The organism is Sphingobium sp. WR1, from assembly GCF_059693745.1.
Genome location: NZ_JCATID010000016.1, coordinates 1 through 57,297 on the forward strand (window position 1 = coordinate 1; position 57,297 = coordinate 57,297).

General features: G+C 63.8%; 50 protein-coding genes and 1 tRNA gene (1 of these 51 only partly in view). 18 read left to right on the forward strand and 33 right to left on the reverse strand.

Annotation, left to right across the window (positions count from 1 at the left end; genetic code table 11):
- Positions 1-197 precede the first annotated feature (197 nt).
- Both AC58EF_RS17530 and AC58EF_RS17535 read right to left on the reverse strand, forming a co-directional pair.
- Positions 198-2,516: a TonB-dependent receptor gene (locus AC58EF_RS17530; RefSeq protein ID WP_497277632.1), complete on the reverse strand. Its 2,319-nt coding sequence runs from the start codon at positions 2,514-2,516 to the stop codon at positions 198-200.
- Positions 2,517-2,718: 202 nt separating this feature from the next.
- Entirely contained in the window at positions 2,719-3,039 is a 321-nt protein-coding gene (locus tag AC58EF_RS17535; protein ID WP_497277633.1) for a hypothetical protein, read from the reverse strand.
- Positions 3,040-3,127: 88 nt separating this feature from the next.
- On the opposite strand from AC58EF_RS17535, the gene AC58EF_RS17540 reads away from it, so the two are divergent.
- Entirely contained in the window at positions 3,128-4,375 is a 1,248-nt protein-coding gene (locus tag AC58EF_RS17540) for an SGNH/GDSL hydrolase family protein (RefSeq protein WP_497277634.1), read from the forward strand.
- A gap of 119 nt (positions 4,376-4,494) precedes the next feature.
- Here AC58EF_RS17540 and AC58EF_RS17545 read toward each other — a convergent pair whose 3' ends face one another.
- Positions 4,495-5,136: a TetR/AcrR family transcriptional regulator gene (locus AC58EF_RS17545; RefSeq protein WP_497277635.1), complete on the reverse strand. Its 642-nt coding sequence runs from the start codon at positions 5,134-5,136 to the stop codon at positions 4,495-4,497.
- A 666-nt stretch (positions 5,137-5,802) separates the two neighbouring features.
- Between AC58EF_RS17545 and AC58EF_RS17550 the strand changes: the two genes are divergently transcribed.
- Entirely contained in the window at positions 5,803-6,306 is a 504-nt protein-coding gene (locus AC58EF_RS17550; protein ID WP_497277637.1) for a hypothetical protein, read from the forward strand.
- On the opposite strand, the gene AC58EF_RS17555 is transcribed toward AC58EF_RS17550, so the two are convergent.
- The 7 genes from AC58EF_RS17555 to AC58EF_RS17585 all read right to left on the reverse strand — a co-directional run bounded on the left by AC58EF_RS17555 (position 6,288) and on the right by AC58EF_RS17585 (position 13,273).
- A complete protein-coding gene (locus AC58EF_RS17555; RefSeq protein ID WP_497277638.1) occupies positions 6,288-7,889 on the reverse strand; it encodes an MFS transporter in 1,602 nt (533 codons plus the stop codon). The genes AC58EF_RS17550 and AC58EF_RS17555 overlap by 19 nt on opposite strands.
- Positions 7,890-8,254: 365 nt before the next feature.
- Positions 8,255-8,434, reverse strand: a complete 180-nt coding sequence (locus AC58EF_RS17560; protein WP_497277639.1) for a hypothetical protein — start codon at positions 8,432-8,434, stop codon at positions 8,255-8,257.
- Between the two features lie 8 nt (positions 8,435-8,442).
- The gene (locus AC58EF_RS17565; RefSeq protein ID WP_497277640.1) at positions 8,443-9,315 is read right to left on the reverse strand and encodes an SDR family oxidoreductase; all 873 of its coding nucleotides are present in this window, start codon (positions 9,313-9,315) and stop codon (positions 8,443-8,445) included.
- 249 nt (positions 9,316-9,564) lie between these two features.
- Positions 9,565-10,212: an SDR family oxidoreductase gene (locus AC58EF_RS17570; protein ID WP_497277755.1), complete on the reverse strand. Its 648-nt coding sequence runs from the start codon at positions 10,210-10,212 to the stop codon at positions 9,565-9,567.
- Positions 10,209-10,919: a Crp/Fnr family transcriptional regulator gene (locus AC58EF_RS17575; RefSeq protein WP_497277641.1), complete on the reverse strand. Its 711-nt coding sequence runs from the start codon at positions 10,917-10,919 to the stop codon at positions 10,209-10,211. Before AC58EF_RS17575 ends, AC58EF_RS17570 begins: the two co-directional genes overlap by 4 nt.
- 62 nt (positions 10,920-10,981) lie before the next feature.
- Entirely contained in the window at positions 10,982-12,025 is a 1,044-nt protein-coding gene (locus tag AC58EF_RS17580) for an alpha/beta hydrolase (RefSeq protein ID WP_497277642.1), read from the reverse strand.
- 321 nt (positions 12,026-12,346) lie between these two features.
- Entirely contained in the window at positions 12,347-13,273 is a 927-nt protein-coding gene (locus tag AC58EF_RS17585) for a bifunctional helix-turn-helix transcriptional regulator/GNAT family N-acetyltransferase (protein ID WP_497277643.1), read from the reverse strand.
- A 356-nt stretch (positions 13,274-13,629) separates the two neighbouring features.
- On the opposite strand from AC58EF_RS17585, the gene AC58EF_RS17590 reads away from it, so the two are divergent.
- The 6 genes from AC58EF_RS17590 to AC58EF_RS17615 are packed head-to-tail and all read left to right on the forward strand — an operon-like array spanning position 13,630 to position 18,612.
- The gene (locus tag AC58EF_RS17590; protein ID WP_497277644.1) at positions 13,630-14,499 is read left to right on the forward strand and encodes a cytochrome c oxidase subunit II; all 870 of its coding nucleotides are present in this window, start codon (positions 13,630-13,632) and stop codon (positions 14,497-14,499) included.
- Positions 14,499-16,217, forward strand: a complete 1,719-nt coding sequence (locus AC58EF_RS17595; RefSeq protein WP_497277645.1) for a cytochrome c oxidase subunit I — start codon at positions 14,499-14,501, stop codon at positions 16,215-16,217. Before AC58EF_RS17590 ends, AC58EF_RS17595 begins: the two co-directional genes overlap by 1 nt.
- The gene (locus tag AC58EF_RS17600; RefSeq protein ID WP_497277647.1) at positions 16,214-16,816 is read left to right on the forward strand and encodes a cytochrome c oxidase subunit 3; all 603 of its coding nucleotides are present in this window, start codon (positions 16,214-16,216) and stop codon (positions 16,814-16,816) included. The genes AC58EF_RS17595 and AC58EF_RS17600 overlap by 4 nt, the downstream gene beginning before the upstream one ends.
- A gap of 39 nt (positions 16,817-16,855) precedes the next feature.
- Positions 16,856-17,539: a heme-copper oxidase subunit III family protein gene (locus AC58EF_RS17605; protein WP_497277648.1), complete on the forward strand. Its 684-nt coding sequence runs from the start codon at positions 16,856-16,858 to the stop codon at positions 17,537-17,539.
- A 5-nt stretch (positions 17,540-17,544) separates the two neighbouring features.
- A complete protein-coding gene (locus AC58EF_RS17610) occupies positions 17,545-17,922 on the forward strand; it encodes a cytochrome C oxidase subunit IV family protein (RefSeq protein ID WP_497277649.1) in 378 nt (125 codons plus the stop codon).
- 3 nt (positions 17,923-17,925) lie between these two features.
- Positions 17,926-18,612: a c-type cytochrome gene (locus tag AC58EF_RS17615; RefSeq protein ID WP_497277650.1), complete on the forward strand. Its 687-nt coding sequence runs from the start codon at positions 17,926-17,928 to the stop codon at positions 18,610-18,612.
- A 27-nt stretch (positions 18,613-18,639) separates the two neighbouring features.
- Here AC58EF_RS17615 and AC58EF_RS17620 read toward each other — a convergent pair whose 3' ends face one another.
- From AC58EF_RS17620 to AC58EF_RS17635, 4 genes are all read right to left on the reverse strand, one after another.
- Positions 18,640-19,440, reverse strand: a complete 801-nt coding sequence (locus AC58EF_RS17620) for a DUF2189 domain-containing protein (RefSeq protein ID WP_497277652.1) — start codon at positions 19,438-19,440, stop codon at positions 18,640-18,642.
- A 195-nt stretch (positions 19,441-19,635) separates the two neighbouring features.
- Positions 19,636-19,977, reverse strand: a complete 342-nt coding sequence (locus AC58EF_RS17625) for a PilZ domain-containing protein (protein ID WP_497277653.1) — start codon at positions 19,975-19,977, stop codon at positions 19,636-19,638.
- A gap of 103 nt (positions 19,978-20,080) precedes the next feature.
- Positions 20,081-22,804 carry a preprotein translocase subunit SecA gene (gene secA / locus AC58EF_RS17630; protein WP_497277654.1) on the reverse strand — a complete coding sequence of 908 codons (2,724 nt, stop codon included), beginning with the start codon at positions 22,802-22,804 and terminating at the stop codon, positions 20,081-20,083.
- Between the two features lie 161 nt (positions 22,805-22,965).
- Positions 22,966-24,015 (reverse strand): glycosyltransferase family protein, encoded by a 1,050-nt coding sequence (locus AC58EF_RS17635; protein WP_497277655.1) that lies wholly within the window; start codon positions 24,013-24,015, stop codon positions 22,966-22,968.
- A gap of 132 nt (positions 24,016-24,147) precedes the next feature.
- Between AC58EF_RS17635 and argJ the strand changes: the two genes are divergently transcribed.
- The 3 genes from argJ to AC58EF_RS17650 are packed head-to-tail and all read left to right on the forward strand — an operon-like array spanning position 24,148 to position 26,791.
- Complete coding sequence (argJ, locus tag AC58EF_RS17640; RefSeq protein WP_497277656.1) at positions 24,148-25,371, forward strand: bifunctional glutamate N-acetyltransferase/amino-acid acetyltransferase ArgJ; 1,224 nt, start codon at positions 24,148-24,150, stop codon at positions 25,369-25,371.
- Positions 25,371-26,168 (forward strand): inositol monophosphatase family protein, encoded by a 798-nt coding sequence (locus AC58EF_RS17645; RefSeq protein WP_497277658.1) that lies wholly within the window; start codon positions 25,371-25,373, stop codon positions 26,166-26,168. The genes argJ and AC58EF_RS17645 overlap by 1 nt, the downstream gene beginning before the upstream one ends.
- An 11-nt stretch (positions 26,169-26,179) precedes the next feature.
- A complete protein-coding gene (locus tag AC58EF_RS17650) occupies positions 26,180-26,791 on the forward strand; it encodes a glutathione S-transferase family protein (RefSeq protein WP_497277659.1) in 612 nt (203 codons plus the stop codon).
- 17 nt (positions 26,792-26,808) lie between these two features.
- Here AC58EF_RS17650 and trxA read toward each other — a convergent pair whose 3' ends face one another.
- The 9 genes from trxA to AC58EF_RS17695 all read right to left on the reverse strand — a co-directional run bounded on the left by trxA (position 26,809) and on the right by AC58EF_RS17695 (position 40,376).
- The gene (trxA, locus tag AC58EF_RS17655; protein WP_066859441.1) at positions 26,809-27,129 is read right to left on the reverse strand and encodes a thioredoxin TrxA; all 321 of its coding nucleotides are present in this window, start codon (positions 27,127-27,129) and stop codon (positions 26,809-26,811) included.
- Positions 27,130-27,158: 29 nt separating this feature from the next.
- Positions 27,159-30,599, reverse strand: coding sequence for a double-strand break repair helicase AddA (gene addA, locus AC58EF_RS17660; RefSeq protein WP_497277660.1), 3,441 nt, complete (start codon positions 30,597-30,599; stop codon positions 27,159-27,161).
- The gene (addB, locus tag AC58EF_RS17665; RefSeq protein WP_497277661.1) at positions 30,580-33,552 is read right to left on the reverse strand and encodes a double-strand break repair protein AddB; all 2,973 of its coding nucleotides are present in this window, start codon (positions 33,550-33,552) and stop codon (positions 30,580-30,582) included. The genes addA and addB overlap by 20 nt, the downstream gene beginning before the upstream one ends.
- On the reverse strand, positions 33,545-34,255 hold the full coding sequence (locus AC58EF_RS17670) for a nucleotidyltransferase family protein (protein ID WP_497277662.1): 711 nt from the start codon (positions 34,253-34,255) through the stop codon (positions 33,545-33,547). Before AC58EF_RS17670 ends, addB begins: the two co-directional genes overlap by 8 nt.
- Complete coding sequence (locus AC58EF_RS17675) at positions 34,252-35,238, reverse strand: aminoglycoside phosphotransferase family protein (RefSeq protein ID WP_497277663.1); 987 nt, start codon at positions 35,236-35,238, stop codon at positions 34,252-34,254. Before AC58EF_RS17675 ends, AC58EF_RS17670 begins: the two co-directional genes overlap by 4 nt.
- Positions 35,235-35,678, reverse strand: a complete 444-nt coding sequence (gene tsaE, locus AC58EF_RS17680; protein ID WP_497277756.1) for a tRNA (adenosine(37)-N6)-threonylcarbamoyltransferase complex ATPase subunit type 1 TsaE — start codon at positions 35,676-35,678, stop codon at positions 35,235-35,237. The genes AC58EF_RS17675 and tsaE overlap by 4 nt, the downstream gene beginning before the upstream one ends.
- 7 nt (positions 35,679-35,685) lie before the next feature.
- Positions 35,686-38,034, reverse strand: coding sequence for a sensor histidine kinase (locus AC58EF_RS17685; protein ID WP_497277664.1), 2,349 nt, complete (start codon positions 38,032-38,034; stop codon positions 35,686-35,688).
- 172 nt (positions 38,035-38,206) lie between these two features.
- Positions 38,207-39,616 carry an adenosylhomocysteinase gene (gene ahcY / locus AC58EF_RS17690; RefSeq protein WP_497277665.1) on the reverse strand — a complete coding sequence of 470 codons (1,410 nt, stop codon included), beginning with the start codon at positions 39,614-39,616 and terminating at the stop codon, positions 38,207-38,209.
- A gap of 199 nt (positions 39,617-39,815) precedes the next feature.
- Complete coding sequence (locus tag AC58EF_RS17695) at positions 39,816-40,376, reverse strand: YqgE/AlgH family protein (protein WP_497277666.1); 561 nt, start codon at positions 40,374-40,376, stop codon at positions 39,816-39,818.
- Positions 40,377-40,519: 143 nt separating this feature from the next.
- Between AC58EF_RS17695 and AC58EF_RS17700 the strand changes: the two genes are divergently transcribed.
- Positions 40,520-41,002, forward strand: a complete 483-nt coding sequence (locus AC58EF_RS17700) for a peroxiredoxin (protein ID WP_497277667.1) — start codon at positions 40,520-40,522, stop codon at positions 41,000-41,002.
- Between the two features lie 86 nt (positions 41,003-41,088).
- Complete coding sequence (locus tag AC58EF_RS17705) at positions 41,089-42,543, forward strand: AMP nucleosidase (RefSeq protein ID WP_497277668.1); 1,455 nt, start codon at positions 41,089-41,091, stop codon at positions 42,541-42,543.
- Between the two features lie 12 nt (positions 42,544-42,555).
- On the opposite strand, the gene AC58EF_RS17710 is transcribed toward AC58EF_RS17705, so the two are convergent.
- The 5 genes from AC58EF_RS17710 to AC58EF_RS17730 are packed head-to-tail and all read right to left on the reverse strand — an operon-like array spanning position 42,556 to position 48,114.
- Entirely contained in the window at positions 42,556-43,704 is a 1,149-nt protein-coding gene (locus tag AC58EF_RS17710; RefSeq protein WP_497277670.1) for a GGDEF domain-containing protein, read from the reverse strand.
- Between the two features lie 31 nt (positions 43,705-43,735).
- Positions 43,736-45,568, reverse strand: a complete 1,833-nt coding sequence (locus AC58EF_RS17715; protein ID WP_497277671.1) for a M2 family metallopeptidase — start codon at positions 45,566-45,568, stop codon at positions 43,736-43,738.
- Positions 45,569-45,620: 52 nt separating this feature from the next.
- On the reverse strand, positions 45,621-46,382 hold the full coding sequence (locus AC58EF_RS17720; protein WP_497277672.1) for an alpha/beta fold hydrolase: 762 nt from the start codon (positions 46,380-46,382) through the stop codon (positions 45,621-45,623).
- Between the two features lie 58 nt (positions 46,383-46,440).
- A complete protein-coding gene (locus AC58EF_RS17725; protein WP_497277673.1) occupies positions 46,441-47,079 on the reverse strand; it encodes a DUF2238 domain-containing protein in 639 nt (212 codons plus the stop codon).
- Positions 47,080-47,088: 9 nt separating this feature from the next.
- The gene (locus AC58EF_RS17730; RefSeq protein ID WP_497277674.1) at positions 47,089-48,114 is read right to left on the reverse strand and encodes an aspartate-semialdehyde dehydrogenase; all 1,026 of its coding nucleotides are present in this window, start codon (positions 48,112-48,114) and stop codon (positions 47,089-47,091) included.
- A gap of 162 nt (positions 48,115-48,276) precedes the next feature.
- On the opposite strand from AC58EF_RS17730, the gene AC58EF_RS17735 reads away from it, so the two are divergent.
- Positions 48,277-48,987, forward strand: a complete 711-nt coding sequence (locus AC58EF_RS17735; protein WP_497277675.1) for a class I SAM-dependent methyltransferase — start codon at positions 48,277-48,279, stop codon at positions 48,985-48,987.
- 8 nt (positions 48,988-48,995) lie between these two features.
- Here the strand turns inward: AC58EF_RS17735 and AC58EF_RS17740 are convergent, their stop codons facing one another.
- Both AC58EF_RS17740 and AC58EF_RS17745 read right to left on the reverse strand, forming a co-directional pair.
- A complete protein-coding gene (locus AC58EF_RS17740; RefSeq protein ID WP_497277676.1) occupies positions 48,996-51,218 on the reverse strand; it encodes an alpha/beta fold hydrolase in 2,223 nt (740 codons plus the stop codon).
- A 117-nt stretch (positions 51,219-51,335) separates the two neighbouring features.
- Positions 51,336-51,410: transfer RNA gene (locus AC58EF_RS17745), tRNA-Val, on the reverse strand.
- A 135-nt stretch (positions 51,411-51,545) separates the two neighbouring features.
- On the opposite strand from AC58EF_RS17745, the gene AC58EF_RS17750 reads away from it, so the two are divergent.
- On the forward strand, positions 51,546-51,674 hold the full coding sequence (locus AC58EF_RS17750) for an entericidin A/B family lipoprotein (protein ID WP_497277677.1): 129 nt from the start codon (positions 51,546-51,548) through the stop codon (positions 51,672-51,674).
- 22 nt (positions 51,675-51,696) lie between these two features.
- Here the strand turns inward: AC58EF_RS17750 and AC58EF_RS17755 are convergent, their stop codons facing one another.
- Positions 51,697-51,885: a hypothetical protein gene (locus AC58EF_RS17755; protein ID WP_179043542.1), complete on the reverse strand. Its 189-nt coding sequence runs from the start codon at positions 51,883-51,885 to the stop codon at positions 51,697-51,699.
- A gap of 166 nt (positions 51,886-52,051) precedes the next feature.
- Here AC58EF_RS17755 and hslV point away from each other — a divergent pair, with 166 nt between their 5' ends.
- Positions 52,052-52,618 (forward strand): ATP-dependent protease subunit HslV, encoded by a 567-nt coding sequence (hslV, locus tag AC58EF_RS17760; protein WP_497277678.1) that lies wholly within the window; start codon positions 52,052-52,054, stop codon positions 52,616-52,618.
- Between the two features lie 104 nt (positions 52,619-52,722).
- Positions 52,723-54,024 carry an ATP-dependent protease ATPase subunit HslU gene (hslU, locus tag AC58EF_RS17765; RefSeq protein ID WP_497277679.1) on the forward strand — a complete coding sequence of 434 codons (1,302 nt, stop codon included), beginning with the start codon at positions 52,723-52,725 and terminating at the stop codon, positions 54,022-54,024.
- 70 nt (positions 54,025-54,094) lie between these two features.
- On the opposite strand, the gene AC58EF_RS17770 is transcribed toward hslU, so the two are convergent.
- Both AC58EF_RS17770 and phaR read right to left on the reverse strand, forming a co-directional pair.
- Complete coding sequence (locus AC58EF_RS17770; protein WP_497277680.1) at positions 54,095-55,621, reverse strand: aminoacyl--tRNA ligase-related protein; 1,527 nt, start codon at positions 55,619-55,621, stop codon at positions 54,095-54,097.
- A 151-nt stretch (positions 55,622-55,772) separates the two neighbouring features.
- Positions 55,773-56,351: a polyhydroxyalkanoate synthesis repressor PhaR gene (phaR, locus tag AC58EF_RS17775; protein WP_497277681.1), complete on the reverse strand. Its 579-nt coding sequence runs from the start codon at positions 56,349-56,351 to the stop codon at positions 55,773-55,775.
- 124 nt (positions 56,352-56,475) lie between these two features.
- Here phaR and AC58EF_RS17780 point away from each other — a divergent pair, with 124 nt between their 5' ends.
- Positions 56,476-57,297 carry the 5' portion of an alpha/beta hydrolase gene (locus AC58EF_RS17780; RefSeq protein ID WP_497277682.1) on the forward strand. It continues 141 nt past the right edge of the window, so only the first 822 of its 963 coding nucleotides appear in the window; its start codon is at positions 56,476-56,478; the stop codon falls past the right edge of the window.

Here is a 57,297-nt window from a genome sequence, read left to right on the forward strand (position 1 = left end):
CTTGTGGGCCGGGATGTTCAGCGTGCCATCGGGGTCGACCGTGGTGCTCGCCTGCTGTGTCTGCTGGGCGGGCGCGACCGAGGCAAACATCGCCGCGGCGAGCGTGATCGCCCGGGTGAAGGGGCTTCGCAAGCGTGTAAAGTGCGGAACAGGCATTCGTTCACTCCCGTGGGTGGTTGAGACGCTATCAAAGATATTCAGAACCGATAACCGGCGTTGATGCCGAACACGCGCTTGTCGCCAAGCGTGCCAAACCCGAAGCCGAGTGGCCCCGAATTGAGCTTGCTCACGAAATAGCGCTTGTCGAAGATGTTGCGGACCCAGAAGGACAGCGAAATTCCGGTACCCGCGACGTCGTCGAGCCCAACCCTTCCGTTCGCGACGCCATATCCCTTTTGGGTGTTGAGCGGATCGGCCGTATTCGGCAGCGCGTTATCCGTCTGGTTGAAGTCGCTGAAATATATCGTGCTCTGGTAAGCATAGTTGAAATGGAGCGAGGGTTTGCCGACTCCGCCGATCTCGGGCAGATCATAGTCGATCGAGCCCTGGAACACCCATTCCGGCGCCAACGCAATACGGTTGCTGCTTAGATCGAGCGTGGTCCCTGCAGCGGTCGTGAAGGGAAATTCGTCATATTGGGCGTCGATGTAGGAGCCCGACAGGCCGAACTTCAGCCCCGTGGTTGGCGCCAGCTCGATCTCCGCCTCCACGCCCTTGAGCGTCGCCTTTGCCGCATTGAGCGTGAGCACCTGCGAGCGCGTGACGCCGCCTACCGTGTTAAAGACCGTGTTGGAGCGTTGTACATTGTCATATTTGTTGAGGAAGAGCGCGATGTTGGTCCGCAGCTGCGCGCTGCCGCCAAGCGACCAGTCGCGCTTGAAGCCCAACTCGAAATCGGTCAGCCGCTCCGGATCGAACGAGGCATCCTGCGGCAGTGCGGCCCCGGAGTTGAACCCGCCGGCGTTAAACCCGCGCCGGCTGACGATATAGACCAGCGTCGAAGGATCGACCTGCCAGTCGAACCCGAGAGTCCAGCTCGGCTCCTTGAACACGGCGGATTGGCTACGGACACAGCGGGTGAAGTCCGATCCTGGCCCTGCAGCTATGCCGCAAAATGGGCCCGCAAAAATCTGCACATCGATTCCAATGCGGGTCCGCGTGTGGCGGTAGCCGAGCGTTGCCTTGAGCGTATCGGTGAGCCCTATCGTCGCCTGGGCGTAGAGACCGAGCTGGCGGGTGGGGGTATCCGAGTCAGTGATGACCGGATTGAACGGGCTGACCGGCGCATTAATCAAGACGTCCTGGATGAAGTCAATGCCGCTGCGTTCATAATAGACGCCTACGACCCAGTTGCTGGGGCCTGCGCTGCCCTGAATCTGGCTTTCGAACGATTTGCGTTCGCGGTGATACCTGAAAACGGTGTCGGCGGCCTGCAGAACGAGCCCGTCAGCATCGTCGATCCAACTCGAGCGGTTGTTCTGGAAGCCTAAAATCGTCCGCCAGTTCAGCTCGCCCAGCACCGGCAGATTGCCGAGTTGCACCTCGGTGAGGTTTGAGATCGACCAGAAATTGCCGCGATAAGTCAGATCGCGCAGGATGTTCGTCGTGCGATCGCCAAGCGCGATGCGCGTGTTGAACGCATCCACCCAGGTCGGCAGATTGAAGGCTGCGGCATTGGCTGCATTGTAGACACAGGGCGCGGAACTGTTCGGCACCGCCGGGCACGGCGTATAGCCGAGCGGCACTGTCGGCGCGCCGAGATAGTTGAAATGATAATATTCGACGACCGTGCGGTTGAGGAAAACGTCGTCCGGCTGCAATTCCAGCGACAGGCGCGCGCTGTAATGGTTGTCGTTGTCGATGCTGCTTAGACCGCCGGTTCGTTTCACATAGCCGTCACGATGCTGCCCGTCGACCGCGAGCCGCATTGCGGCGCCCGCGCCGATAGGCAGGTTGAGGACGCCGGTGCCGCCAATCAGACCATAGTTGCCCACGCGCGCCTCGATCGACCCTTCCACTGTGTCGCGCGGCCGGGCGGGCTGGAACAGGATCGCGCCCGAGGTTGAATTGGCGCCGAACAACGTGCCCTGCGGTCCCTTGAGCACCTGCACATTCTCGAGATCGTAAAGCGCGTTGGTCACCGATTCCGGGAAGCGGACGATCTCGGCGCTGTACAGCGTCACCGCCGAGGAACGCAGGCCGCGCAGCGCGAAGAGCGGCACCGCCCGCTGGCCTGAGGAGTTGGGCATAACCTGGAGGTTCGGCACCGACGCCGGCAGATCGGCGACATTGGTGATCGCGCGGTTCTCCAGATCGACCCCGGTCAGCGCGGTCACGGCAACCGGCACGGATTGCAGACTCTCCTCGCGCCGACGCGCGGTCACGATGATTTCCTCGATCGAGCCAGCCTCGACGGTGGTAACGGGTTGTGCTGACGATTTGTCCGTCTGCGCCTGGGCGGCGGTGCAGGTCATTGCGCCGAACCCGGCCGCACATAGAAAATGCAGGCCCCTCATGATGTTCCTCCCCTCCTGCGGTCGCCTGTTTTTTTTGCGGTGCCCACCGCGATGCGCCTTGCAGGTCAGGAAATTATGCCATCAATGCATAAATATGGACAGATGGATTATGCAACATTAGCCTGTTTAATGCCTAAATTGAAAGCAATGCCGCCGGCTGTCGCGTTCGCACCCGCGCAGCGAGCGAGAACGGGTTTTTACCTCACGGAAATCGGGCCATTTTTGAAGGCGCGTTAGGTAGGTGCCTGGGATGGCCTCGATCGTTTTGTCGACCTGTTATCTCGATCTGCTCTGAAGATTCAGCCAGGCATCGAACCGGCAAATCCTGCGCAAATCTTCTCTGCTTGTTTATGCATTGATGGCATAATTTTTCGATCCACAACGCGCTGCCGTGGCTGGATAGATGTCGCCAGAAGAAGGTGGCCGAACGTGGAGGGGGCAGGATGAGAAAGGCCATATCGCGATCACGAAGCGCAATGTTGGTGCACGGATCAGCCGTCAGCATGGCGATGGCGCTGCTCATGGGTGCGCAGACAGCGATCGGCGCGCTTCCGTTATTGAGTCGCCCACCGCACGCGCGTGGCGACCATTTCCCGTTGGGAGAAAGTAGCATGAACCCAGCCCGCTATCTGGCTGCCTGCCTCGGCGGCATCGCGTTGGTCCTGGGGAGCGTCTCCGCTCAGGCGCAGTCCAAATGGATCGGCATCTGGCAAGCGAGCCCCGTTGCGGCACCCACGGTCACCGCCCCACCGATTGTAGGCAGATCGGTGGTCAAGGGCTTGCTCCGCTTTCACGTCAAACCGACCAGCCAGGGCACCGCACTCCGTCTTCGGCTCTCCAATGAATATGGCGCCGCGCCGCTGGTGATTGGCGGGGCAAGCATCGCGATCGCGGCGGAAGACTTCAGCATCAGGCCCGGAAGTTCAAAGCCGGTGACCTTCGGCGGCAGGACGTCGATCACGATGGCGCCGGGTGCGCCGGTCGTCAGCGATCCCGTGCCCTTTGAATTGAAGCCAACCGATGAACTCGTCGTTACCGTTTCGCTGCCGGATGACACGACATTCGGCCCGGGGCGGACCATCAAGGCCCAATCAGCCGCGACCGGGTCTTTGGACGATGCGGTGCTTGAGGGTGGAAAACCCGTCTCCATCCGTCCGGTCCTCACGGGTGTCGATGCCCTGGGACCAAAGGACGCAGCCGTGATCGTTGCCTTCGGGGATTCCATCACGGATGGCCTGCCCGTCGACATGGCCGCCTTTCGCGGCTGGCCCGAACTATTGGCAGGGCGTTTCGCGGCGCGTGCCGCAGGCAAGCGGCCGGCGGCAATCGTCAACGCCGGGATCGCAGGCAACCGGCTCCTTCTTCCGACCGGGCAGATGGGTTTCGGCGCCGCCGGGCTGGCGCGTTTCGACCGCGATGTGCTCGCCGTGCCGGGGGTGACCCATGTCATCGTCCTGATCGGCATCAACGATCTCGGCTTGAGCAAGGGTGTCGCCAATACGCTGGGAGATGGCGGCCTTCCCGAAATGCTGCCGACGGCGGAAGAAATGATCGCGGGATATCAGCAACTCATTACGCGCGCGCACTTAGCGGGAATCATGGCGATCGGCGTCACCATCCCGCCCTTTGAGGGCGCGCTTTACTATTCCGAAGATCGCGAGGCGGTGCGCCAGAAGGTCAATGAATGGATAAGGATCAGCGGGCGCTATGATGCGGTGGTCGATTTCGATGCGCTGTTGCAGGACAAGGACCGGCCAACGCGCCTGGCTCCGCGGTTCGATGCCGGTGACAAGCTTCATCCCGGACCGGCCGGGTTGAAAGCTATGGCGGACGCTTTCGACCTATCCCTGTTCGACTGATCCCGGCCGCCTGTCACGCCTGCGATATGGCGGCGGATGGCCCAGTCGAGGTCGACGTGATTGGCCCTGGAGGCGTCGATCGGCCCGCGCGTTGCTCGCTCGACGCTTCTCCAAGGGAATCAGTCGCGGGCCTGCTCCTGCCATCCCTTGGGTGTCAGCACCGAACTGTGCAGCACATCCCAAATGCGGTTGGCATAAGGTTCGACCGCTTCGCGACACCCATCCGCGACCCAGAGCCGTGACGCGACCCTGATCGCCCCGATCGCTATCATCGCCGCGAGTTCGGCTTCCAGTGCTGTGACTCGTCCCTCAAAGCGGTCGGCAATGGCAGCGCCCAAAGCCTGCTCGAGTTCGGCATTCTTGACCTGGTCGCGTGCCGCGAGCGCGGGCGTTTCCGAGACGAGGCGGGCAATCAGGACGTTGAGCGCTTGGCCGTGCCTGTTCAGCAATACCATGGCAGCTGCCTCGGCTGCCGCCAGCGGGCCCTGTTCGACCGATTGCTCGGCCAGGGTGTCCACGAGCTCCTGGCGCGCCTGATCTTGCCAGGCGGCGACCAAATCCTCCTTCGACGGATAGTAATTGGAGAGCGTCCGCGGGGCGACATCGGCAGCGTTGGCGATATCGAGCAAGGTTGTCTGCTCATAACCCTGTTCGAGGAACAGGCGCAGCGCGACTTTCATGAGAAGTTCTTCGGTCCGCTTGCGTTTGCGTTCGCGGAGTCCCGATCCGGCTGAGTTTCGCACTGAATCAAACACGGCCATGTTAGAGCTTCTTCATCCTATGCTTTTGGTTGGGAATTTTTACCCATCGCAGAAAGTTGCGATGACTGCAATTTATGTCGTGCCTGCAGGCATCAATGCGCCAGACAGCGGGCTTTCCCGACTTGTGGCCGGGTGATCGTGATGAACAAGGCGTTGGGCCGAGCGACGACTCGCTCATTTAGGGCAAGTACAGACGCGGCTATTGGGGGGCAGCTCTTCGCTCGGCCTGTTCGCGTCAACTGGAAGCCGGCGAGGAGAAGGTCGACACGCCTGAGGGGAGACTGAAGCAGACCTCGATCCCGTGCAACTGAAGTCGTCCGAAGGTCTGATCGCACTACATTATGGATCGATCGAACTCCTCAACCTTGAAGGGCTGAAGGCCAAAGCGGAATTCCTCTGACTGTCAGGCATCCGCTTTTGGCCGCGGCTCGAAGCCGTCAAGCTTGAAAGGCACGGCGCAGGGACGAACCTATTTGGCGGTATCGAGCCGCTCCAGCGTAGGAACAACTTCCGATGCCCGCTCGCTTCATGCGCGAGAGCGGCCGACCATTGTGCCGGAAACGACAATGCAATAGCAACCAACACGGATCATTTGGTGGGAGTCGGTCAATTCGCGCTTGGCGGGTTGGAGCAGGCGCTGTCCGATGTAGCGAAGGGGTTGATGTGATGGAAAATGGCAATCCGATCCTCAACGCGGCGATCCGGACCTATTTCGGGAACGAACGGCTCGGCATGTATTTCGGCGTGGTCATAGGCATCGCCATGCTTGCGGGCGCCGCCTGGATGATGGTGAAGGGCGACAGTTTCGCGCGGGGACTTGCTCTTGTCCTCGCGGTGATCGCGCTGGGCGCGGGCGGGAGCAGCGTCGGCCTTGCGATCCGCGATTCCTCTTCGGTGGAGCGGCTGGTCGGCGGATCGGCGAAAGACCTTGCGACGGAAACGGTAAGAATGGCGCGCGTCGTCGCCAACTATCCTTATTATCGCTATTTTTTTCTGAGCTGCACGGCGGTGGCTTTGCTGCTCTTCCTGTTCGCGTCCGGTGGATTCTGGCAGGGTCTGGGGGCCGGGCTCCTGTTTCTTGCAGCGCTCGGGATCGTCATGGATCATTATGACGCGATACGGGCGATGCATTATCTCGACGCATTGACCCGCTACGCGCCCGCCGCCTGACCTGCACGGCTTTCGGATCGATCGGCGATTTTCTGCCCGGGTCGGTCAGTCGCTCGCTCGGCGCGCTCTTCCCGGGTTGCTTCGGCGATTTCGATACGCCGGCTCGCCATCCACAGCGCGATCGCGGCAACGGGCACGAAGACGAACATGCTGTAGACGCCAAGCGCGAGCGACCCGCTGAGCGTCGCCACCTTACCTGCGGTATAGGGGCCGACCGCAAGACCGATGGTTCCCATCAACGAGTTGGTCGCGCCCGCGACGCCGCGCATCCGCGGCAGGACGAGATCCTGGATGACGGCGACCGACGAACCCAGCCACATGCTGCTGAGGAACGCGACCGCGGGGCTGATGATGGCGTACAGCGTGAAGTCGTTGAGCGTGAACATGATCGCGATCAGGGGCGCGGGCAGCAGGATCGAAAGCAGGCAGAGCAGCAGTCGGCCACGGGGATTGCACATCTTCCAGGCATCCGAAAAATATCCGCCGATCAGGACGCCTGCAGCAGCTGCGACCGCGCCGGGCAGGCCGAGTGCAATGCCGGCCGTTGCCTTGTCGATATCCATGGTCCGCATCGCAAAGGGCGCGAGCCAGAAATTATAGGTGTACGAAACGAGCGCGAGGCCGACGATGCCGGCATAGGCCAGCATGACCGCGGGCGTTCCCCAGATGAGCTTGAAGGTTGCAGGATCGGTGTGGCGGAGCCGCTGGACCCAGGAGAAGACGCCGTAGACGCCGATGGCGCAGCTGATCCACTGCGCGGCATCGCCCGTGAACGCGATAAGCCCATAGGCGGCCGCGATGATCGATACCAGCGCGGCGAGGTTGCGCGGGAGGGCGCCCGGAATACGAGACACGCTGATGAGCGTGAAGGGCGGCACGATGGCAAAGAGCTCGCGGACAAAACCGCCCCACGCATTGGGCCGGACCATCGGTGCGCCGCCCTCGTGGAAACCGCGCGGCGGCTCGCGCATCGCTGCGACGATAATGGCGACGAGGACGCCGGGAATTCCGACAGTGAGGAAGGCGACTTGCCAGCCGACGAGATCGAAGGGCGCCGTGCCTGCTGGATAGGCGGCGTTCCAGGCCTGCGCGATGCCGCCGCCGATGAACATGCTGAGCCCCGCGCCGATGAACACGCCCGCCGAGTAGATCGCGAGAACGAGGGCACGCCGCCGCGGCGGAAACAGGTCGGCGAGCATTGAATAGGCCGCGGGCGAGGCGCTCGCCTCGCCGATGCCGACGCCGATACGCGCGACCGCAAGCTGCACGAAGGACGAGGATAACCCCGACAGGGCGGTCATCGCCGACCAGAGGGTGAGGCCGATGGCAATCAGTCGTCCACGGTACCAACTGTCTGCGAGGCGTCCGAGCGGGATGCCGAATACCGCATAGAAGACCGCGAAGGCGGTGCCGAAAAGGAAGCCGAGGTCGGCGTCGGTCAGCTGGAGATCATGCTTGATGTCCTCGGCAAGAATCGAGAGAATTTGCCGATCGACGAAATTGAGCACCATGACGATGACGAGCACCGCCAAAGCAAGGTTGGCCCGTCCCCGCGAAAGCGGCATCGCATCGTCGGCGTTCATCCTGTGTCCCCTCTACGGCCGCGAACGGTGTCGCTTCCGTCGTCGAAGCGTCAGTCGCATTGATCCAGCCCTAGCCGCTACCGGCGAACCAAATTGTCGGGCAGGCGACAGTGGGATCAGGCGTAGCCGGCTTTCCATTCGAATGTGCGGCTCCAGATCGTCCGCTCGGCCTTGTTCGGATCGCGCTCGAGCCGCGAATTCCGGTCGATGGTCATCGTGTTGCGCGTCTCGCGGTCGTAAGCGTGTGACATCGCCATCCTGGCCGGCTAAACGCGCGACGAATGGCGGTTCTTTATTCCCCCGAGGATGCGGCGAGGCCGGTCATCTGGATGATGCTCCTCGACCTCCCGGCGGCCGAAGCAGTATTATACCGTCGCCTTCCCCCAGGCGCAGCCGGGCGAGCGCAAGCGCAGGATGCTGACCGCCGAAAATTTCGGCGTGCCGCCGCTGAAGATCGCCGAAGCGCAAGCCGCAGCCGGCGCCTCCGTCCATGCCATATAAGCGGCGCGTTCGGCGGCGAGGATCACATCGAGCCGCGTGTGCATTTGAATGATCAGATCGTGAATGCCGTTCCCTGGATATTCGTGGGTTCGGGCAGCTCGCCGGGAGGAGTGTCCGCCCGCGCCTCGGCCAGCCGCCTGCCCTCCTCCGCTAAGAAAGCGAACAGGCGTTCGGGGTCGCTGGCACGAAGCGCAAGCGCCTGCGCCTCGACACCTTCGGCGACGATGATTTCGCGGCGCCGTTCGGCCAGCCCGTCGGCGATCGCCGATGCGACCGTTTCGGGCGCCATCCCGTTGTCGATATTGCCATCCGACCGCCCACGGATGCTGCCGTCGCCAGACACCGCGGCGGCGGCAATATTGGTTCGCGTCGAGCCGGGGAAAATGGTGCTGACTTGGATGCCATAGGCGGTTTCGATCTCGCCGCGCAGCGCGTCGAAATAGCCGACACATGCATGTTTTGCCGCGCTGTAGCCCGATCGCAGAGGCGCACCGATCTTTCCGGCGATCGAGTTCACGACCGCGATATGTCCGCTCCGCCGTTCGATCATGTGGGGAAGCAGCAGCCGCGTCAGATGGACCGGTGCGAAGAAATCGACCTCCATCAGCTTGCGATAGACGGAGAACTGCGTGTCGATCGCGAGGCTGCGCTGCGTGATACCTGCATTGTTGACGAGGATGTCGATGCCGCCGGACCAGGCGATTGCGGCTTGGACGACGGCCGGCAGGCGGGTTTCGTCGGTCGCCTCGAACGGAAGCTGTAGCGGGTCCCCGCCAAGGGTGCGCGCGACCTCTTCCAGCGCATCATGATTGCGGCCGGAGAGGATCAGGCGAGCGCCTCTTCGTGCCATCTCGACCGCCAATGCCCGGCCGATGCCAGACCCTGCCCCGGTGATCCATGCCGTACGTCCCGTAAATTCGGACATTCTATCCACTCCTCTTCCGGTCAAACCGCCTGTCGCCGTGTCGCGAGTACAAGACGAAACCCGGCCAAGACTGTCACCTGGAAGACAGTTTGACAAATCCGGCTGCCGCACGCCGACGGCGAGTCGTTCGAACGAGCTGCGCAACCGACTTCATGCGCAACCGCATGGCGTGGGTCAACAACGGGTCCGACAAGCGCTGGACGCCCTGGGCCGATGCATTGACCGACATCGCGCGGTGCGGCTGATGGGTCAGCCGCGGCCGACGAAGGGCATTTTCGTCGCCATGACCGTCAGGAACTGCACATTGGCGTCCAGCGGTAGCTGCGCCATATGCAGTACCGATTGCGCGACGATTTCCACATCGATCAAGGGTTCGGGCCGGATCTCGCCATTCGCCTGCGGTACGCCCGCGCCGATGGCGCGTGCGATGTCGCTCACGGCATTGCCGATGTCGATCTGGCCGCAGGCGATGTCGAAGGCCCGTCCGTCAAGCGACAGCGTCTTGGTCAGACCGGTGATTGCATGTTTCGATGCCGCATAGGGGGCGCTCATCGGGCGCGGACTATGGGCAGAGATCGATCCGTTGTTGATGATCCGGCCGCCGCGCGGCGTCTGCCGCCGCATCAGCCCAAAGGCCTGGCGCGCGCAGAGGAAGGAACCAGTCAGGTTGACATCGATAACACGCCGCCAGGCAGCGACGTCGATATCGTCGATGACGCCCGGCGGCGAAGCAATGCCGGCATTGTTGAACAGAAGGTCGATCCGTCCGAAGCGGGTTTCGATATCGGCGAACAGGGCCGCGACCGCGGCCTCGTCGGCGACGTCGCACGGGATCGCGGTCGCCGATCCGTCCGCGTCTTCGATGGCCGAGAGGGTGGCAAATGCGCCCGCGCTCAGGCCGCCTGCGCGACCCGCCCGAGTCCGACGATATCGTCAATCACGATCGAGGCATATTCGGCGCGCACGAGGCCGTCTTTCTGCATACGCGAGAGCACCTTGTTCACCGACTGGCGCGAGGCGCCCACCATCGCGGCAAGATCCGATTGCGACATCATGACCTGCCGGAGCGAGGCATCGTCGGTCCGGAATCCATAGCAGCTGGCGGCTCCGATCAGGGCCGAAGCCACACGGCTCGACATTTCGTCGAGGCGCATCTGCGCGAGCGTCTTGCTGAGCGCCCGCATCCGCCGCGCCATCAGCCGCAGCAGGGCGTCATCGACCGAACGATAGCGGGCGCGGAGCGACGCGAGCGCTGCTGCGGGTAGGACGTCGAGTTCGACATCGCTGTGCGCCTCGGCGGTATGCGGCCTCGGCAACCCGTCGATCAGCGAACTCTCGCCGAAATAATCCCCTTCGAAGAAGAAGGAATAGAGAAGCTCGCGGCCGCTCTCGCGCAGGAGCCCCAGCCGCACGATCCCCGCACCGACACGGTACATTTCCCCGCCCTCCTCTTCCTGGAGATAGATGATCTGACCGGCGTCGAACCTGCGTCGCTTCATCGCGGCTTCGAGGTCGGCGCGCGCATCATCGGGCAGCCACTGGCCCAGATCAAAGGCGGCGTGCTGCCGGCGGTCCTCGCCATGCACCCGCAATTCGGTTTCCATCTTTTGCCTCTGCCTATCCAACCCCGCATCTCTCCAGACGTCCGGTGGCCAAACGCCCGCATTCAACTGGAAAAAATCGCCTCCTCCTCCGCCTCTTGCGCCACACCGACGCCCCGGCGCAACGCCGCGAGCAGGTTTTGCCAAAATGCCGACGCGATCGCCGTTCCCGGAGCAAGCCGATCGAATCCGTGATAGGCGCCGGGCACGACATGAAGTTCGGTGGGCACCCCGGCCGCGCTCAACCGGCGGGCGAAGGTCACATCCTCGTCGGCGAAAAGATCGATTTCGCCCACGCCAATGAAGGTCGGCGGCAGCCCGCCGAGATCGCCGATCCTTGCTGGCACGATGCCGTCCCGCGCTGCCGCGGATTCCTGCCCCAGCAGGGCAGCCCATCCGAAGCGATTGGATGCCGCCGTCCAGAGGATAAGACCGGATGCGCCGGGGGCGCTGCCCGTACGGTCGTCGAGCATCGGATAGGTCAGCAGCAGATAGGCGACGGGATATTCGCCGCGCTCGCGCGCGAGGATGGCGAGCATCGCCGCATGTCCGCCACCGGCGCTCGCCCCGGCCACGGCGATCCGGTCCCGATCGACGCCGAGGCTTTCCGCATTGCGATGCAGCCAGCTAAGCGCCGCATAATTGTCGCGAAGCGCTCCGGGATAAGGGGTCTCGGGGGCGAGGCGGTAATCGACCGAGACGACGACGCCGCCGATCGCTTCGGCATAGGCCTGCGCCAGCACCGCTTCCTGCGCCGCGCTCCCCAACACGAAGCCGCCGCCATGCAGATGAAGCACCGCTGGGCGCCCGCCCCGACCGCGGCGCCCGTCGGTCACCAGGATTGCGACATCGGGATCGCCGTCGAGACCGGCAATGCGGCGCTCGACAGGTTGCGGTGCGGGCTCGGGCAGCAACTGATCCTGGCGGAGGGATCGTATCAGCGGCAGGGTCGCGGCGCTCACATCGATCGCCGGCACCTTTGCAAGAATGGGCCGGAGCGCCGGATCGACGCGGCCAAGGTCAATGTCGCTCTCAATGACGGACGGAAAATCATGTTCGCCGAACGGTGACGGAAGATCGTGCTCGCCGAACGGAGTCGCCGCCGTCATGGCCAGTATTTTCCGGTGGGGGAAGCCGGTTCGTGGCTTGGAATGAGCGCTGCCGCTGCGGCTGGCATGATATCCTCTCCTGCTTCCAATACCAGCAGGAACAATGCGAATATAGAATTATGCAGTCAATGTATTTTTTTAACCAGTGCAGCGGGGATCGCGGTCAAATGCCGACGGAAGTGGACGGAAAGAACGATTGATGAACAGCTACCCTCAATCCTCATCTTTGCGGCTAGGCCAAGGGCCCTGGTCAACTGCCTGAAATCGTCGGGCGCGTCGACGTGCTGCAATTCGCAGCGCGATGCCAATATCTGTCTGCCCTCACAATGTGAGCGACCAGCTTTGCCCGACAAGGTCATGGCCGAAGGAATGATGGGGCGCTTCGTCGACAAGTGTGAAGCCGGCGCGCCGGTAGATATTGCGCGCCGCGACCAGGATGGTGTTGGTCCATAGGTCCAGCCGCGCATATCCCGCTTCCCTGGCTCGCTGGATGCAGGCGTCGACCAGCATCCTGCCGACGCCCGCCCCCCGCGCATCCGGTTCCACATAAAGGAGTCTCAGCCTGGCGACCTCCGGCGTTTCGCCGTGAACCAGAAAGATTGAACCGACCATGAGGCCATCCATTTCCGCGATCCAGGCTGCCTCCCGGGAGGGATCGAAAGACTTGTGGAAATCGGCGAGAATCCCCGCCACGAGCGCCTCATAGTCCTGGTTCCAGCCATATTCCTCCGCGTAAAGGATCGCCTGCCTCTCCGTCACCCGCCCAAGATCGCCGGGTCTGAGATCGCGCAGTTGGACTGTCGGTTCGGTTCCGGCTTCGAAAATCGCCCTGATCCTTTCCGTCGCGGCGATCAGGCGTCGCCGCCGAAACGCCGGCAGGGCGGCCAGCAGACCCGCCACGGCCTCAACGGTGTTGGCTTCCAATGCCCCGAAAGCCGCTTTCCCCTCATCGGTGAGAGAAAGCAGCTGGTGGCGGCCATGGCTGGGATCGTCCCGCGTCTCAATCAGCCCGCGATCGGCAAAGCGCTTCAAGGTTCGGCTGATTTGCCCGCGATCGAGGGTGAGCGTGCGCGCGATCTCCGCCGCCGTCGGGTCCGACCGATGGGCCAGTTCATACAGGATGCGGGCTTCGCTCAATGTGAACGGGCTATTGTCGAGATGCCGGTTCAGCAATCCTAGCCTGCTTGTGTAAACCCGATTGAAAGCCCGTAAGGCCGCGACATTTTCGTCCTGATCCTGATCAGCCATCACCCAAATCCATTGTTGATCGAATCAACTCTAAGGAATGTTGATTAAGTCAACAATATAAAAATCTATGCCTGCGAAATGCGAGCGCCGCCGCGGAGGGGGCCGGATCATGGATAAACCGGCCGGTAGCGACCGACTGACGCTGGAGGAGGGAATGAAAAGCGAAAAAGGAAAGCGCGAAAGGGAAGCATCGACGACAGCCGTTCAGCTTCAATCCTCACTTCCGGTCACATGCCCAACACTTTCCCCACACTGCATTTTTCTATAGGATATCGGACGCGGTATTTTCGGGAGCGACTCGAAGGGCCCGATAAAAGGCTGAGAGGCGCTCACTGTCTATCGATAGGAGAGAGCCTGTGCCGATCGCGGTCGCCATCGCCTTACTGGTGTTTGGATCGGTCGCTTTTCATCTGTTCAGTCCCTGGTGGCGCACGCCCATCGCATCCAACTGGACCTCGATCGATTCCGCGCTCGACGTGACCTTGTGGATTTGCGCGGCGGCTTTTGTGCTGCTCAATCTCTTCATGGCCTGGGCGCTCGTCCGCTACCGGCATCGGGCAGGACATCGCGCCCATTATGAGCCGGAAAACAGCTCGCTGGAAAAGCGATTGACGATCTGGACCGCGATCGGCGTCGCCGGCCTGCTCGCGCCGGGGCTGGTCGCATGGGGCAAATATGTGTCCGTCCCCCAGGACGCCGCCATCGTGGAAGCGGTCGGCCAGCAATGGCAATGGTCGTTCCGCTATCCCGGGCCGGATGGCGTTCTGGGCGCGGCGGCGGTCAAATATGTGACGCCCGACAACAGCCTGGGTCTCGACCCGCTCGATCCCTTCGGACGGGACGATCTGTTGGTGGAGGCGGGCGATTTTCATTTGCCGGCCGGCAAACCGGTGAAGATCGTGCTGCGGTCGAAGGACGTGCTGCACGATTTCTATGTGCCCGAATTCCGGGCGAAAATGGACCTGGTGCCCGGCATCGTCACCTATTTCTGGCTGACGCCAACAAAGACCGGGACGTTCGACATATTGTGCGCCGAACTGTGCGGCACCGGCCATCATGAGATGCGCGGCAAGGTGGTCGTGGAATCGCCCGCAGCGTTCGCGAACTGGCAGGCGCAGCAGGTGAGCTTCCAGCAGATACTGGCGGACTCTCCTCCGGCCGCGCTTTCCATGATGCTGATCAGGTCCAATGCCTGCAGCACGTCCGCGTCGAGGAGTGCGCGCTGATGGCGACCACCCTGGCCGACGATCTGCGCCCGCTGCATCATCCCCATAGCTGGATCACCAGATATGTCTGGAGCCAGGATCACAAGGTCATCGCCATCCAGTATAGCGTGACGGCGATTGCCATCGGGCTTGTGGCGCTGGTCCTGTCGGCGCTAATGCGGCTGCAACTGGGCTTTCCCGGCGCCTTTCCCTCGATCCAGCCGGACAATTATCTGCAGTTCGTGTCGATGCACGGCATGATCATGGTCGTCTATCTGCTGACCGCCTTGCTGCTGGGCGGCTTCGGCAACTATCTGATCCCGCTGATGATTGGGGCGCGGGACATGGTGTTCCCCTTCGTCAACATGCTGAGCTACTGGCTCTACCTGCTGTCGGTGATCGTGCTGGCGGCGGGCTTCTTCGTGCCCGGCGGGCCGACCGGGGCGGGATGGACGCTCTACCCGCCGCAGGCCATCACCGAAGGGACGCCCGGCCATCAATGGGGCATCGCCACGATGCTGGTCAGCCTCGCCATTTTCGTCGCGGCCTTCACCATGGGCGGCCTCAACTATGTGACGACGGTGCTTCAGGCGCGGACCAGGGGCATGACGCTGATGCGGATGCCGTTGTCGGTCTGGGGCATCTTCACCGCCTCGATCATGGGGCTGCTGGCCTTTCCGGCGCTGTTCGTCGCGGCGATCATGATGCTGTTCGATCATTTCGCCGGCACCAGCTTCTTCATGCCGACAATGCAGTCCATGGGCCGCATCACGCCGACCGAGGGGGGCAGTCCGCTGCTGTTCCAGCATCTCTTCTGGTTCTTTGGCCATCCCGAAGTCTATATCGTCGCCCTGCCCGCCTTCGGCATCGTGTCGGACCTGATCAGCGTCCATGCGCGCCGAAACATCTTCGGCTATCGCATGATGGTCTGGGCGATCGTCATCATCGGCGCGCTCAGCTTCCTCGTCTGGGCGCATCATATGTATGTGTCGGGCATGAACCCCTATTTCGGGTTCTTCTTCGCGACGTCGACGCTGGTCATTGCGATCCCGACCGCGATCAAGGTCTATAACTGGCTGCTGACGCTGTGGCGCGGCGACATTCATCTGCGCGTGCCGATGCTGTTCGCCATCGCCTTCATCTTCACCTTCATCCATGGCGGGCTGTCCGGCCTGTTCCTGGGCAATGTCAGCGTGGACGTGCCGCTGTCCGACACCTTCTTCGTCGTCGCCCATTTCCACATGGTCATGGGGGTTTCGCCGGTGCTGGTGATCTTCGGCGCCATCTACCACTGGTATCCCAAGATTTTCGGGCGGATGTGGAACGAGACGCTGGGCAAGCTCCATTTCTGGATCACCTTTCTCGGCGTCTACGCGATTTTCCTGCCGATGCATTATCTGGGCATATTGGGGGTGCCGCGCCGCTATTTTGCTCTGGGGGATGCCGCCTTCATCCCGCAGTCGGTCCACCTTGCCAATGAATGGATCAGCATCGCGGCGCTGGTCGTGTTCTGCGCGCAGGGGCTGTTCTTCTTCAACATGATCTGGAGCCTATTCCGCGGGCCGAAGGCCGATCCCAATCCCTGGGGCGCGGCAAGCCTGGAATGGCTGACGCCGCAGACGCCGCCCGCCCATGGCAATTGGGGCGCGAAACTGCCGGTCGTCTATCGCTGGGCCTATGATTACAGCGTGCCAGGCGCGCCGCGCGACTTCATTCCCCAGACGGAACCGCGCGCATGACTATCCTGGCGCGCCTCACCGAGAAAAGCTGGGAAGCGTCGAGCGACAGGGCCACGCATCCCGATCGCCCTTCGGCGGGCGCGGTCGGTCTGACTGTCTATTTCGCTGTCGCCCTGGTGATGTTTTCGCTGCTGATGGCGGCCTATCTCATGCGTATGGGCCTGCACGCCGCCATGGGCCACGGTGGAGAGGATTGGGTGCCGATGCCCGACCCGCCATTATTATGGATCAACAGTGCGATCCTACTTGGCAGCAGTTTGGCCTGGGAAATTGCCCGGCGCGCGGCGCTTCACGGTGGACAGGGCAAGGCAGTGCGGGCGTCGGCCGTGGGGGCGGCGCTGGGGCTTTGCTTCCTGGTGGGGCAATGGCTGCTCTGGCGCCATTATCAGGCCACGGGTTATTACCTGTCCGCCAATCCCGCCAATGCCTTCTTTTATCTGCTGACCGCGCTGCACGGCTGCCACATATTGGTCGGGCTGGTGGCCACCGGCCGGGCGCTTGTCGCCCGCAATCTGCGCCAGATCGGCCTGTGCGCGGTCTATTGGCATTTCCTCCTGCTCGTCTGGCTTCTGCTTGCCGGACTGCTTGTATCGACGTGAAAATTTTCAGTACGGAACGATATCGCAATGTCTCATACGGTGCCGGACAGACGAGATCGAGAGGTCATAACCCCCTCCCTGCGTGAGATCGCGGCCGACTGGTCGGCGGATCAGGAAGTCTTTCGCCATACCCATTGGGGCAAGGCGATGATGTGGATCTTCCTGCTCTCCGACACTTTCATTTTTTCCTGCTTCCTGACGGGCTATATGACGGTGCGGTCATCCGCCGTGCTGCCTTGGCCCAATACGGCGGAGGTGTTCGCACTGGTGATCGGAGGGCAGAAAATCCCGCTGATCCTGATCGCGATCATGACCTTCGTGCTCATCAGTTCCAGCGGCACCATGGCGATGGCGGTCAATTACGGCTATCGTCGCGACCGGCGGAAAACCGCGATCCTGATGCTGCTGACCGCCCTGTTCGGCGCGAGCTTCGTGGGTATGCAGGCGTTCGAATGGACCAAGCTGATCTTCGAGGAAGGGGTGCGCCCCTGGAGCAACCCGATGGGCGCGCCGCAATTCGGCGCGACCTTCTTCATGATCACCGGCTTTCATGGACTCCATGTGAGTTGCGGCGTCATCCTGCTGCTGATCATCGCATCGAAGGTCGCGCGGGGCCATTATGACCGGTCCGGCGACTATAGCGCGGTCGAGATCGCTGGGCTCTACTGGCATTTTGTCGACCTCGTCTGGGTCTTCATCTTCGCCTTTTTCTATCTCTGGTGATCGCCATGCAGCACGACGTTCCTGTTCCGCAGACGCAGATCGCTCCCGACAGCCAGCCATTGTCGGCAGACGAACATGGACAGCATCCGATCAGCCTTTATTTGAAGGTCTGGGGTTATCTGTTCCTGCTCAGCACCCTCTCCTATCTGGTCGATTACATGCATGTGCAGGGGATTGTGCGCTGGACGCTGATCATCCTGTTCATGCTGCTGAAGGCGGGTCTGATCCTGTCAATCTTCATGCACCTCGCCTGGGAAAGGCTGTCGCTGATCTACGCGATATTGGTGCCGCCTTTGGTGCTGCTGGTGCTGGTGCGCATCATGCTGATCGAAGCGGACTATGCCTATTGGACCCGCGCGATCTTCACCGGCGGGGGAGGCTGAACCATGGACCGGATGCGGTGGCTGGTGACGGGGCTGTGCGTGGCGGGCGCGGCGGGCTGTTTTTGGAGCCTCAACTGGTTTGCGGAGCAACTCTACGCGCGCGACAAGGCAGGGAAGCTGGCCTACGCCCCCGCCGACGCGATGCCGCCGCGCGTCGACATGGTGTCGGTACAGCGGGATTGGCCGGCAAGCCTCCTGGATTCGGCGGACGGCAACCGGCTGATCGCCTATCGGCGGGACATGCAGGGCAAGGCGCCAGCGCCCGCGGTCGGCAATGGCGGGGCAGCGGTCGCTCCGCCAGCGGATCTGGGCACGCTGCTCGCCAGCGCGGACGCCAATGCCGGGAAGGCCAAGGCGCAATTGTGCGTCAGCTGCCATGACATGAAGCAGGGCGGTCCCAATCGCATCGGTCCCAATTTGTGGGGCGTGGTCGGCCGGCCGGTCGCGGTCCATGCCGGCTTTGCCTATTCGCCCGCGATGAAGGGGCATGGGGGAAGCTGGAGCTATGAGAGCCTCTTCGCCTTTCTCGCGTCGCCGGCGCGCGCAGTGCCGGGGACGAAGATGAGCTTCGCCGGCCTGCGTCGCGCCGAGGATCGCGCGGCGCTGATCAAATATCTTGCCACGCTGGGAGGCACGCCGCCACCGCCGCCAGGACCCAAGCTGGCGGCGCGGGGCGAAGGCGCCCGGTGAAGACGGACCCTCACCGGGCGGAAAGCCTCAGCGAACGACGGCGCGCGTATAGAGGTGCCAGGTGGCGTAGCCTAGCACGGGGAATGCCACGGCCAAACCGACCAATCCCGGCAACGCCCCCAGGATCAGCAGCGCAACCACGATCAGCCCCCATGCGGCGACCGTCACCGGGTTGTGCCACGCCACGCGGAACGATGTGCGCAGCGCCACGCCCCAATTGACCCTCTTGTCGACGATCATCGGGAAGGAAATGACGCTGACCGCCAGCGTCGCGATGGCGAAACCCAGGCCAACGAGATTGCCGATAATGATCATGCGCCAGCCCTCGGCCGTGCCGAACACGGCCTGCACGAAAGCGCTGACCGATGCGACCGCATCGGGGCCGATCTGACCGACCGTCGAATAATAGATGAACCAGGCGGCTGTCATCCAACCCAGGAACAGCATGGCGGTCACGCTGGTCAGATCGAACAAGGCCGGAAAGGACGGACCACGCACGACGTCCAGAAAATGCCGCCAACGGGAATCAAGCCCCTGTTCGCGCCGCCGCGCCAATTCGTAGAAGCCGCTGGCAAAGGCAGGCCCGAACAGAACCGATCCGGCCACCAACGGAAACAGAAGCGGTAGCACCGGCATCTGACTGGCCAAAAGGATCGCGAACACGATCACGACAGGATAGATGAAGCCGATAAACAGCAGATCCCCGCGCTTGGCCAGGAAATCCTCCCAACCCTGGCGGAGGGCGATGCGCAGATCGTCGATGCCGATCCTGCGAATTTCATAGTCCTCACGGGAAGACGCCAGATCCCCTGGACGCGCTATAGCCATGGTCGCTCTCCCTTCGAAGTCGCCATGTCAGACGCTGGCTTGTCCTATCCTCAGTCGGGACTGGTGCCGACGCAGCCCTTGCGGGGACTGCCTGAACATCGTCTCGGCATGAGGAAACGCCTCATGGCCTATCGGGTGACACTACACCTTTCCGTGCTCGGCAGACAAGCACGAACGTCATGTCCGCCATGCCGGTCACTGAATGCGCCGGTCGAGCGTGGCCATGGACCGCGAGGCAGGGCCGGCATTGGCCAATATGGCCACCGGGTCCACGGGACTGTTGAATAGCAGCCCGCATTGTTCGCCCCGGCTCCAGATCAGCGTCGCGTCGCGTTCCAGATAGGGTAGGATCAGGATAACCCGCACCCCGACTTGCGGAGGCGTCAACCCCGACAGCATCGCGCCGTAAATCGAAACATTTCGGACGGTGACAGTCTGGGTGATGCCGTCCCCGTCAACCAACCTGCCTTCGATATCGACATGATAGCGCCGGTCGCGCCGCTTTTCAGCGATCGCGCGATAAACCAGCTGCTCCATTCCATTCCTCCGGTTTGCCCCCCGGAAGTCAGGATCAGACTGGCCCAGCCGCCTTATCAAATCGCTGCCGGAACTGGTTAACCAGCCCGACACGATAATCGCATCAGGCCAGTGCGCCGTGGCAATGCTTGTATTTCTGGCCCGAACCGCAGGGACAGGGCGCATTGCGGCTGATGTCCAGATTGGCGAACTCGCCGGTCGGGGCGGCGCGCGGGATCGTCGTGGTGATGCCGGCGATCTGGCCGCCATCGATATCGGCGCTGTTATCTACGCCCGAGAAGGGGTCGATATGCGTGGTGATGAAGTCCGGCAGCACCGGTAGGCCATAATCCTGCAGCGGCGGCTGTTCCATGCGGAACTGCACGCGGGCGATGGAGCCGGTCACATCCTCGCGGATATTCTCCAGCATCCGTTCGAACAGGGCGAAGGCTTCCTGCTTATATTCGTTGATCGGCGTCTTCTGCGCATAGGCGCGCAGGTGGACGACCTGGCGCAGCGCGTCGAGCGTCGCCAGATGCTCCTTCCAGTGATGGTCCAGGCTCTGGAGCAGGATCGACTTCTCGATCATATGCCAGTCGCTCGCGTCGACCTCCTTGATCTTCTCGGCCACGGCTTCGTCGGCCAGCGCGACCAGCCGTTCCTCGATCATTTCGGGATCGACCGCGTCCTCGGCCAGCCAGGCGTCGAAATCGGGTTCGAGGCCCAGTATTTCTGCGGTGCGGGCCTTCAGCCGATCCATATCCCACTGCTCGGGATAGGTGCCCGGCGGGCAGGATGCGCCGACCAGATCATTGACCGTTTCATGGCGCATGTCGATGACGACATCGTCCACCGTCTCGGCATCCATGATATCGCTGCGCTGTTCGTAGATGACCTTGCGCTGGTCGTTCATCACGTCGTCATATTCGACGACCTGCTTGCGGATGTCGTAGTTGCGCGCCTCGACCTTCTTCTGCGCGGTCTCGATCGCCTTGCTGAGCCACTTGGACGGGGGCAGCGCCTCCCCATCCTCCAGGTTGGAGCGGATCATCTTGGCGAACATCGTGTCCGGGCCGAAGATGCGCATCAGATCATCGTCGAGGCTGAGGTAGAAGCGCGACAGGCCGGGATCGCCCTGACGGCCCGAACGACCGCGGAGCTGGTTGTCGATGCGGCGGCTTTCATGGCGTTCGGTGGCGAGGACGAACAGGCCGCCGGCGGCCAGCACTTCCTGCTTTTCGGCCTCGATCTCGGCCTCGATCCGGGCGATGGCGGCGTCGCGCCCGGTACCTTCTGGCATATCGCGCAATTCGTCCTCGACGCGCATCTCCAGATTGCCGCCCAGTTTGATGTCGGTGCCGCGGCCCGCCATGTTGGTGGCGATCGTCACCGCGCCCTTGCGGCCTGCCTGCGCCACGATATGCGCTTCGCTCTCATGGAAACGAGCGTTCAGGACCGCGTGCTTCACGCCTTCCTGGTTGAGGAATTCGGACAGCATTTCCGACTTTTCGATCGAGACCGTGCCGACCAGCACCGGCTGGCCCTTTTCGGCATGTTCCTTGATCGTGCGCGCAATGCCCCGGAACTTGTCTTCCAGATTCTTGTAGAATGTATCTTCCTCGTCGATCCGCTGCACCGGCCGGTTGGTCGGGATGGTGACGACGTTCATCTTGTAGATTTCGTAGAATTCGGTCGCCTCGGTCGCGGCGGTGCCGGTCATGCCGCCCAGCTTGGGATACATGCGGAAATAATTCTGGAAGGTAATGGAAGCGAGCGTCTGGTTTTCCGGCTCGATATTCACGCCTTCCTTGGCTTCGACCGCCTGGTGCAGTCCGTCGGACCAGCGGCGGCCGTCCATCATGCGGCCGGTGAACTCGTCGATGATGACGACCTTGCCGTCTTTCACGATATAGTCGATGTCGCGGCGGAACATCACCACTGCCCGCAGCGCCTGATTCACATGATGAACGACCTGCGTATTCTCGAAATCGTAGAGGTTATTGCCCTGAAGCAGGCCCGCCTGCTCCAGCAGCCGTTCGATCTTCTCGGTCCCGTCCTCGGTCAGCGTGACGGTGCGCTGCTTCTCGTCCTTCTCATAATCGGCTTCGCTGATCTGCTTCACGATCGCGTCGACCGCGACATAGAGTTCGGACTTGTCGTCGGTCGGACCGGAAATGATGAGCGGCGTGCGCGCTTCGTCGATCAGGATCGAGTCCACCTCGTCGACGATGGCGTAGTTGAAGGGCCGCTGCACCATCGAGGCGCGGTCATATTTCATATTGTCGCGCAGATAATCGAAGCCGAGTTCGTTGTTCGTCGCATAGGTGACGTCGGCATTATAGGCTTCGCGGCGCTGGTCTTCCGACAGGTTCGGCACGATGACGCCGGTGGTGAGGCCAAGGAAGCGATAGACCTGCCCCATCCATTCGCAGTCGCGGGTGGCGAGATAGTCGTTCACCGTAACGACGTGAACGCCCTTCCCCTCCAGCGCGTTGAGGTAGGTGGCGACGGTGGCGACCAGCGTCTTGCCCTCACCCGTCCGCATTTCGGCGATCTCGCCGCGATGGAGCACGATGCCGCCCACCATCTGCACGTCGAAATGGCGCATGTCCAACACGCGGACGGAGGCTTCGCGCACCGTGGCGAAGGCTTCGGGCAGCAGGTCGTCCAGCGTTTCGCCGGCAGCCAGGCGGTCCCGGAACTTGGCCGTCTGCGCAGCCAGTTCCTCGTCCGACAGCGCCTGGATCGCGGGTTCGAAGGAGGCGATCTTGTCGACGATCTTGCCCAGCGACTTCACATAACGTTCGTTGGACGATCCGAAGATGGACTTGGCGAGTGCGCCGAACATGAGCTCTCCCTGAGCGAAATAGACTGAAGGCGTAAGCACCGACGCCGGAAAACAATTGTGCGGCAAATAGGCATCGGTCGGGCCAACGTCAATTCGGCGTTCGCCCTTCCCTGCAAGGAAATGGCCGCCGCCTATCAGACTGCCACAGATCCTCTGCGCGGTTAACGGCCCGTGACCTCGTTCAAAACCTCGGCCCAGCGCGCCGCAATGCGCCGACGGCCATAATTCTCGTCCAGATATTCCCGTGCCTGCGCCAATCTGGTCTTCTCACTATCCCAATCGAAGGCGTAGCGCGCAAGTCCGCTCTGCCAATCGTCCAGCGCGATGAAAGGCCGCAACTCCTCATAGGATTCGATCGAATCCGCCACCACGCCGAGACCGGCGAGAATGGCGGTTGCAGGCCGATTGATCGACTTGCCGGCCGTATAGTCATTTTGCGACACCGGGATGATGGCGACGCGGTGAAGCTTGAGCGCTGCGGGAAAGCTTACGAGGGACCAGGGCATATAGACGCTGGGAATGCCCCATTTTACCGAAGCTTTCCGGTAGACAGCGGGCTTGTTGTTGATGATCGTCAATGTCACCGGCCGCCTGACGGCGAATTCGCGCAGCTGGGCGACGGCATCGTCCAGTTCGCCCACCCCCGAAATGCCGGCCATGTTGTTGCCGAACCAGACGACATGCAGCGCCCCCGGATGGCGGGCGAGGAAGGCCTTCAGCTTCCTGAGATGGAAGCGTTCGGATAGAGAGAGGCTGCGGGTCGACAGGGCGCCGATATCTTCCAGCATGTCCGGCACCACCCGGATGCGGCCCTTTATCTCGGGCGTGGAGACCATCAGCAACTGGCCCATTTTCTCGGTCGGCACGGTAATCAGATCGGCCTGTGAGAGCAGGCTGACGGTGCGCTGGCCATGATGGGCCGATCCCCGCACCCGGTTGTTCGCAAAGCGATTGTCGCAAATGTCGAAGATCAGCTTGCAACCGGCCTTTTGCGCCGCCTTCGTCGCCTTGACGGCGCCGCGCCCGAACGCTTTGGATATGATGACGGCATCAAGGCCCTTCGGCCCCTTCAGCTTGGGATAGCGCCGTACATCAACGCCGAGATCGCGCAGCGCGCGCATCGGCTCCAGCAGGCGAAGACGGATGCTGGCCTTCTTCTGGGAATAGCGTTTGGCATAGAAGGCGAAGCGGCGATTGCCGGTGACTGTCATGGGAAAGCTGCATGGTTGATCGTGAGGCCTTATGCTCATGACGTCGACGCGATTACAAGTCCGCCCGCTCCTTCGCCGAATAGCCTGTGCGAAAGGCTGGAAATCGATGGCGGCTCATCCTATGGCGGCGGCATGGAAAAATCGCCCCTCGCCCCCGCCGCCTTCCCGTCCCTGCCCGTCATCGCCGGCGTGACGCTGCGAACCGCGCGCGCCGGGTACAAGGCCTGGGAGCGGTGCGACCTCACTTATGTCGAACTGGACGCCGGCACCGCTGTCGCTGGCGTGACCACCCAGAGCAAATGCCCCTCCCCCGAGGTCGAATGGTGTCGGGACGCGATCCCGCTGGGGTCTGCCCGCGCGCTCGTGGTGAATGCCGGCAACGCCAACGCCTTCACCGGCCATCGCGGCCGCGCGGCGGTGGAGGCGATCGCGGCCAGGGTCGCCAATCACCTGTCCTGCCTGCCGTCCGACATCTTCGTCTCCTCGACCGGCGTGATCGGCGTGCCGCTGCCCATCGACAAGGCCGAGGCAGGCCTCGCAGCCGCCTTCACCGCCGGTCCCTGCGGCTGGGAGGATGCCGCGACCACGATCGGCACGACCGACACCTATCCCAAGGGCGCTCATGCCTCCGCCATGGTCGGCGACAGGCGGGTCGAACTGGTGGGCATCATCAAGGGGTCGGGCATGATCGCGCCCGACATGGCGACGATGCTCGGCTATATCTTCACCGACGCGGCCATCGAGCCGGCGTTGCTGCAACAGATGCTGTCGGCCGCCAACAAGCGGACCTTTTCCTGCATCACGGTGGATAGCGATACCTCCACCAGCGACACGGTGCTGGCCTTCGCTACCGGGAAGGCGGGCAATGCGCCGCTGGCGTCCATGGACGATGCCGGCGCCGACGCTTTCCACGCCGCGCTGATCGATCTCTGCCGCCAACTCGCCCATCTGGTGGTGCGCGACGGCGAAGGGGCGACCAAGTTCGTCGAGATCAATGTCGAGGGCGCGGCCAGCGACGAGAGCGCGCACCGCATCGGCCTGTCGATCGCCAATTCGCCGCTGGTGAAGACCGCCATCGCTGGCGAGGACGCCAATTGGGGCCGCGTCGTCATGGCGATCGGCAAGGCGGGGGAGCCGGCCGACCGGGACAAGCTGTCCATCCGCTTCGGCACGACCCAGGTCGCGACCGGCGGCCTGGCGGTCGAGGGCTATGACGAGGCGCCGGTCGCCGCCCACCTCAAAGGGCAGGATATCGTCATCGGCGTCGACCTGGGCCTGGGCGAAGGGCGCGCGACCATCTGGACCTGCGACCTGACGCATGGCTATATCTCGATCAACGCGGATTACCGTAGCTGATGCTGCTGGAACTCCATGATCCCGTCGTCGCGCTGATGCGTGAAGTCGGGCGCGACATCGTGATGCCGCGCTATCGCAATCTTGCCGATCATGAAGTCAGCGAGAAGGCGGCGAATGATTTTGTCACCATCGCCGACAAGGAAAGCGAACTTCGCCTAGCCGAAGGGCTTGCGAACATCCTGCCAGAGGCCGGGATCATCGGCGAAGAAGCCTGCGCGGCGGATTCCGCCATTCTCGACCGGGCGGGCGAAGGGTTGAACTGGATCATCGATCCGATCGACGGGACCGGCAATTTCGCATCGGGCCAGCCGCCCTTTGGGATCATGGTGGCGCTGGTCGACGGCGGCGTGACGCTGGCAGGCTGGATATTGGACCCGCTGTCGGGGCGGCTGTGCCATGCCATGCTGGGCGGCGGCAGCCATATCGACGGGGAGCAGGTGCAGGCGCGCGAAAGCGGCGGCGACCTGCCGATCGCGGCGCTGGCGGTCTATTTCATGTCGCCCGAAGAGCGCGCCGATATCGAGCGCCGGTCGCAGGCCAGCTTCACGCTGGTGGATATTCCCCGTTGCGCCGCCGAACAATATCCACGGCTGGTGCTGGGGCAGAATGACGTATCGGTCTTCGCGCGGACTTTGCCCTGGGATCATGCGGCGGGCACCCTGTTGGTCAACGAAGCGGGCGGCTGCTGCCAGCGGACCGACGGGACGCCCTATCTGGTGGGCGATCTGCGGCGCGGCCTGATGGGCGCATCCTCGCCGCGCCTGTGGGACAAGGCGGCGGCGACGCTGTTCGGATAAGAGAGGCTGACATGCTGACGATCTGGGGCCGGCTCAACTCGCACAATGTGAAGAAGGTCGTCTGGTTCGCCGACGAAATCGGCTTGCCTTATGTCCGCCACGACGTGGGCGGCAAGTTCGGCATGGATGCCGCCTATCTGGCGAAGAACCCCAACAGGCTGATCCCCACGATCGAGGATGGCGATGTCGTCCTGTGGGAATCCAACGCGATCCTGCGCTATCTCGCGGCGCGTTACGCGCCGGCGGAGATGTGGCCCGATGACCCCGTTGTCCGGGCGCAGGGCGACAAATGGATGGACTGGCAGTTCAGCTTTGCCGACGCCCAGCGCGACGCCTTCCTGCAACTGGTGCGACACGAAGCTGGACAGCGAAATAGACAATCAATCGCGAAATCGGCCGAAGCGGCTGGCGCGGCCATGCGGATACTGGACCGGGCGCTTGCCGCCCAGCCATGGCTTTCGGGTGTCCATTTCGGTGTCGCGGATGTGCCGATGGGGGTCTATGCCCACACTTATTTCACGCTGGATATGGAGCGGCCCGACCTGCCGCATGTGCGGGCCTGGTATGATCGGCTGCGCGAACGGCCGGCCTATGCCAGGTCGGTGATGATCCCGCTGACATAGGCCGGAGGTCCAATTCGTTACAGGACGCTTTCGATCCAGCCCTTGAGCGCGCTCTTGGGGGCCGCGCCGACCTTGGTCGCGCTGACTTCGCCATTCTTGAACAGGATCATCGTCGGAATGCCGCGCACGCCATATTGACCCGGCGCATCGGGATTTTCGTCGATGTTGATCTTGGCGATCGTCACCTTGTCGGCCAGTTCCTCGGAGATTTCCTCCAGGGCGGGGCCGATCATCTTACAGGGACCGCACCATTCCGCCCAGAAATCGACGAGCACGGGCTTGTCGGAATCGATCACGTCCGCCTTGAAGCTGACATCGGTAACTGCCTTGGTGGCCATTGCTTTGATCTCCTTATGTTTAGCGATATCTAGGATGGACGCGCATCCGGCTCAACGGGCCAGAGCGGCAAATTCTCCTGCGTGGGCGCAAAGCCCGGCTTGTGCGCCGTCAACAGACGCGATGGCATGACGACCAGATGCGGGCCGCTGGTGTAGAGCAGCCCCGCCTCGATCGCCCGGCCGGGAAAGATCACTTCCAGCGCGGCGACATAGGCGGCCATCTGTCGCACATGGGCGATCGGCACCTCGTCCGGCGACCGGGGGGCGATGCGTCCGGTCTTGAAATCGATCAGCTGGATACGATCCGCGCCGATGCAGAGCCGGTCGACCGTGCCGGCGATCACCGCTTCGCCCACAACCGCGGCGATGGGGGCTTCGGCGAGCGCGTCGGGGCCGAACAGGTCGGCAAAGGCCGGCGCTTCGATCACGCGCAAGGCCTGGTCGATGACGTCATGACGGATGGCCTGGTCGTCCACGCCCTGCTGCGCCAGCCAGCGGTCTGCCGCCTCCCGTCGCCGGGCGGAGGGAATGTCGGGCAGCCGCTCGAACAGGCGATGGAGCCAGCGTCCGCGTTCGGCCGCCGCGCGCATGGCGGGCGTCGGCGGCGGATAGGGGACATCGTCCTCGACCGGCGCCGAGGGCGCGAGGGGACGCGGCGGGCGTGCCTCGATAGGCGCGGGTGCGCGCAGCCAGGCCGGTTCGGCGATGGCGGCGCGTTGCTCGACCATCTCCCGCTCGGCCTTTTTGGGCTGCAACGGCTCGCTCCCGCGCCAGCGTCGCGCCGCGCCCCAGAGCGGGTCGGCCTCCCACTCCGCGCCTAGGGAGATCATGGCGCCTTCGACCGCCGCGAACCAGCTTTCGGGCTTGACCTCGCCCTTGGCGCGCGGGCCGAGCGAACCGGCGATGATCAACTTCTCTTCCGCGCGGGTCAGCGCGACATAGAGCAGCCGCCAATGCTCACGGCGTTCCTCCTCGGCGGCCTCTTCCGCGACCTTGCCGATCGGTCCCTGCCGCTCGGCCTTGCGCGGGGCGAGGATCGGCAGGCCGTTCCATTCGAGCGAGTCGGCGCGCTGCCCCGCATCCGGGTCCATGCAGGCATCCGCCAGAATGACGATCGGCGCCTGCAACCCCTTCGCGCCATGGACCGTCAGCAGCCGCAGCATGTCCCCCTGCGCCGCAGCGTCGCGCACGATTTCCACCTCGCCCCGGTCGAACCAGTCGATGAAGCGCTGGAGCGAGGGATGATCGTCGCCTTCGAAGGCCAGCGCGGCGTTGAGCAGTTCCTCGATCGGGTCGGCGGCCTCGATCCCCAGCCTTGCCACCAGGCGATGGCGGCCATTCATCGGGCCGGACAGGATCATTTCCAGATAGCGATAGGGAGTGGTGAAGTCGGCGGCCGCCAGCAGGCCACGCAGCGGCGCCAGTTGCGTGTCGGAAAGCGTCTGGGTGAGATGCCGCCACAGCCCGACCTTGCGGCCGATGAGCCGCTGCATCAGTTCGTCCTGGCTCCAGCCGATCAGCGGCGATACCAGCAGCGAGGCCAGGTTCAGTTCATCCTCCGGCTGCACCGCGAAGCGCAGCGCCGCCAGCAGATCGCGCACCGCCAGTGGTGCGTTTAGGCGCAGCCGGTCGATCCCGGCCACCGCCACCTGTTCCTCATAGAGGCGCGCGACGATCAGGCGGGCCAGTTCGCTGCGGCGGCGCACCAGGATCATGATGTCGCCCGCGCGCACGGGGCGGCCCTGGCTTTCGAGCATCAGCCCATCGTCGATCCATTGCCTGATCTGCCGCGCGATGCGGGCGGCGAGGACACGTTCCTGATCGGCGGCCCAATCCTCCTCGCCCTCGGCATCCTCATTGAGGTTGGCGATGACGGGCTTCCAGAGCTGCACTTCACCCGGATGCCGGTTGGCGCTGATATGCCGGACATCGCCCGGCTCCAGCCCCAACCGTTCGGCCCGCAGCGTGGCGATGGTGCGATCGACCACATCCAGGACCGCGGGCGTCGAGCGGAAGCTCTGATCCAGCGAGAGGTTGAAAAAATCATGGCCCGACCGGTCGGCGTCGCGCTGGAACAGGATTTGCGCGGCGGCGAAATTGGCGGGACTGGTGCCCTGGAAACCGAAAATCGCCTGTTTGAAGTCGCCGACGGTGAAGATGGTGCGGACCTTCTCGCCCGGTTCCCATTGCGTGGCGAAAAACTCCTCCGCCAGCGTGCGGACGATGCGCCATTGGGCGGCGTTGGTGTCCTGCGCCTCATCGACCAAGATGTGATCGATCCGCTGGTCCAGCTTGTAGCGTATCCAGTCGGCGATGCCCTCCTGCTCCAGCAGGCGGGCCGTCCGGGCGATCAGGTCATCGAAATCCACCGCGCCCGCCAGGGCCTTTGCCTGCGCATAATCGCGGGCATAGGCGCGCCCGGCGTGCAGGGCCTGCGCCAGCAGCGCGGCATAATCGGCGCGCAGCTTGACCGCGATCAGGTCGCGGCATCGACCGTGGAGCCGCGCCGCCATGTCCAGATAGCCGTCGGCCGGCGGCACCCACCCCTTGGCGTCGATCAGATCCCCGTCCGTCTTCGCCCAGGCACGGTGCAGATCGGCAAGGCCCCCCGCCCTGCCCGCCGGATCGAGCGCGCGCCACGCAGCGATGCGGTCGCACCGCTCAAGCCCGCGCCCCTTGCCCCATTCGACATTGGCGCGGACGATGCCGTCCAGCGTGCGCATATCGAAGATATCGTCGGAACATTGTTCGGCAAGCCATTGATCGATATTGCCTTCTGGCAGATCGAACTCCCCGGCCAGCCATGGCGCTATGGCGTCGGGAAGCGCGTCCAGCGCTTCGCCCGCGCCCGCGCAGCGCAGCAGGAAGCCTTCGGCGCCACTCTCCCCCAGGCGCAGGCTGAGCGCCTGCAACGCGCCGATCAGCCGCTCATCCCCCTGCTCCTGCGCCCGCACGGCAAGGTCGGCCAGCGTTTCGCGCGCGAGGCTCGTCTGTTCGCGCTGGTCGAGCGGGCGGAACCCTGGCGCCAGCTCCGCCTCCAGCGGAAAGGCCGCCAGCAATTGCTGGCAGAAGCCGTGAATGGTCTGGATGCGCAGGCCGCCGCCGGTGGATTCCAGCACTTCGGCGAAGAGGCGGCGCGCCTTGTCCTGCATCTGCGGACCATGATCCTCGCCCAGCGCCATCAGGTCGGCGGCGAGCGCCGGACCGTCGAGCTGGACCCAGCCGGCCAGCCGGTCATGAATCCGGTCGGCCATTTCGGCCGCGCCCGCCTTGGTGAAGGTGAGGCACAGGATATTTTCCGGCCGCACGCCCTGAAGCAGCAGGCGGAAGACGCGCGCGGTCAGCACATGGGTCTTGCCGGTGCCGGCCGACGCGGACAGCCAGACATGGGCGGCGGGCGCGGCGGCGCGCGCCTGATCGCCGAGCAGCTTCTGCAAGGGGCGCGGCCCGTCAGCCATCGTCGCGGCCATACCATTCCTCCAGCCGCATCAGCTGGTCATAATCGCCATAATTGGCCAGTTCGGGATTGACCTCCGCCCGGAAAGCCGCGCTTCCCAGCAGATAATCGTTCGCCACGCCTTCAAACTGTTCATGGGCATGGGCGGTGAAGGCGTCGGTGACGATCTTGTCGCGCTTGCCCAGAGGATCGACGGGACTTTCCCGATAGCCGAACTGGTCGCCCTTCTTGGCGAGCGACCAATATTCGAAATCGCCGGCCGTGGGCGTGGGGCCAAGCCCGTCGAAGCCGCCCAGTTCGGCGATCACGCCCAGCAGCCCCAATTGCAGAGCGAAACCCGCCTTGACCTGCCGCGCGCTGGGTGGCTTGCCGGTCTTATAGTCGATGATGCCGATCTGGCCGTCGGGCAGGCGATCGATGCGGTCGGCCTTGCCCATCAGCGTCACACCGGCGATTTCCGCCCGCCCCTCCTGCTCGACCGCCAATATGGCGCGGCCGTCGGCCTTGTCCTTTGCCACCTCGGCGGCGATCCAGCGGATCGCCTCGATCAAGCGGGGCTGCCACAGGGCGCGGAGCAGCGGATGCACGTCGGGCCGTTCGAACATGGCGCGGGCACGCGCTTCCAGATCGGCCGGATCGAACCTCTTTTCTTCTGCCCAATGTTGCAGGATTTCATGGACCGCCGTGCCCCGCCAGGCCGGCCCGGCATCGGCGTCGACCGGATCGAGCCGCGCCAGACGCAGGATACGCCGGGCATAGAAGGCATAGGGATCGGCCTTCAGCCGGTCGACATCGGTGACGGGGATCAGGCTCGGCCTGACCGACGCGGGCGGCACCGGCGCGGGCCGTCGTTCGGGGCTATGGATGGTCGGGCGGTCGATCGCCTGCGCCAGCAGGGCATAACGATCCGCCGCCTTCCACTGCGCGCCCGCCATCGCCTTCAACCGCAGCCAGAAGCGCGAGGCCACGGCCGGGCCGCCGCTGCCGCGCCGGGCGCGGGTGATCAGCACATGCGGAGCGCCCAGCGCGCTGGCGAAATCATGCGCGGCAAGGCCGATGCGGCTTTCCAGCCCCGGAAGGCCGAGTTCGCGGCGGACGCGCGGCGCCAGCCAGGGGTCGGGCGCGGGCAGGCCCGGCCATGTCCCTTCATTGAGGCCGCCCAGAATCATGAGATCGGCCTGCGCCAGTCGCGCCTCGATCAGACCCAATATGGCGATGCGGGGATGGCCGCCCTGCGGCGGGCGGACGGCCACGCCCGCCAGCATTTGGTCCAGCAGCAGCGGCAGCGCGCGCATGTCCGCCTGGCGCGGCCCTTCCTGCGCGAAGGCTTCCATCTCCGCGAACATCTCGGCGGCGGCGTGGCCCTGATGCCCCGACCAGACCATGTCGCCTGACAGGGCGCCGGCCTGGGTGCGGATCATGGCGAGCTGGCCGGCGAGATCGGTCGCGACGCGGGCGCCATCCTCCAGTGGGTCCAGCAGGGCGCGCGCCGTCGGCCACCAGTCGCGCACCTCCGCGCGCAGCCGCTTTTGCCGATCGTCGTCGCCGCGCGGCTCAAGGAGGAGGTCGATGCCGATCAGTCCCGCCTGCGGGCGTGGCCCGCGCAACAGCAGGTCAAGGCCCCGCACGCCGTCGAGCCAGGCGAGCCGGCCCTCGCCGCGCATCACCAGCGGATGTTTGAGCAGGGTGAGGAGCGCGACGGGCGCGAAGCGTTCGGCCACCGCCTCCGCCATGGCGATCAGCAGCGTGCCGGGCGGCAGGCGTGACAGCGGCTGGCCTGCCGAATCGTCGGCTTCTATGCCCCAGCGGCGCAGATGGGCGGATACTCGCGTCGCGAGTTGCCGGTCGGGCGTGACCAGCGCAGCCGTCCGCTCGGGCGTCTCCAGCGCCTCGCGCAGGGCGATGGCGATGGCCTGCGCCTCCTCGCCCGGCGTGGCGACCTCCAGTGCTTCCACGCCGGCAAGCGAACGGTCGGCGGTCTTAAGGTCGCGCCAGCGGCCGGTCAGGCGCGGCGGCAGCATGGCGTTGGAAATGTTGCGCCCCCGCACGGCACGCGCGTCATGCTCGCTGCCCCACCGCCATTGCGCGACATCGTCCCGCGTCGCGCTCATGCCGTCGAGCAGGCGCTTCAGCGCATATTGCGGATGGGTTTCATGCGGCGCGGCCGCGCGGCCGGTGAGCGGGTCCGGGTCGAACGGCCCGATCGCCTCCCAGGCCTGCTCGTCCATATTCTGGTCGAGACCGGCGAAGACCACCATGCCGCTCGGCATTTCCGCGATACGGCGCAGGAGCCGGGCGACAGCCGGAGCCGTGGTGGAAATGCCCGCCGCAACTGTGAACCCGGTCGGCGGGGCCTCCCCCCAGCGCACCGCAAGCCGCTCGAACAGGCGGTTTCGCCTGTCGGCCAGGTCGATGCAGCCCAGCCGCGCCAGTTCCGCCGGCCAGCGCGACAGGAGAATTTCGAACAGGGTAAGCGATGCCTGCCAATGGCCGGACAGCTCTGCCGACAGGTTGAGGTCGCGCAACGCGCCGACCGGCACCTGTGCCACCTGCATCTGGTCGAGCACGCTTCCCAGGGCTTGAGCAAGTTGCAAGGCGAGCGCCGCATCGGTGCCCGGCTTCACATCCTGCACCATGCGGGCGAGGATCATCTGCCGGCGGACTGGCGCGATGGCGGGGGGCAGCGGTTCACCTTCGCCCAAGGGGTCAAGCGCGCCGCCCACCTGCTCGCCCAGATCCGGGTCGCCCATCGTCACCAGCCGGGGCAGCAGCAGGCCGCCCTTCGACTGGCGGACGAAGGCGTCGCGCACGGCGCGCGCGGCGCGGTTGCTGGGCAACAGGATCATGCCCTGCGCCAGCGACCGGATATCCTGACCATGGCGCGCCAACAGGCCCGTCACCAGCGCGTCGGCGAAGGCGCGGTGCGCCGGGATGGTGTAGAGCGCGGGATGCGTCCGCTCACCCATGGGTGAGGATCGACTCCACGACGGGGATGGCCTGCGGCGTGCCGACGTCGAACCATAGCCCCTGATGAGACACGCCATAGAGGCGCCCGGCCTCGATCGCGCGGTTCCAGAAGATATTGGTCGAGAAGGCGTCCGCCGGCGGATCGCGCAGCACGGCAGGCGAGAGGATTTGGATGCCAATATAAACGAAAGGCGCGACATGGGCGGTTTTGCGCCGACTGAGACGGCCATTGGCATCCATATGGAAATCCCCCGGCCCGGTATGACAATGAGCGCGCGCCTGCGGCACCAGCAGGAGCAATGCATCCATATGTTCCGGGTCCCAGACGCGCTGCATCATGGCGAATGTTTCAGCGGGGCCGTCGATCCAGAAATTGTCACTGTTCACGCAAAAAAATGGCTTGTCGCCCAACAGCGCCTTGGCGTGCATCAGACCGCCGCCCGTTTCCAGCAGCTTGGCGCGCTCGTCGGAAATCGCGAATTCCATCGCTCCCCTGCGGGCGCGCAAATGGGCTTCGATCGTATCGGCGAGATAATGGACGTTGACCACGACCTTGCGGATGCCGCCCGCTTCCAGCCGGTCGAGCGCATGGTCCATCAACGGCTTGCCCGCGACCTTGACCAGCGGCTTGGGCCGGGTGGCGGTGAGCGGGCGCATTCGCTTGCCAAGGCCGGCGGCCATCAGCATCGCCGTGTCGATCATGCGGGGGCGAACTCCTGAAGCGCATGGTGGCGCTTGTCGGCGGGAATATTGGCGGCGAACCATTGCGCCACGGGCGCGAGCGCCGGATGGGCGAGATCGCGCTCCAGCAACCCCCACATGCGCGGCAGGTAGGATAGATAGCGCGGCTTGCCGTCCCGCTTCCAGAGACGGGTGAAGATGCCGATGATCTTTGCGTTGCGCTGCGCCCCGAGCACGGCATAGGCCGCGTCGAAATCGGCGGGCGGAGACGCCAGCGCCTTGTAACGGGCGAGCATCGCCGTCTCGACCGCCAGGGGGACGTCGCGCCGCGCATCCTGCAACAGCGACACGAGATCATAGGCCGGATGACCGGCCAGAGCGTCCTGAAAGTCGAGCAGACCAAGTCCCCATGCTTCGGGCCGGTCGATTAGCATGATATTTTCGGCATGATAGTCGCGCAGCACCGTGACGACAGGGCTGGCGGACTGTTCCACGATGGGCAGCACGGCGTCCCAGGCGCGGATATAGGCGTCCTCGTCGACCGCAAGGCCGATCGCAGGGCAATACCAATCGGTGACAAGGCCGACCTCCCGCAGGTAGACGGCGCGGTCATAGGGCGGCAGATCGGCGGCGGGCAGCTTGTGCAGATCGGCGAGCAGTTCGATCGCGCGGCCATAGATCGCCAGTTCCTCATCAGGCCTGGCGTCGACATGTTCCTTCAGCCGATCGTCGCCGAAATCCTCGATCAGGACCAGCCCTTCATTCAGGTCGCGTGACAATATGCGGGGGGCGGCAAAGCCGTCGGCGACCAGATGCTCGGCAATGGCGATGAAGGGGCGAGGGTCTTCGTGCGGCGGCGGCGCGTCCATCAGGACGGCGCGTCGCCCTCCGTCGACGACGCGAAAATAGCGGCGGAAAGACGCATCGCCCGCGAGCGGGACGATGGCGGCGTCAGGCCAGCCGGCCCTGGCCAGGAAATCCGAAGCGGAAGCGGGAGGGATCATAGTTGGGACCATCGATCCGTCCAAGCCTCCGGCACGTCCGCTGTCAAGCGCCGCGCGCCGTCCGGTTCGATTGCGATATGCAGGCGGAGGCTGTGCGGCCACAGCGCCGCGCCCAGCCGGTCGGGCCATTCCACGATCAACAGGCTGTCCATCAGATAGTCGCCCAGCGCCAGTTCCTCCGCTTCTTCCGCATCGTCGAGCCGGTAGAGATCGACATGGGCGACCGGCAGGCGCACTTCGGGTATGTCATAGGGCTGGACGATGGCGAAGCTGGGACTGGGCGCTTCGCTCTCCAGGCCCAGAGCCTCCAATATCCCGCGGGCGAGCGTCGTCTTGCCGGCGCCCAGCCCGCCTTCCAGCGCGATCACGTCGCCGATGCGGACATCCGCGGCGATCCGCCGGCCAAGATCGAGCATGGCCGCCTCGTCCGCCAGAAGCATGTCGGGTTCAGCCACGCGGCAACTCGATCACGACCATGGTTCCCTGCCCCTTTTCCGAGATGAGCTGCAACGTCCCGCCATGCGCCTGCGCCAGTTGCCGGGCGAGCGGCAGGCCGATGCCGGCCTTGCTGCCGGCCCGCGCCTGTTCCGCCCGCGCCACCGGATCGAAGATGGCGGCCTGCTGGGATGACGGGATGCCGGGGCCATTGTCCGAAATGACGATTCGCACACGGTCTATGCTACCATCGCCATGAAGCAGGATGCGGGCGCCCCGCCCGCAATATTGCAGTGCATTTTCCAGAAGATGGTCGATCGCCTGACCGATCCGGCGCGCATCGCCCTGCACGCTGCCCAGCGACGGTTCGATCTGGACGGCGAATGCCATGCCCTTGGCCGATGCTTCGGTGCGAAGCCGGTCGATGCTTGCATGGGCGACGGCGGCCAGATCGACCATCGTGCGCTCGATCGGCAGCGTCCCGGCCTCCCCCTGGGTCAGGTCCAGCACATTGTCGATCAGCATCGACAGGCGTCCGGTGCTTTGCAGGATGCCGTCGACATACTCCTTTGCCGACTCGCTCAGTTCGCCGGCATAGCCCGCGCTCATCATCTCGGCGAAACCCGCGATCGTGGTGAGCGGCGTGCGCAGTTCGTAGCTCATATTGGTGACGAAGGCGGTCTTGATCTTGTCCGCCTGTTCCAGCGCTTCGTTGCGGTCGCGCAGCACCTGCTCCACCCGGCGGCTGTCGGTCACGTCGAGCATGGTGAAGAGCGCATTGCCATCGGGCAGCGGAATGGCCGCAAATTCAAAGATCCGGCCGTCAGCGAAACCGACATGGCCGACGCGCTGCTTGCGCTCTATCGTGGCGGCGCGGACAAGTTCACGGACCAGGTTCGACTGTTGCGGCTTGGCCAGACGCGACTGCACTTCCCGCATCAGATCGTCGATCCGGGGATGCGTGCCCAGCATGTCCTCATTCGCGCCCCAGATGGTGCGGAAGCGGCTGTTCCACATTTGCAGGCGGCCGTCGGCCGAGAAGACGCCGATCGATTCGAACAGATTGTCGAAGGTCGCGGTGCGGACCCGCAGCAGCGTATCGCGCGCACTCGAGAGCTGAACCTGTTCCGTGCGATCCTCGAAGATCAGCAGCAGTCCGCCGTCCGGCAGGGGCTGAGCATAGACGCGCAGATGGGTGCCGTCCTGCAACAGCCAATTTTCTTCCAGCGGCTCGGGCGACAGGAACCAGTTGCGCCGTTCCCCCCGCCAGGCGGGAAAGTCGCGATGTTCCGGCAGGCGGCGGGCGTCGCGCATCTGGTCCAGCACGCGTTCGAACAGGGGCGCGTCGGCCAGCGCATCCTGGCGCAGCCCGAACAGGCTGATGAAGGGCTGGTTCCAGAAGCGCAATGTGCGATCGGAACCGAAGCGGGCGACACCGGCCGACAGACGGTCGAGCAGGTCGCGCTGGGCAGCCTCCAGCCGCCGATGTTCGACCCGCGCCTGCTCCAGTTCATGCTGGTCGACCGCATAGCCGGCGATGCCGGCCTCGCCCAGCGGCACGTCGACGACCCGCATGGTGCGGCGCTCGCCCCCGATGGTGGCGGGAACCATGCGCTCGACCGGTTCGTCGCGGGCCATGGCGTCGGCGGCGGCCGCTTCGGGCGGAACGCCGCCGACCGACTCGACCAGCTCAATCCCCTGCATGATGACGTCGCGCGCATCCTGCCCGTCGACGGCGCGGACATAGGCGCTGTTGACGAGGCTCAGCCGCAAGTCGGGGGTGCGATGCCACATGGGGAAAGGCGCTGCCTCGACCAGCCCCGCCAGCGCCTCCAGCGCGTCGCGCAACTGGTCGACCTGGGTCTTGAGCGCCTGAATCTCGGCCTGGCTGTCGGTCGCGTCGAAAATCCACAGAACGACGCCGCCGCTGGTCGCCAGGTCGGGGGCGGCCGGCGCGCCGCGCACCAGCAAAAGCCGCGACGAACCCAGCCCCCGCACCGGCAGGGCGAAGCTCTTGCCCGCGCGCTGCGCCGACGCGATCTCATGCGATAGAAGCGCGGCGTCCTCCGGCTCCAGTCCGCCATCGGGCGCGGTCAGTTCCGATACGAAGGTCGGCACGCGCGACTTGCCCAGCCATTTGGCAAGCCGGTCCGCGGCCTCCAGCCGTCCGTCGGGATGCACGATGATGGGCGCGGCCGGCGCCGACGCCAGCAGGACCGTCACCCGGTCCAGCTTGCCCTGCGCCTGCGTGCCTTCGCGGCGCATCCGCTGCCCGCTGGCCAGCGCCCAGATTGCGGCGCCTAGCCAGGCCGCCAGCACGACCCCGAATATGATGGCGGCGACGGGCGACAAGGACGTCATGCGCCTGCCCCCCCTTTTCGCCGAACCTGCCCGTCCCTGTTCATAATCGGCACCGACCTATCGCAAGTCGGGCGCAGCGGGAAGCGGGCGATGGAAAGATTTGCACTTCGTAACGGCGAAGCGCCAAGAAAAAAGGGGAAGGCGTTGCCGCCTTCCCCTTTTTTGCGCCGCCTCAGTAGCGGTAATGGTCCGGCTTGAACGGTCCTTCGACCGGAACGCCGATATAGTCGGCCTGCTTCTGGCTCAGCTTGCTGAGCTTCACGCCCAGCTTTTCGAGGTGCAGCGCGGCGACCTTCTCGTCCAGATGCTTGGGCAGCACATAGACTTCATTCTGATACTCGTCCGACTTGGTCCACAGCTCGATCTGGGCCAGCACCTGGTTGGTGAAGGACGAAGACATGACGAAGCTGGGGTGGCCGGTGGCGCAGCCCAGATTGACCAGGCGGCCCTTGGCCAGGACAATGATCTTCTTGCCGTCGGCGAATTCTACTTCGTCGACCTGCGGCTTGATCTCGGTCCACTTGAGGTTGTTGAGCGCCGCGATCTGGATCTCGCTGTCGAAATGGCCGATGTTGCAGACGATCGCCATATTCTTCATCTCGCGCATATGGTCGAGCGTGATGACGTCGGCATTGCCGGTGGCGGTGACGAAGATGTCGGCGCGCTTGGCGGCTTCTTCCATGGTCACGACCTCATAGCCTTCCATCGCGGCCTGAAGCGCGCAGATGGGATCGACTTCGGTCACGAGCACGCGGGCGCCGCCGTTGCGGAGCGAGGCGGCCGAGCCCTTGCCGACGTCACCGAAGCCAGCGACGCAGGCGACCTTGCCGGCCAGCATGACGTCGGTGGCGCGACGGATGGCGTCGACCAGCGATTCCTTGCAGCCATAGAGATTGTCGAACTTCGACTTGGTGACGCTGTCGTTCACGTTGATCGCCGGGAAAGGCAGCTTGCCCTTCTTGGCGAGTTCATAAAGGCGGTGGACGCCGGTGGTGGTTTCTTCCGACACGCCCTTGATGGCGGCGACGGTCTGGGTCAGATAGCCGGGACGCTCGGCCAGGAAGCGCTTCAGCGTGGCGACGAAGATTTCCTCTTCCTCGTTGGTCGGGGCGAACAATTCTTCCCCGGCCTCGACCCGCGCGCCCCACAGGGCGAACATGGTGGCGTCGCCGCCATCGTCCAGGATCATGTTGCAGGTCGTGTCACCCCAGTCGAAGATGCGGATGACATAGTCCCAATATTCTTCCAGCGTCTCGCCCTTGACGGCGAAGACGGGGATGCCGCGCGCGGCGATGGCGGCGGCGGCATGGTCCTGGGTCGAGAAGATGTTGCACGAGGCCCAGCGGATTTCCGCGCCCAGGTCCGCCAGAGTCTCGATGAGGACGGCGGTCTGGATGGTCATGTGCAGCGAGCCGGTGATGCGCGCGCCCTTGAGCGGCTGCGCCGCGCCGAATTCGGCGCGCAGGGCCATCAGGCCCGGCATTTCGGTTTCGGCGATCTCGATCTCCTTGCGACCAAAGCCGGCAAGGGCGATGTCGGCGATCACATAATCCTGCGCCTGGGTGGCGGGTGCGGTGGCCACGAGCGTGTCTCCGTTAGCTTAGAATGTGCCAAGCCGCCGGTGGAACCCAAGCGGCGGCGATGGTCGGGCTTTACCAATCGTCACGCGCAATGGCAACTCAATATAAAGTTTTCTTTATGTATGCTTCCATCGCTCGAAAGGCCGGGTTTCCGTCGGTCCGATAAAAGATCGAAGATCACTCCATGCCGTGAACAGAAGGTCAGGCGGACCCGGCGCCGCTCACAAGATGAGTCGAATCGACCCCCGCCGCCGCGAACGACGCTGCCCATTTGCGGCGCGCCGGCGTGTCGAACAGCAGTTCCGGATCGCCATCGGCCAGGAACCAGCTTTCGCCGGTCAGTTCCTCTTCCAACTGCCCCGCCCCCCAGCCCGCATAGCCAAGGGCGATCAGATAGCGGCTGGGGCCGCGCCCCTGCGCGATCGCCTTCAAGATATCGAGCGACCCGGAAAGGCCCCATTGGTTGGCGACGACGACCATGTCCTGACCGCCCCAGTCAAGCGAATGCAGCACGAAACCGCGACGCGGCTCCACCGGCCCGCCGCGCAGCACCGGCACGTCGGGCACCTGACTGCTGTCAATGTCGAAACTTTCGAGCAACTCGCGAAAACTCACGCCCTCCAACTCTTCGCCGACGGCGATGCCCAAGGCGCCCTGCGCATCATGAACGCACAGGGCGATGACCGAATGATCGAACCGCATGTCCTGCATACCGGGAAGGGCGAGCAGGAAATGTCCGCCAAAGAAGCGCGCGTCTGTCATGGGAGGAATATAGACCGCCACGACGCCTTGCCAAGAACGGGCGACCGCAATGACGGGGCGCCGCGACATATTCCGCCACCCGCGTCTTGACAGCCGGCCCATCAGGCCCGACCTCCCGCGCGCCACAGGCCAGGAGACAAGTCATGACCATTTCCAAGGGCGATCGCCTTCCCAGCACGACCTTCACCAAGATGACCGAGAATGGCCCCGAAGCCGTTCCGTCCGACGATTATTTCGCGGGCAAGACCGTCGCCATCTTCTCGGTGCCCGGCGCCTTCACCCCGACCTGCTCGGCCAAGCATCTGCCCGGCTTCATCGACAAGGCCGACGCGCTCAAGGCCAAGGGCGTCGACGAGATCGCCTGTACCGCCGTCAATGACGCCTTCGTCATGGGCGCATGGGGTAAATCGGCCGGCGCCGAGGGCAAGATCACGATGCTCGCCGACGGCAATGGCGACTTCGCGCAGGCCGTGGGCCTGACCATGGACGGCAGCAAGTTCGGCCTGGGGCAGCGCGGCCAGCGCTTCTCGATGATCGTCAAGGACGGTGTCATCGCCGAACTCAATGTCGAGGCGCCGGGCGACTTCAAGGTCTCTTCGGCCGAGCATATGCTCGAACAGCTCTGATCGTTCGTCGCGCGCCGGAGCCATTATCCGGCGCGCGCGCGTTTCAGCGTCTTCCTTCCGTCATGCAAAGACGGTAACAGGGGGCGATGACACAAAGCATCGGCAGCGCGACGGTCGCGCAACTCGACCATATCTATCGGACATCCATCGAAACTCTGCGCGACGCCATGCGGGCCTATGCCCGCGACGGCAGCATCCCGCCGCCTGAGGCGCGCATCGACCGCCGCTTCTGTTATCCCGAACTGCGCATCACCCATCACAGCGACAGCGACGCGCCGCCGCCCGGACGGTCCTTCGCCCGCCTGTCGAAGCCTGGTCGCTATGTGACCACGGTGACGCGGCCGGAGATGTTCGCCGACTATCTGGCCGAGCAGATCGACCTGCTGGTCCGCGACTATGGCGTGGAGGTCGAGGCGGGCCTGAGCGACCAGCAAATCCCCTTCCCCTATGTGCTGGATGGTCTGGACATCAGCGCCCTGGACGGCACGCCGCCGACCGAATTGGCGCGCTATTTTCCGGCGACCGAACTGGCGGAGATCGGCGACGAGATCGCCGACGGCCTGTTCATGCCGGATGCGGACGGCGACCGCCCGCTCGCGCTGTTCGACGGGTTGCGCACCGATTTCTCGCTGGCGCGCCTGAAACATTATACCGGCACGCCCGCCGAGCATGTCCAGCGCTATATCCTGTTCACCAACTATCATCGCTATGTCGACGAGTTCGTGGCCTGGGCCTGCGCGGAGTTGCAGCGCGAAGGGAGCCGCTTCACCGCCCTATCGGGAGCCGGCGGCGTCTATGTGACGCCCGAAACGGCCGACCCGGCGGGGATGATCGCCGACAGCGCCTGGCGCAAGCACCAGATGCCGGCCTATCACCTGATCGCGCCCGATCGCAGCGGCATCACCCTGGTCAATATCGGCGTCGGCCCGGCCAATGCCAAGACGATCTGCGACCATCTGGCGGTCGTCCGTCCCGAAGCATGGCTGATGATCGGTCATTGCGGCGGCCTGCGGCCGAGCCAGCGGATTGGCGACTATGTGCTGGCCCATGCCTATCTGCGCGACGACAAGGTGCTGGACGAGATGCTGCCGCCCGAAATCCCGGTGCCGGCCATCGCCGAGGTGCAGGTTGCGATGGCGACGGCCGCAGAATCCATATTGGGCGGCAATAATCCCGAGGATTTCAGGCGCCGCCTGCGCACCGGAACGGTGGTGACGACCGACGACCGCAACTGGGAACTGCGCTATTCCAGTTCCGCCCTGCGCTTCAGCCTGTCGCGCGCGGTCGGGATCGACATGGAATCGGCGACGATCGCGGCGCAGGGCTATCGTTTCCGCGTGCCCTACGGCACTTTGCTGTGCGTTTCGGACAAGCCGATCCACGGCGAACTAAAGCTGCCGGGACAGGCCAACCGCTTCTATGAGGAGGCGATTGCGGGCCATCTGCGCGTCGGCCTGATGACCTGCGAACTGCTGCGTCAGGAAGGTGCGAAGCTGCACAGCCGCAAGCTGCGCGCCTTCAACGAGCCGCCGTTCCGTTGACCGAACACCGGGTCAGGCCGCGGATCGCGCGATTCTGACCCGGTTCTTCCCAGCCTTCTTCGCCGCATAGAGGGCGTCGTCGGCACGCGCGACCATATCCTCAAGCCGACTGTCGCTTTCCAGCAGTTCCGCGACGCCGAAGCTGGCATTGAGCCGCACGTCGGGAACGCGCGGTAACAGCAGGTGGCTGGTTTCGGCGCGCACCCGCTCCATGACCTCCGCCGCCATCGCGGCATCGCTGTCGTGCAGCAGCAGGCCAAATTCGTCGCCGCCCATGCGTCCGACAATGTCGCCCCTGCGCACCGCGAGCGTCAGCAGCCGGGCAAAGCCGTGAAGCGCCTGGTCGCCAGCGATATGGCCATGGCTGTCATTGAGCAGCTTGAACCCGTCCAGATCGCAGACCACCAGTGCAAGCGGACGAGCGTGACGGCGCGCCTGCGCCATGGCGCGTCCGGCCGCCTCATCCAGACCACGACGGTTGAGCACCTCGGTCAGGGGATCATGCCGCATCTGCCGGCGCAGTTGCTGTGCCAGATCGCCCGCGACGACCAGCACGGCCGCCACCCCCGTCCCGACATAGATTGAGGGCATGAACAGGCTGAGGATCGCGCGATACAATTCCTTGCCCTCATCAGGCCCCTGGATGAGGACAGCCGATCCCGCCAACGCCATCTGGGCAAGGGCAAAGGCGACCAGCAATGCGAAAAAGGCGAGTTCGGGCGAGGTGAAGCGCCTGTCCCTGGGCCAGAGCGACATCGCGCTGATCGCCATCAGAACGCTGACATAAGCGGGGATGATCATGCCCTGCATCGCCTGGCTGCCCAGGGGCGAAACGGCGATGCCGGTCGCCACGATAGCGACAAGCGCCGGAACCGCGAACAGCCGGACAGACGCGATATGGCCCGACCGCTGCCGGATGCCTATCGCCAGCAGCGTGGCGCTGCTCACCAGCCCGACGCCGGCAAGGATGAACAGGGGGCGGTTCTGGAGAAAATAACCACCGGCATTGGCCAGCCATTGCAGCACAGCCACGACGTAGGATGCGGTCCAGGTGAGCACATGCTTCTGGCGCCCGAAGTGCAGCCAGGCGACCGCCATGGCGATGGCCATGACGACGCTCGTACCGAACAGCAGGGAGAGGACAACGGCCGACACACTCATGTATCAGCCGTTTACCAAGATTTACTGGCCGTTACCAGCCACAGGACTTGCCTTTATTTTGCGTAATCAACCACTTTTGCAGAGGCGCGAAGTAATTGACCAGCGCCTTGCCCGACATTTCACGGCTGCCGGTGAACGCCTGCAACGCATCCGGCCATGGTTTTGACGCGCCCATTTCCAGCATGGCGTTAAGTTTCGCGCCTACTGCCTTGTTTCCATAGAAGGAGCAGCGATGCAGCGGCCCTTTCCAGCCCGCCTGCTTGCACGCCGCTTCATAGAATTGGAACTGGAGCACGCGGGCCAGGAAATAGCGCGTATAGGGCGTGTTGCCGGGAATATGATATTTGCCGCCGGCGTCGAACTTCGTTTCGTCGCGGGCAACGGGCGGGACGATGCCCTGATATTTCAGACGCAGGTCAGTCCAGCTCTTTTCATACTGGCTTTCCGGGATCGACCCGTCGAACACGCCCCAGCGCCATTTGTCGATCAGCAGGCCAAAAGGCAGGAAGGCGACCTTGTCCATCGCCTGACGCAGCAGCAGGCCCAGATCCTTGTCCGTCCCCGGCACCTTGGCCGGATCGAGCAGGTCGATCTTCACCAGATAGTCGGGCGTGATCGACAGGGCGACGAAATCGCCGATCGCTTCATGGAAGCCGTCATTGGCGCCATCGAGATAAAGCGGCTTCTGTATCTGGTAGGCGCGCTGGTAATAATTATGGCCAAGTTCATGATGGATGGTGACGAAATCATCGCCATTGACCTTCGTGCACATCTTGATGCGGATGTCGTTCTTATTGTCCAGATCCCAGGCGGAGGCGTGGCACACCACCTCGCGGTCGCGGGGCTTCACGATCTGCGAACGATCCCAGAAGCTCTGCGGCAAAGCCGTGAAACCGAGCGAACTGTAGAAGCCCTCGCCGGCCTTCACCATCTTGACGGGATCATAATTTTTGGCCTTGAGCAGATCGGTGACGTCATAGCCCAGGTCGCCCGCCCCCTGCGGCGCCACGACCTCATAGATATTGCCCCATTCCTGCGCCCACATATTGCCGAGCAGGTCGGCGCGGATCGGTCCGGTCGCGGGCTGCACCGCATCGCCATATTTCTCGTTCAATTTGGTGCGGGTGTAGCAATGCAGCTCGTCATAAAGCGGCTTCACTTCCGCCCAGATCCTGTCGGTCAGCTTGGCGAAGTCATCGGCGGGCATGTCATATTTGGATCGCCACATCGCGCCGGTGTCGGCAAAGCCCAACTCCTTGGCCCCGGCATTGGCGATGCTTACCAGCCTGGCATAATCCTGCCGCATCGGCGCGCCGACATTGTCATGCCAGCTAACCCACATTTCCTTCAGCTCTTCGGGGTTCCGGTTCTCCCCCATCTGCTCTTCGATGTCGCTGCCGTTGATCGGCTGCCCCCTGAGCGTCCCCTTGCCCTTGCCATAGGCGGACTGGAGCTTGGTCGCGAGGTCGTTCAGTTCCTCCGCTGCGCCCGGCGTCGTCGGCGCGGGCAGCGTCAGCGCGGTGCGCAGCAGCGTCAGGCGACGTCTGGTTTCTTCGCTCAGGCCCGGCGCGGTCGCGAACTTTGCCGCTTCCAGCGCATAATCGACGCGCATTTTTGTATCGATCGCGCCGAAATAGGAGGCGATCGCGTCGGTATCGTCGGTGATATAGGTCGCGTTGATCCACGCCGCCCGACCGCTGACGATCGACTGGTCGAACAGGCTCTTTTCGGCTTTGGTCAGGAAAGCCTCGGCATCGGCAGCGGTAGGCGCAGCGCCGGAATCTGTGGACGCCGCCTGCTGCGCCAGCACCGGCGAAGCAACGAGAGCGGCCGCAAGAGCGGCCAGCGAGAGTGCGATTTTCATGGGGTTCCCCTTATCGGTTATAAGGGGAAGGTGGCTTGGTCCGGCGATACAGTCAAGCGGTCAGGAAGTCGACCATGGCCTGCCCCAGCTCCTTGCGGGTCACGGCATTCATGTGATTGCCGGGAACCTCGACATAGCGGCCGTTGGGCAGCACATCGATCAGTTCCTGCGCACTGCCATTATCCCGGTCGTCCGCGCCGCAGATCACTTCGACCGGCTGTTGAATACCGGCGATCGTCGCTTCATCCGTGTCGACGAACGTGTTGAGAATATGGAGCATCGCCACCGGATCGCCCTTGGTGGTCTTGAGGAAGGCTTCGGTCATCCATTCCGAGGTGCCGCGCTCGAACGTGCCGAGATTGGTGAGGACATTCTTGTAATAGCCGCCCTTGTCGAGCGTCTTGACCAGGCCGCTGAGGCCCATGCCCGCCAGAATCACGCGCCGCGGCGTCGCGCCGCGCGCCAGCATCCGCACCGTGGTCCGCGCGCCCAGCGAATAGCCGCCCAGATCATAGTCGGTCAGGCCCATCTGTTCGACCAGCGCCAGATTATCGTCGGTCAGCGCGTCGGGCGGATAGGCCGCGACGTCATGCGGCTTGGCGCTTTCGCCATGGCCGCGCAGGTCGGGCAGGATCAGGCGGAATCCCGCCTCCACCAGCTTGGCGGCATGACCGTAGCGAATCCAGTTGGTGAAGGCGTTGGAGAAATAGCCGTGGATCAGGACCAGGTCGCGCCCCTCTCCCACGACATGCACCGCGATCGGCAGCCCGTCCCGCCCCTTGATGTCATGGCGTTCGATCTGGAGGTCGGTCATCGGGGGTATTCCTTATCGGGCGGGTCTTATCGGGCGGGGACGGCTTGCCGATATGGCGTCAGCCCTTGCGGCGCAAGAGTGCGATGACGGCGAGCACGCTGCCGACCTGGGCGATGGCCATGTCCTTCTGCGCATCCCAGACGTCACCCTGCTGGCCGTTATAATAGTCGGCCGTCTCGCCCGCCACGACGATAGTGAGCAGCCATTCGAAGATTTCGTAGAGCGCGCTGCCCAGGCCGATGGCGGCGAAGGCGAAGCTCAGGCTCCAGCGCCAGGACAGTCCGCCATGACGTCGCGCGCTCTCGGCTATCGGCAGCGTCAGCAGCGCGCCGAAAGCGAAATGGACCAGCCGGTCATAGCCGTTGCGCTTCATGCCGAAAATGCTGGAGATATCATGCCCACTGATCGCCCGCGCCCAGTCGTCATAGGGCACATAGCTATAGATCCAGCGCGCGCCCAGCGTGTGGAGCAGCAGGAGCAGCCAGATGCAGGCGACGGCGGATGTGGAGAGCGGCCAGCGCCGCAGCAACCATGGGGCCGCGACGATCAGGAGAAGCGTCGGCCCATGCTGGAGCGGCGCGAGATCGGGATAGGGCTGTGCAATGTTGGCGAGGCCGACCGCCACCAGCAGCAACGCGATCATCCGGCGCTGCGCGAGCGGAAGGGCTTTCCACATCGCGACGGCGCCGGAGATCATAGGGGCGACTTAGCCCTTTTTAAGGTGACGGCGGCCCAGCAGTTCTGCGATCTGCACCGCATTCAGCGCCGCGCCCTTGCGCAGATTGTCGCTGACGCACCAGAGCGAGAGGCCATTGTCGACGGTCGAATCCTCACGCACGCGGCTGATGAAGGTCGCATAATCGCCGACGCATTCGACCGGGGTGACGTAACCGCCGTCCTCGCGCTTGTCGACGAGCATCACGCCGGGCGCTTCGCGCAGGATATCCTGGGCTTCCTTGGCCGAAATCTCGTTCTCGAATTCGATGTTCAGCGCTTCGGAGTGGCCGACGAACACGGGCACGCGCACGCAGGTCGCCGTGACCTTGACCTTGGAATCGAGGATCTTCTTGGTTTCCGCCACCATCTTCCATTCTTCCTTGGTCGAGCCATCGTCCAGGAAGACGTCAATGTGCGGGATCACGTTGAAGGCGATCTGCTTGGTGAACTTTTTCGGTTCGGCGGGATCGCCGACGAAGATGTTGCGCGACTGTTCGAACAGCTCGTCCATGCCCGCCTTGCCCGCGCCGGACACCGACTGGTAGGTGGCCACGACGACACGCTTGATCTTCGCGGCGTCATGCAGGGGCTTCAGCGCCACGACCATCTGCGCGGTCGAGCAGTTCGGATTCGCGATGATGTTCTTCTTCACATAGCCGTCGATCGCGTCCGGGTTCACTTCGGGCACGACCAGGGGCACGTCGGGGTCCATGCGATAGAGCGACGAATTGTCGATCACCACGCAGCCGGCCGCCGCCGCCTTGGGCGCATATTCGGCCGTCGGGCCGCTGCCCGCAGCGAACAGGGCGATGTCCCAGCCGCTGAAGTCGAAATGTTCAATATTCTTGCATTTGAGGGTCTTGCCGGTGTCGCCGAAATCGACATCGGTGCCATGCGACCGGGCGGAGGCGACCGCTGCGATCTCGTCAATAGGGAACTCGCGTTCGGCGAGAATGGTCAGCATCTCGCGGCCCACATTACCGGTGGCACCAACGACGACGACCTTGTAACCCATGACTGAACTCTCCACTCATATGCAATGTTGCGGAGTGCGCGCCATAGCGATACTGCGGCGTTTGTCCAGAAAGAAGGGCTTGTTCACCCGATAGCGCGCAAATTGTCGATCCACCGCAACAACCCTCTCCCTCTTCCTCTCCTGTCACCGGATTTTATGTTGATGCAGTCAAAGCCGCTGCCGCCTTTGCCCCAGCGCTGGTTCCACAGTTTCGAATTTCCCGATGGCGAATGTGTCGACGGCATAAAGCCGCTGGAGTCGCTGCGCGAGGAAGCCGACCAGGTTTTCAGTGTGCCGATGACTGGCAGGCGGGTGCTGGATATCGGCGCCTGGGACGGCTTCTTTTCCTTCGAGGCCGAACGGCGCGGCGCGGCCCAGGTGCTGGCCACCGACCATTTCTGCTGGTCGGGCGATGGATGGGCCGACAGGAGCGGATTCGACCATGCCCATGCCCGTTTCGAGTCGAAGGTGCGCTCGCTCGACTTGGACGTCGCGGACCATCGCGTGGAGGAATTGGGGCAGTTCGATACCGTGCTGCTGCTGGGCGTGCTCTACCATGTGACGGACCCCTATCGCACGCTGGAAGCGGCGGCGGCGATGAGCCGGGACCATCTGGTCATCGAAACGGTCACGGCGCTACGGCACGAGCCGGTGCCCGCCATGCGCCTGTTCACCGAGTTGGAACTGGACCGCGATTCCACCAATTTCTGGGCGCCCAATATATTGGCCCTGCGTGAAATGTGCCGGCGCTTCGGTTATTCGCGCTTCCAGGTTCTGCCGGAATCACTGGACAATCAGGGCTGGCGCAAATGGGCCATGCCCTTCCGCAAGAAGGATCGCTATCGCCGGGCGATCTTCCACGCCTGGCGATAGCATAGGGGTCAATCGGCGGCGGGACCGCCCGCGTGTTTCGCAAGGAAATCCTCGATCGTCCGCCACAGATGCACGCTGAGGCCCGGCCCGCCTACGCGGTGGGTTTGGCCAGGATAGGCCATCATCTCGAACGGTATGGCGGCACCCTGCATCTTCGCCATCAGCGCGGTCGCATTGTCGAACACGACATTGTCGTCCGACATACCATGGACCAGCAGCAGCGGATCGCTGATCTTCACCGACTCGTCCACCGCGCCGGACGCCGGATAGGCGCTCGGATTATCCTGCGGTCGGCCGAGATAGCGTTCGGTATAATGGGTGTCGTAGAGTTGCCATTTGGTCACGGGCGCGCCCGCCACCGCGGCGGCAAAGACGCCCGGCGCCTTTTCCAGCAGCTTCAGCGACATATAGCCGCCATAGGACCAGCCATAGGTCGCAATCCGGTTCGGATCGACAAAGGGCTGGGCCTTGAGCCACTCGACGCCCTTCAACTGATCCTCGACCTCCACCGTGCCCATGGCGCGGTAGAGATGATCCTCGAACGCCTTGCCGCGATCGGGCGTGCCGCGATTGTCGATGGCGAAGACGATCCAGCCGCGATCGACCAGATATTGGTTGAGCGCGCCGCTCCATATATTCGTGACCTGCCGTCCGCCACCGGGACCGCCATAGTGGATCATGAAGACGGGGTAGCGCTTCCCGGCTTCCAGCGGCGGGGTCATGATCTTGGTATAGAGCGTCGTGCCGTCCGCCGCCTTCACCGTGCCGAAAACCGTCTTCACATGGCTGGCGACATAGGGCGCATAGGGATGGTTGCCCGTCAGCGCATTTTCCGACAGCCACTGCAACTGCTTGCCGCTGTTGTCGGCCAGATAGACCTGCTTGGGCTGGTCGCTGTTCTGGCGCGTGACAACGATCCGGTTCGCCGCATCGTCCATCACGGCATCGTTCCACCAGCCCTTCCGGGTCAGCGCCTGCGCCTGCCCCGGTTTGCCCAGCGGCGCAACATAGAGTTGCTGCTCCAGCTGCGTTTCACGATTGCCCGTGAAATAGACGAGGCTCTTGCTCTCATCAACGCCGATGACATCGCGCACTTCCCAGTCGCCGCTGGTGAGCGCGGTCCATTTTCTGCCGTTCACGCGGTAGAGATGGCCATGTCCGGTCTTCTCCGACCACCAGAGGAAGCTGCCGTCCCGAAGGGCATGGAAATTATTCGAAAGGTTGATCCAACTCTTCGCCGTCTCGGTCAACGCCACCTTCGTCTTGCCGGTCGCTGGATCGACGGCGAGCAGGTCGAGGCGCTTCTGGTCGCGGCTCTCGCGCTGGACGTAGAGGATCTTGCCATCCTTCGACCAGTCGACGCGGGCGAGGTAGATGTCCTTCTCCGCGCCGAGGTCGACCTTCACCTCGCCGGACCCGTCGGGCTTCATGATGTAGAGGTCGACGATGGCGTTGGGCGTGCCGGCGGCGGGGTAGCGCTGCTGGTAGACCTTGGTCCCCTCCCCGCCGATCGCGGTGCGGGTGACGATGCCGACCGGGCTTTCATCGACCCGCGCCACGGCGATGCGGCTGTCGTCGGGCGACCACCAATAGCCGGTGCGACGGTCCATTTCCTCCTGCGCGACAAATTCCGCCACACCCCAGGCGACCGTGTCGCTGGCGTCCTGCGTCACCTGCCGTTCTTGGCCGCCGATGGGCTGAACGAAAAGGTTGCCGCCGCGCACGAAGGACACGAAGCCCCCCTTGGGGCTGACCACGCCGTTCAGTTCTCCATCCGGCGTGTCGGTCAGCCGCGTGACCTTCCCGTCCAGACCGGCGAGATAGAGGTCGCCGTCGACGGGCACCAATATGGTCTTGCCATCGGGCGACCAGTCATAGCTGGTGATGCCGGTGCTGCCCGCAACGGAGCGGTCGCGCTCGCGCTGCATCTTTTCCGCTTCGCTGAGTTCCGCGCCGCTGCCGGTCTTCTTCGAATCGACCAGCATCCGTTCGGCGCCGGTCCGGCTGTCGATCGCCCAGAGGTCGAGCCGCTCCTTCTCATCCACGCGAGGCTTAAGCAATGTCACCAGCGACCCGTCGGGTGAAAGTTTCAGTGCGCGCGGTTGTGGACCGGCAAGATCAGGGCTGGCGAAGACGCGCTCCAGCGTCAGCTTTTCCTGGGCATGAACGGGGAAGGTGGAGATCAGCAGCAACGCGCCAAGGGCCGCGCTGCTTTTCAGATAGGGGGGCATGTATATCCTTTCCGGTCGGCGCGCGAACGCACCGCTTCATGGCGCGCAGGCTTAGCGCGTGGCGACGGAAAAGATCAATGTCGGGAAATAATCTGTCCTGCCATGACCGGAAAGCCATGGTGGGCGCGACAGGGATTGAACCTGTGACCCCACCCGTGTGAAGGGTGTGCTCTACCGCTGAGCTACGCGCCCCTGTAAGGAGGAGGCGGCCTTTGGCATCGGCAACGCGCCCTGTCAACACGTCTCCATCGATTTGATGCAAATTGCTTTCCCGCTCCCCCGATTGGCGCTTATACACGCGGGTCAAAGTTCAGGAGTATAGCCTCTATGCGTCAAACCCTTGCCCTGCTGATCGGCAGCCTGCTGCTCACGGCCCTTGCCGCCTGCAATACGGTGCAGGGTGTCGGCCGGGATATCGAATCGGTGGGTCGTGCCGGAAAGGATGCGATAGACTAAGGAGAACGCTCCCTCTTCCCTGCTATTGAAGGATGCGGCCGATGGCGGTCGCATTCTTGCGCAGCCGGACCCCGTCGCAATCCGGTTCGCCGCAATCGCACGTCTCTATGGTGTAGCGCACACCGCACATGACCAGCACGTCCTGATCGAACGAGTAATTGGAAATACCCGCGCGCTCGACCTTTTCCTGTGCTCTGGCCTTGAGAGACATATTTACTCCTTCCGGTCCGCAATCATTCGTTGTGCAATGCACAATGTCAATCGACCGAAATTTGTTCCTGCCCGATTTGTAAGAATATTGTCGCGCAAATGACACGTTCTGACGTGTACGAAAGCGTGACTTGCATGGCGCCTTACCGCGTCCCATATGCCGCGCCATGAATGACCAACGCAGCTCCACCATGCCCGTCTGGCATGGCACCACCATCATGTCCGTCCGCAAGAATGGCAAGGTTGTCGTCGCCGGCGACGGCCAGGTTTCCATGGGCCAGACGGTGATGAAGCCCAATGCCCGCAAGGTTCGCCGCCTGCATGACGGGTCGGTGATCGGCGGTTTCGCTGGCGCCACCGCCGACGCCTTCACCCTGTTCGAGCGGCTCGAAGCGAAGCTGGAACGCCATAATGGCCAGTTGATGCGCGCCGCGGTGGAACTGGCCAAGGACTGGCGCACCGACAAATATCTGCGCAATCTGGAAGCGATGATGATCGTGGCGGACAAGGATGTGACCCTGATCCTGACCGGCAATGGCGACGTGCTGGAGCCGTTGGGCGGAGTCGCCGCGATCGGTTCGGGCGGCAACTTCGCCCTCGCCGCCGCCCGCGCGCTGGTGGAATATGAAGAGGATGCCGAAACCCTCGCCCGCAAGGCGATGGGCGTCGCGGCGGACATCTGCGTCTACACCAACGATCAGCTCACCATCGAAACGCTCGAGAGCGCCAACTAAAATCCCCCTCCCGCTTGCGGGAGAGGTTAGGGGAGGGCCTGTTATGGCGCTCCTTCACATACCCTCCCCCGACCCCTCCCTGAAGGGAGGGGAGAAGGACTGACATGAACGACAATCTGACCCCCAAAGCCATCGTCGCCGCGCTCGACGCGCATATCATCGGCCAGCAGGACGCCAAGCGCGCCGTCGCCGTTGCGTTGCGCAATCGCTGGCGTCGCCAACGCCTGTCCGCCGACCTGCGCGATGAGGTGACGCCGAAGAATATTCTGATGATCGGCCCCACGGGCTGCGGCAAGACCGAGATCAGCCGCCGCCTCGCCAAGCTGGCCGATGCCCCCTTCGTCAAGGTGGAAGCCACCAAGTTCACCGAGGTCGGCTATGTCGGCCGCGACGTCGAGCAGATCGTCCGCGACCTGGTCGAGGAAGCGGTGCGGCTGGAGAAGGACCGCCGCCGGGAGGCCGTGCGCGAAGCCGCGTCGGAAGCGGCGATGGCTCGCCTGCTCGATGCGCTGACCGGCAAGGAAGCGAGCGAGGCGACCCGCCTCTCCTTCCGCCAGAAGATCGAAAACGACCAGATGAACGAGGTCGAGGTCGAAGTGGAGGTCGCCGATAGCCCCTCCATGCCGATGGAGATCCCCGGCATGGGCGGCCAGGTGGGCATGATCAACCTTTCCGACATGATGTCCAAGGCGTTCGGCCAGACCCAGAAGAAGCGCCGCAAGATGCGCGTCGCCGACGCCTGGGACAAGCTGGTCGAGGAAGAGCAGGACAAGCGCCTGGATCAGGACGACGTCGCCCGCGTCGCCATCACCAGCGCCGAGCAGAACGGTATCGTCTTCCTCGACGAGATCGACAAGATCGCCGTCAGCGACGTGCGCGGCGGTTCCGTCAGCCGCGAGGGCGTGCAGCGCGACCTGCTGCCACTGATCGAGGGGACGACCGTCTCGACCAAATATGGCCCGCTCAAGACCGACCATATCCTCTTCATCGCGTCGGGCGCCTTTCACGTCGCCAAGCCCAGCGATCTGCTGCCCGAATTGCAGGGGCGCCTGCCGATCCGCGTCGAACTGAAGGCGCTGACCGAAGAGGATTTCGTCGCGATCCTGTCCGACACCAAGGCCAGCCTGGTGGCGCAATATCGCGCGCTGTTGGCGACCGAGGAAGTGACGATCGACCTGACGCCCGAGGGCATTCGCGCGGTCGCGAAGATCGCCGCCGAGGTGAATAGCGAGATCGAGAATATCGGCGCTCGCCGCCTGCAGACGGTGATGGAAAAGCTGCTGGAGGATGTGAGCTTCGAGGCGGAGGATCGTCGCGGCGAGACGCTGGTGATCGACCAGGCCTATGTCGACAGGCAGTTGTCGGCGGTGGCCCGCGACACCGATCTCAGCAAATATGTGCTGTAACTGAAACGCCGTTGGTGCCGGGCGTGGCAGAGATGCGCATCTCTACCACAGCCGGCACCTATTAAACTTACTAATAGGCGCGCGCCACCAGCACGCGCTCGACCGCCGGCTCGCCGGTGAAGATGCACGCGCCGTCGGCGGCTGCCCCGTCCAACGGCACGTTACGCAGGGTCAGCTTTTCGCCCTTCAGCCATGCGACCACCTTCTCCAGCGCCGCGCCGGTCGGCTTGGCCCACTGCACCAGCGCCCAGCCCGGCTTCGCGCTGGCGTTGAAATAGGCCTTTAGCGCGTCAAGATCGGCGATGCTGTGGTCGATATTGCCGTGCAAACGCGCTTTCGCATCGGCGAACAGCGACGCTTGAATATCTTCCAGCATCGCGACGGCACCGGCGACGAAATCGCCCCTGGGAACGATGGCGCTGTCGAGCTTGCCGTCCTCGCGATAAAGCCGGTCGCGGCGGATGACCGAGACATTGCCGCCGGCGACATCGCGCCCGCCGACTTCGATCACGATCGGCGCGCCCTTCTTGATCCAGCCCCAACGCTTGGTCGCCGCCTTGGCAGGGCGCTTGTCGAGCAGTGCGCGCACCGGCTCGCGGAAGGCGTCCAGCCCATTCAACGTCGCGACCAGTTCGCCGCAATAATCCAGGATTGCCGCGTCCTCGTCCGTATCGCGCAGCATAGGCACGATGACGATCTGATGGGGTGCGACACGCGGTGGCACGCGCAGCCCATCGTCATCGCCATGGACCATGATGATGGCGCCGATCATCCGCGTGGTCATGCCCCAACTGGTCGTCTGCGCCAGTTCCTGAACACCTTCGGCATTTTGAAACTTGATATTCTGCGCCTTGCTGAAGGTCGTGCCCAGAAAATGCGACGTGGCCGATTGCAGGGCCTTGCCGTCCTGCATCATCGCCTCGATCGAATAGGTGCCCACCGCGCCGGGGAAGCGCTCATTCTCGGTCTTCTGACCGGCGATCACCGGCAGGCCCGCGCAATCCTCGGCAAAGCTGCGATAGACTTCGAGCATCTTCATCGTTTCTTCCATCGCCTCATCGATGGTGGCGTGCGCCGTATGCCCTTCCTGCCAGAGAAACTCGCTGGTGCGCAGGAACATGCGGGTGCGCATTTCCCAGCGGACCACATTGGCCCACTGGTTGATCAGCACCGGCAGGTCGCGCCAGCTCTGGACCCAGCGGCTGAACGCAGCGCCAATCACCGTTTCGGACGTCGGACGCACGACCAGCGGTTCTTCCAGCTTCGCCTCGGGATCGGGCACCATCCTGCCGTCCTTGTGGATCAGGCGATGATGGGTGACGACCGCCATTTCCTTGGCGAAACCGTCCACATGCTCGGCTTCCTTCTCGAAATAGGAAAGCGGGATGAACAGCGGGAAATAGCAATTTTCATGGCCGGTCTGCTTGATCCGGGCGTCGAGCAGGGTCTGGATACGTTCCCAGATGCCATAGCCCCAGGGCCGGATGACCATGCAGCCGCGCACGCCGCTTTCCTCGGCCATGTCGGCCTCCGAAATGACAGCCTGATACCAGGCGGCGAAATCCTGTTCGCGGGTAACGGAAAGGGCATGCTTCACGTGGGCGGACCTTGGCTAGTCGAAAAAGAAGAATGGCGCGCCATAGGCCAGACGCGCCATGCCTGTCGACCCCTTCGAACGCGGGATATCAGCGCTGGTCGGCCAGCGCGCCCATGCGCTCCAGCCGATCAGCCTTCGCCATGACAGATCATCAGCTCAGCTTGTCGATCTTCGCATTGAGCGCGGCGAGCTGGGCCTTGAGATCCTTGATCTCGTCATCCTTGCTGCCTTCCGACGTTGGCGCAGGAGGCGGCGGAGTCATGCCCGGCATTCCCGGCACGCTAGTGCCGAACGCGCTGGCCGCGGCTTCGAACATCTGCATGTTGCGCTTGGCGATTTCGGCCAGCGGACCTCCTCCGAAAGCTCCTTTCATCGCTTCCTGAAATTGCTGCTGATTCTTGCGGAAGGCGTCCATCGACGCTTCCAGATATTGCGGCACCATCGACTGCATCGAATCGCCGTACATGGCGATAAGCTGGCGCAGGAAGTTGACGGGCAGCATATTCTTGCCGCGCTGTTCCTCTTCCATGATGATCTGGGTCAGGACATTGTGCGTGATATCCTCGCCCGTCTTGGCGTCGACGACGACGAACTCGCGCCCCTCGCGAGTCATCTGCGACAGCAGATCGAGCGTGATGTAGCTGGAAGTTTCGGTATTATAGAGCCGCCTGTTGGCGTACTTCTTGATGACGACCGGTTCTGCTTCATTGACGGTCTTGGATTTGGTCATGGATTCCTCTCCCACACCTGCACATATCGCATTAGCACAAGATGATGCCGCACCGCAACATGGACCGCGACCTTTACCCCTTTTTCTCAATATTTTATGGCGCGAAACCGAGGGCGATCCGGAGATGCGCCGTCGCGCCTTCCTCGGCTTGCGAAAATATCAGACGGCAACACGTCCGCCGCCCGCGCCGGAGGGGCGCTGCGTGGCCAGCGCCGGACCGGCGCGATTGGTGCAGCATGGTGCGGAAAATGCGCGTTTCCCCGTCGTTTTCATCCCTTCACTGATCAATCCTCCGCAAGTGCTCAACCTGTCCGAGAGCCGGTCCTTGCTGCGCCACATGGCTGCAGCAGGCCATGACGCCTATCTTGTCGATTGGGGCGTGCCCACGGCGCAGGATGCGACGCTCGGGCTGGACGGCCATGTGATGGAGCGACTGTTGCCGATGCTCTGCGCCCTGCCCCGCCCGCCGATCCTGGTCGGCTATTGTCTGGGCGGTAGCCTTGCCCTTGGCGCGGCGGCGATGCGCTCCTTTCCCGCGCTGGCGACCATTGCGACGCCCTGGCAGTTCGATGGCTTTTCAGCAGCAGACCTCGATCTGATCGGCGGCCTGTGGCAAGGGGCGAAGGCCATGTGCGAACGCATAGGCTATGTGCCGATGGAGGTGCTGCAATCGGGTTTCTGGGCGATGGATCCCGCGCGGACGATCCGTAAATATGCCGCCTTCGCCGATGCGGCGGCCGGTTCGGATGCGGAGCGCGCCTTCCTGGCGGTGGAGGACTGGGCCAATGGCGGCGCGCCGCTGACCTTCGCAGCGGGACGCGATCTGTTTGAGACCTTCTATACCGACAATGCCAGTGGGCGGGACCGATGGACGATCGACGGTCGCACCGTCAATCCAGCCGATCTCGATTGCCCCAGCCTCTCGATCGTGTCGACCAGCGACCGC

Bases quoted from the DNA above. Each gene is read 5' to 3' on its own strand.
- AC58EF_RS17530 (WP_497277632.1), bottom strand. From the start codon at position 2,516: ATGAGGGGCCTGCATTTTCTATGTGCGGCCGGGTTCGGCGCAATGACC.
- AC58EF_RS17535 (WP_497277633.1), bottom strand. From the start codon at position 3,039: ATGAGCAGCGCCATCGCCATGCTGACGGCTGATCCGTGCACCAACATT.
- AC58EF_RS17540 (WP_497277634.1), top strand. From the start codon at position 3,128: ATGAACCCAGCCCGCTATCTGGCTGCCTGCCTCGGCGGCATCGCGTTG.
- AC58EF_RS17545 (WP_497277635.1), bottom strand. From the start codon at position 5,136: ATGGCCGTGTTTGATTCAGTGCGAAACTCAGCCGGATCGGGACTCCGC.
- AC58EF_RS17550 (WP_497277637.1), top strand. From the start codon at position 5,803: ATGGAAAATGGCAATCCGATCCTCAACGCGGCGATCCGGACCTATTTC.
- AC58EF_RS17555 (WP_497277638.1), bottom strand. From the start codon at position 7,889: ATGAACGCCGACGATGCGATGCCGCTTTCGCGGGGACGGGCCAACCTT.
- AC58EF_RS17560 (WP_497277639.1), bottom strand. From the start codon at position 8,434: ATGCACACGCGGCTCGATGTGATCCTCGCCGCCGAACGCGCCGCTTAT.
- AC58EF_RS17565 (WP_497277640.1), bottom strand. From the start codon at position 9,315: ATGTCCGAATTTACGGGACGTACGGCATGGATCACCGGGGCAGGGTCT.
- AC58EF_RS17575 (WP_497277641.1), bottom strand. From the start codon at position 10,919: ATGGAAACCGAATTGCGGGTGCATGGCGAGGACCGCCGGCAGCACGCC.
- AC58EF_RS17580 (WP_497277642.1), bottom strand. From the start codon at position 12,025: ATGACGGCGGCGACTCCGTTCGGCGAGCACGATCTTCCGTCACCGTTC.
- AC58EF_RS17585 (WP_497277643.1), bottom strand. From the start codon at position 13,273: ATGGCTGATCAGGATCAGGACGAAAATGTCGCGGCCTTACGGGCTTTC.
- AC58EF_RS17595 (WP_497277645.1), top strand. From the start codon at position 14,499: ATGGCGACCACCCTGGCCGACGATCTGCGCCCGCTGCATCATCCCCAT.
- AC58EF_RS17600 (WP_497277647.1), top strand. From the start codon at position 16,214: ATGACTATCCTGGCGCGCCTCACCGAGAAAAGCTGGGAAGCGTCGAGC.
- AC58EF_RS17610 (WP_497277649.1), top strand. From the start codon at position 17,545: ATGCAGCACGACGTTCCTGTTCCGCAGACGCAGATCGCTCCCGACAGC.
- AC58EF_RS17615 (WP_497277650.1), top strand. From the start codon at position 17,926: ATGGACCGGATGCGGTGGCTGGTGACGGGGCTGTGCGTGGCGGGCGCG.
- AC58EF_RS17620 (WP_497277652.1), bottom strand. From the start codon at position 19,440: ATGGCTATAGCGCGTCCAGGGGATCTGGCGTCTTCCCGTGAGGACTAT.
- AC58EF_RS17625 (WP_497277653.1), bottom strand. From the start codon at position 19,977: ATGGAGCAGCTGGTTTATCGCGCGATCGCTGAAAAGCGGCGCGACCGG.
- secA (WP_497277654.1), bottom strand. From the start codon at position 22,804: ATGTTCGGCGCACTCGCCAAGTCCATCTTCGGATCGTCCAACGAACGT.
- AC58EF_RS17635 (WP_497277655.1), bottom strand. From the start codon at position 24,015: ATGACAGTCACCGGCAATCGCCGCTTCGCCTTCTATGCCAAACGCTAT.
- argJ (WP_497277656.1), top strand. From the start codon at position 24,148: ATGGAAAAATCGCCCCTCGCCCCCGCCGCCTTCCCGTCCCTGCCCGTC.
- AC58EF_RS17645 (WP_497277658.1), top strand. From the start codon at position 25,371: ATGCTGCTGGAACTCCATGATCCCGTCGTCGCGCTGATGCGTGAAGTC.
- AC58EF_RS17650 (WP_497277659.1), top strand. From the start codon at position 26,180: ATGCTGACGATCTGGGGCCGGCTCAACTCGCACAATGTGAAGAAGGTC.
- trxA (WP_066859441.1), bottom strand. From the start codon at position 27,129: ATGGCCACCAAGGCAGTTACCGATGTCAGCTTCAAGGCGGACGTGATC.
- addA (WP_497277660.1), bottom strand. From the start codon at position 30,599: ATGGCCGCGACGATGGCTGACGGGCCGCGCCCCTTGCAGAAGCTGCTC.
- addB (WP_497277661.1), bottom strand. From the start codon at position 33,552: ATGGGTGAGCGGACGCATCCCGCGCTCTACACCATCCCGGCGCACCGC.
- AC58EF_RS17670 (WP_497277662.1), bottom strand. From the start codon at position 34,255: ATGATCGACACGGCGATGCTGATGGCCGCCGGCCTTGGCAAGCGAATG.
- AC58EF_RS17675 (WP_497277663.1), bottom strand. From the start codon at position 35,238: ATGATCCCTCCCGCTTCCGCTTCGGATTTCCTGGCCAGGGCCGGCTGG.
- tsaE (WP_497277756.1), bottom strand. From the start codon at position 35,678: ATGCTTCTGGCGGACGAGGCGGCCATGCTCGATCTTGGCCGGCGGATC.
- AC58EF_RS17685 (WP_497277664.1), bottom strand. From the start codon at position 38,034: ATGACGTCCTTGTCGCCCGTCGCCGCCATCATATTCGGGGTCGTGCTG.
- AC58EF_RS17695 (WP_497277666.1), bottom strand. From the start codon at position 40,376: ATGACAGACGCGCGCTTCTTTGGCGGACATTTCCTGCTCGCCCTTCCC.
- AC58EF_RS17700 (WP_497277667.1), top strand. From the start codon at position 40,520: ATGACCATTTCCAAGGGCGATCGCCTTCCCAGCACGACCTTCACCAAG.
- AC58EF_RS17705 (WP_497277668.1), top strand. From the start codon at position 41,089: ATGACACAAAGCATCGGCAGCGCGACGGTCGCGCAACTCGACCATATC.
- AC58EF_RS17710 (WP_497277670.1), bottom strand. From the start codon at position 43,704: ATGAGTGTGTCGGCCGTTGTCCTCTCCCTGCTGTTCGGTACGAGCGTC.
- AC58EF_RS17715 (WP_497277671.1), bottom strand. From the start codon at position 45,568: ATGAAAATCGCACTCTCGCTGGCCGCTCTTGCGGCCGCTCTCGTTGCT.
- AC58EF_RS17720 (WP_497277672.1), bottom strand. From the start codon at position 46,382: ATGACCGACCTCCAGATCGAACGCCATGACATCAAGGGGCGGGACGGG.
- AC58EF_RS17725 (WP_497277673.1), bottom strand. From the start codon at position 47,079: ATGATCTCCGGCGCCGTCGCGATGTGGAAAGCCCTTCCGCTCGCGCAG.
- AC58EF_RS17730 (WP_497277674.1), bottom strand. From the start codon at position 48,114: ATGGGTTACAAGGTCGTCGTCGTTGGTGCCACCGGTAATGTGGGCCGC.
- AC58EF_RS17735 (WP_497277675.1), top strand. From the start codon at position 48,277: ATGCAGTCAAAGCCGCTGCCGCCTTTGCCCCAGCGCTGGTTCCACAGT.
- AC58EF_RS17740 (WP_497277676.1), bottom strand. From the start codon at position 51,218: ATGCCCCCCTATCTGAAAAGCAGCGCGGCCCTTGGCGCGTTGCTGCTG.
- AC58EF_RS17750 (WP_497277677.1), top strand. From the start codon at position 51,546: ATGCGTCAAACCCTTGCCCTGCTGATCGGCAGCCTGCTGCTCACGGCC.
- AC58EF_RS17755 (WP_179043542.1), bottom strand. From the start codon at position 51,885: ATGTCTCTCAAGGCCAGAGCACAGGAAAAGGTCGAGCGCGCGGGTATT.
- hslV (WP_497277678.1), top strand. From the start codon at position 52,052: ATGAATGACCAACGCAGCTCCACCATGCCCGTCTGGCATGGCACCACC.
- hslU (WP_497277679.1), top strand. From the start codon at position 52,723: ATGAACGACAATCTGACCCCCAAAGCCATCGTCGCCGCGCTCGACGCG.
- phaR (WP_497277681.1), bottom strand. From the start codon at position 56,351: ATGACCAAATCCAAGACCGTCAATGAAGCAGAACCGGTCGTCATCAAG.